Here is a 56490-nt window from a genome sequence, read left to right as displayed (position 1 = left end):
TGGGGGTCGTGGGATGCCGCTTTCAACCAGCTGACGGCCAGCGTCTGCGCGGATCTCGTCGCCATCGCGCATGGCGGAGACGAGTACGTATGCGTGCCGATGCAGGGTAGCGGCACGTTCTCGGTCGAAGCCGCGCTCGGCACGCTGGTGCCGCGCGACGGCGTCGTGCTGGTGCCCGAGAACGGCGCGTATTGCGCGCGCATCCTGAAAATTCTCGGCCGGCTCGGTATCGACGCGATCGCGCTGCCGTTCGGCGAAGACGCGGCCGTCGACGCGGCGGCCATTGAGGCTGCGTTCGCGCGCGAGCCGCGCATCACGCACGTCGCGCTCGTGCACCTGGAAACGAGCGCCGGGATCCTGAATCCGCTCGACGCGATCGCGGCCGCGTGCCGGCGGCACGGCAAGCGGCTGATCGTCGATGCGATGAGTTCGTTCGGCGCGCTGCCGATCGCGCTGGCGGACAGCGGCATCGACGCGCTGATCTCGGCCAGCGGCAAATGTCTCGAAGGCGTGCCGGGAATGGGATTCGCGATCGTGCGGCGCGACGCGCTCGACGCGAGCGAAGGCAACTCGCCCTCGCTCGCGCTCGATCTCCACGACCAGTACGCGTACCTGCGCAGGACGGGGCAATGGCGCTTCACGCCGCCGACGCACGTGATTGCCGCGCTGCGCGCCGCGCTCGACCAGTATCTCGCCGAAGGCGGCCAGCCGGCGCGCGGCGCGCGCTATGCGGACAACTGCCGGACGCTGGTCGAATCGATGCGCGCGCTCGGTTTCGTGCCGTTCCTCGACGCGAGCGTGCAGGCGCCGGTGATCGTCACGTTTCACGCGCCCGACCATCCAGCCTACGATTTCCGCCGTTTCTACGACGCGGTGCGCGACGCGGGCTTCATCCTGTATCCGGGCAAACTGACGCGGCTCGAGACGTTCCGCGTCGGCTGCATCGGCGCGATCGATGCGGGCGATATCCGGCGGGCGGTCGCCGCGATCGCGCAGGCAATCGAATCGCTCGGCATCGCGATGCAGCCCGCATGAAGCGAGGTATGTGCCGACCGGTCGGCACGCGCAAACAAAAAACCCGGCGGCCAACCGGCCGCCGGGCGAACGCACCGAGTGTACGTGGAGCCGGTGCTTACAGCTCGATCCGCTTGATGTCGCCGACGACGAAGATGTACGACAGCGCACCGACCAGCGCGATCACGCCGATGAACACGAGCGCGCCGACGAACGAGCCGGTCGACGCGACGATGAAGCCGACCACGAGCGGCGTGACGATGCCCGCCAGGTTCGCCGCGAAGTTGAAGATGCCGCCCGTCACGCCGAGCAGGCCGTCCGGCGCGATGTCCGACACGAGCGTCCAGCCGAGCGCGGCCATCCCCTGCGCGAAGAACGCGACCGACATGATCGCGATCACCGCCTCGTTGCTCTGCACGTAGTTCGCGAGAATGATCGTCGACGCGAGCAGCAGGCCCGCGATGATCGGCAGCTTGCGCGCGAGGTTCGCGGACTTGCCGCGGCGCAGCAGCCAGTCGGAGAAGATCCCGCCGAACATCACGCCGACCGACGCGGCGATGAACGGCATCACCGCGAAGAAGCCGATCTTCAGCCAGCCCATGTGGCGCTCGGTTGCCAGATAGGTCGGGAACCAGGTCAGGAAGAATACGAGCGTCGAGTTGCCGGCGAACTGGCCGAGGCAGATGCCCGCGAGCTGGCGCTTCTTCACCAGTTGGCCGACCATCGACCAGCTGAACTTGGCCTGCGCCGGCTTGCCGCTCTTGTCGCCGTCCTTGCGCGCACCGTGCACGAGACCGCCGCCCGCTTCGATATAGGCCAGTTCCGCCGAATTCGCGCCCGGGTGGTTGCGCGGCTCGTGGTAGAACTTCCACCAGACCAGGCCGAACACGATGCCGACCGCACCGACCACCCAGAACAGCGAGCGCCAGCCGAACGCGCCCATCAACGCGAACAGCACCGGGCTGAAGAACGCGAGGCCGATGTACTCGCCGACGGTGTAGGTGCCGGTCGCCATTGCGCGTTCGTTCTGCGGGAACCACGTCGCGACGACGCGGCTGTTGGTCGGGAAGCACGGCGCTTCCGTCACGCCGAGACCGAGCCGGCACGCGAGCAACGTCGCGACGCCCGGCACGAAGCCTTGCAGGAACGTGCACAGCGACCACAGCGTCATCGACCAGTAGTAGGTGATCTTGCTGCCGAAGCGGTCGAGGAACAGGCCGCCGGGCACCTGCATCGCCACGTACGTCCACGAAAACGCGGAGAACATGACGCCCATCACGGCCGCGTTGATGCCGAGCTCCTTGGTGAGCTGCGGCGCCGCCACGCCCAGCACGGTGCGGTCGAGATAGTTGATCATCGTGCCGATCGCGAGCAGCGCGAGGATCTTGTAGCGCGCCGACGTGCGCCGGACCGTGCCGGCCGCCTGCGCCGGCGCGGCGCTCGTGTGGGTGGTGTGTTGCATGGTCGTCTCCTGTCTCTCTTTCTGTGTCTGCAAGGGGGTCAGCGCGCGACGAGCGACTGAAAGTGATCGAACATCCGCTCGGCGTCGGGCGTGCGCCCGGTGAAGAGCTCGAACGCGTCGACGGCCTGGTACACGGCCATCCCGCCGCCCGGCAGCGTCGCGCAGCCGGCCGCGCGCGCGGCGTGGATCAGTTCGGTTTCGAGCGGGAAATACACGATGTCGGCCACCCACATGCCTGCGTGGAGCAGTTCGGCCGGCAGCGGCAGGCCCGGATGCTTGGCCATGCCGGTCGGCGTGCAGTGGATCAGGCCGGTCGTTGCGCGCATCGCGGCCGCGAGATCGCTGCCCGGCGTGACCCGGGCGGCAGGGAAGCGCTGCTGCAATTCGCCCGCCAGCGCGGTGGCGCGCGTGCCGTCGACGTCGAAAATCGTCAGTTCGGCCGCGCCCATCTGCAGCGCGGCGTGCGCGACGGCCGCGCCCGCGCCACCCGCGCCGAGCTGGACGACGCGGTCGAGCTTCGCGTCCGGCAGCCCGCGGCGGAACGATTTCGCAAAGCCCGACCAGTCGGTGTTGTGGCCGATCCGCTTGCCGTCCTTGAACAGCACGGTGTTCACCGCGCCAAGCGCACGCGCGTCGTCCGACAGCGCGTCGAGGTGCTCGATCACGCGCTGCTTGCACGGATGCGTGATGTTCAGCCCGTTGTAGCCCATCCGCTGCGCGGCCTCGAGCAGTTGCGGCAGTGCGTCGACGGTCACGCCGAGCGCATCGAGATCGATGCGCCGGTACACGTAGCCGAAGCCCTGGCGGAAGCCCTCTTCCTCGTGCATCGCGGGCGACAGCGAACCGCCGATGCCCTGGCCGATCAGGCCGATCAGAAACGACGGGCGGCTCATCGGGCGGCCCCCTGCGCGAACAGCGTCGCCAGGCGCTGCAACGCGAACACATAGCCTTCGGTACCGCAGCCGCAGATCACGGCTTCGGCGATCGCCGAGATATACGAATGGTGGCGAAACGCTTCGCGGCGATGGACGTTCGAGATATGCACCTCGATCACCGGCTTCGCGATCGCGGAAAGCGCGTCGGCCAGCGCGACCGACGTGTGCGTATAGGCGGCCGGGTTGATCACGATGCCGTGCGTGTCGTGACGCGCGGCATGCAGCCAGTCGATCAGCTGGTGCTCGGCGTTCGACTGGCGAAACTCGATTTCCAGCCCGAGCCCTTCCGCCGCCGTGCGGCAGCGCTGCTCGAGATCGGCGAGCGTTTCCGCGCCGTAGATATGGGGCTCGCGGGTGCCCAGCAGATTGAGGTTCGGGCCGTTCAGCACCAGCACCTTGTGCTTGCTCATCGTGTTTCTGCTCCTGAAACAGGGGCAGACCAGGATCGGCGCCGCCCCGAAGACATCGGAATTTGGCGCTAGTGTGCGCCCGTGCACGCGGGCTGTCTTTTCGGGTTTTCGCTAATTTGTACCACCTAGTTAGTTTGTACAATACGCATCACTCACCCAGTAAATTCGGGATATGGCGCGCGCACGGAACTCAACGACTGGTTCATTCAGGGCCGGTTCGACCGGCGCCATGCCCTGTTCATCCGCAGGAAACGCCCATGCAGCGCTCGATCGCCACCGTGTCACTGTCCGGCACGCTCGCCGAGAAGCTCGCCGCCGTCCAGGCCGCGGGCTTCGACGGCGTCGAAATCTTCGAAAACGATCTCGTCTACTTCGACGGATCGCCGGCCGACGTCCGGCGCATGGCCGCCGACCTCGGCCTCGACATCGTGCTGTTCCAGCCGTTTCGCGACTTCGAGGGCGTGAGCGCGGCCCAGCTTGCGCGCAATCTCGACCGGATCAAGCGCAAGTTCGACGTGATGCATGCGCTCGGCACCGACCGCATCCTCGTCTGCAGCAGTGTGGCGGCCGACACGATCGCGGACGACGGGCTGCTCGTCGACCAGCTCGGCGTGCTCGCCGAAGCCGCGCGGCAGGCCGGCGTGGTGGCCGCGTACGAAGCGCTCGCGTGGGGCCGTGTCGTGAAACGGTACGGCCACGCGTGGAAACTCGTGAACGCGGTGAACAGCCCGCACCTCGGCCTGGCGCTCGACAGTTTCCACACGCTGTCGCTCGACGATTCGCCGGACGCGATCGCCGACATCCCCGGCGACCGGATCGCCTTCGTGCAGATCGCCGACGCGCCGAAGCTCGTGATGGACGTGCTCGAATGGAGCCGCCACTACCGCTCGTTCCCGGGCCAGGGCGACTTCGACCTGGCGCGCTTCACCGCGCGCGTGATCGAGTCGGGCTATACGGGGCCGCTGTCGCTCGAGATCTTCAACGACGGCTTCCGCGCGGCGCCGACCGCGCTCACGGCGGCCGACGGCCATCGCTCGCTGCTCTATCTGGAAGACCTGACGCGCGCGCGGCTCGCGCAGGACGGTCGCACGCCGGCCGCCAGCCAGCCGCTGTTCGCGCCGCCGGCCCCGCCCGCGCACGTCGGGTTCCAGTTCATCGAATTCGCGGTCGACGCGCAGGCGGCGGCGACCGTCGGCGAATGGCTCGGCCGGATGCGCTTCCGGCTCGCCGGCCGGCATCGCTCGAAGGACGTGACGCTGTTCCAGCACGGCGCCGCGTCGATCGTGCTGAACGCCGAGCGCGACTCGTTCGCCGATGCGTTCTTCCAGCAGCACGGGCTGTCGCTGTGCGCGTCGGCATTCCGCGTCGACGATGCCAAAGTGGCGTTCGAACGCGCGGCCGGCTTCGGGTACGCGCCGTTCTCCGGCCGGGTCGGGCCGAACGAGCGTGTGCTGCCGAGCGTGAAGGCGCCGGACGGCAGCCTCGAATATTTCGTCGACGAGGCGCCGGATACGCCCACGCTATATGAATCGGACTTCGTGCTGACCGACATCGACGGCCCGAGCGAAGTCGGCCCGCTGACGGGCATCGATCACGTGTGCCTCGCGCTGCCGGCCGACGCGCTCGACACCTGGATCCTGTTCTTCAAGACGGCGTTCGGCTTCGAGGCCGAGCGCAGCTGGCTCGTGCCCGACCCGTACGGGCTGATGCGCAGCCGCGCGGTGCGCAGCGCCGACGGCTCGGTGCGGATCGCGCTGAACGCGTCGGTCGACCGCCATACGGCCGTCGCCGAATCGCTCGACCGCTACCACGGCACCGGGCTGAACCACGTCGCGTTCCGCACCGACGACATCGTGAAGACGGTCGCCGCGTTCGCGGCCGACGGCGTGCCGTTCCTGCGGATTCCGGCCAACTACTACGACGATCTCGCCGCGCGCTACGCGCTGCCGGACGAACTGATCGACACGCTGAGCGCGCATCACCTGCTGTACGACCGCGACGAGCACGGCGGCGAATTCCTGCATGCGTATACGGAGCTGGTCGACAACCGCTTCTCGCTGGAGATCGTCGAGCGGCGCGGCGGATACGACGGCTATGGCGCGGCGAATGCGGCCGTGCGGCTCGCCGCGCAGGCGCAGCGCAGGAAATAAGGAAAGGACGCGAAGCGGAGTTGGGGCCGGACCACGCAAGCGATTCGGCGACCATTCGGGCGGCCCACCTTTCACCCGCACCATCGTGGTGAATCGCACCGCCGAAGGCCCGCCCGCACGGCCGGCCTCGATCAGCGGGGAAGCTACGCGGCGTCTGGCGTTACATCCCGTAACCCGTACCGCAGCGCAGCATTGCGCCGTCCGCCACGGTTTTAAGAATCGCTTAAGTCTTCGACGGCACCATCCGCAACCAGTACCCGATGGTCATCTCGAAAAGGAGGAAAGCGATGAGCGCCGTAGAAGCACCCGCGGGCCGCCCGGCCGCGCCCCCTGCAAAGAAGACGATGCTGCGCCGCCTGCTCAGTCATCATGAAATCGCGACGCTGCTCGTGCTGCTGCATGCGCCGATCGGTGCGAACGCCAAACCCGAATTGCCCGCGCTGCAGGAAGCCGGCCTCGTCGAAATGGTCAAGCTCGACCCCGATACGGCCCCGAGCTTCCGGCTGACCGAAGACGGCACGGCCGTCCTGAAAGGGCTCGGCTACCGCTAAGCCGCCGCTTTCACCGCTTCACCCTTCCCGCTTCCCCGCCTTACCCCGATCCCCGCAACGCGCCGGCCACGCCGGCGAGTTGCGTCACCCCGCCCGCTCCTGCAGCATCAACCGGTATTCCGTCGGCGTCACGCCGACCGTCGCCTTGAACTGACGCGTGAACGCGCTGTGATCCGTGTAGCCGCACAGTGCGGCGACGTCGGTCACCTTGTCGTGCGTGACGAGCAGCGCGGTGGCCGCGTCGAGCCGCGTCTTCAGCAGCACCTGGCGCGGCGTCAGGTGGAACACCTTGTGGAAGTAGCGTTCGAGCTGCGCGACCGACATCCCGGCCATCTGCGCGAGCTGCTTCAGGTTCAGCGGCTGCACGTAATGATCCTGGATGTGCTGGACCACGTCGGCGAGCCGGCTGTAGGCCGGGTGCGATCCCTCGTGCGCCTTCAGGTCGCGCGAGATGCCCGCGAGGCCGACCACCCGGCCCGCGGCGTCGCGCAGCGGCTCCTTGCAGGTCAGGCACCAGCCTGGCTGGCGGCCCGGATACAGGTGCAGCTCGAGCTGGTCCATCAGTTGCTGGCCGGCGTTGATCGTCGCCATGTCCTGCTCGAAATAGCTGCGGCCGAAGCGACGCGGAAACACCTCGTCGGCCGTCTTGCCGAGCAGGTCGCGCTTGTCCTTGTAACCGCAGCGCATCGCCAGCGTGCGATTGACGATCGCGTAGCGGCCGCTCGCATCCTTCACGAAGAACGCGACGTCCGGCAGCGCATCGAACACCGGTTCGAGCAGGCGGAAATGCACGAGCATCGCGCCGAGATCGGCGTTGTCGGGCTGGTAGCGCAACGTGTCGGACAGGCTCATGGGCGGTACGGCAAGCAAGGTCGTCATCCCGGCAACCGCGAAGCGAGTGGCGGATGGCGTCGATTATAGGAGCGCCCCTTCGTTCGCGTCGCGCCGAACGCGGGGCGGGCAAGGCGGCGGCCGGTTGCATCGTGCGTCGCGATCGGCCGCATCGGTCAGCCGCACAGGTTGCGCACACAACTACTGCGAAGCGCGTGCGGCGCCGGCGAAGGTTCCGCTTTCGCCGCGGCCGGCGCAGCACATCGACACACTGCCAGCACGCCCCCGAATCCGCCATCCTAAAAATGCCGGCGACCCGCGTCTTGGCGGGTTTGCGCATTCGCCATGACGATTTCAGCATATATCAGGGTAATCGACGATATGCCGATATCGTCGCCGGTCACGCATCGAACGCGCAAGACGCACGCATTTTCGCTATCTAGACTTCGCTTCACGGTCACGAGACGACATCCCGCCGCTGCCGCAATCGGCACGCACGACCCGTCGCATCCGCCGTCGCGCACGCCGATTCCGGCATAGCGCACGCAGTACGCGGCGAGCACGCATCGCCGCTGCGCACCGGCCTGCGGATCGATACGTCTCGCCCGGTTTACCGGCGCCGGCCCGCATGCCGGCGGCGGCCCAACCACGCCATCAAGGGGAAGTGAAAGTGAAGCTGAAGGTATCGCACGTCGCGCTGGCCGCCGCCTGCGCACTGTCGGGCGCGCACGCCATCGCCGCCGACGTCGTCAAGATCGGTTTCGCCGCACCGCTGACCGGCCCGCAGTCGAATTACGGCACGGACATGCAGAAGGGCGTGCAGCTCGCGATCGCCGATTTCAACGCGACGCATCCGACGATCGGCGGCAAGCCCGTCACGTTCCAGCTCGACTCGCAGGACGACCAGGCCGACCCGCGCACCGGCACCACCGTCGCGCAGCGGCTGATCGACGACAACGTCCGCGGGATCATCGGACACTTCAACTCGGGCACCAGCATTCCGGCGTCCGACCTGTACGATCGCGCGGGGCTGCCGCAGATCTCGATGGCGACGTCGCCGCAATACACGGCGCGCGGCTACAAGACGACCTACCGGCTGCTGACGAGCGACGCGCAGGCGGGCCGCATCGTCGGCACGTACGCGGTGAAGACGCTGCGCTTCAAGCGCATCGCGATCATCGACGACCGCACGGCCTACGGCCAGGGCATCGCGGACGAATTCGCGAAGGCCGTGGAAGCGGCCGGCGGCACGATCGTCAAGCGCGACTTCACGAACGACAAGGCGCTCGATTTCTCCGCGATCCTGACCAACCTGAAGGGCATGAATCCGGACGCGATCTTCTACGGCGGCGGCGATGCGCAATCGTCACCGATGATCCGCAAGATGCGCCAGCTCGGGATGAAGTCGGCCTTCGTGACGGGCGAAATGTCGCGCTCGCCGACGTTCCTGAAGGTCGGCGGCGACGCGGCCGAAGGCGCGATCGTCTACATGGGCGGCCTGCCGAAGGAAAAGATGCCGGGCTTCTCTGGCTACGCGGCCCGCTACAAGGCGCGCTTCAACGAAGACGTGATCACCTACTCGCCGTATTCGTACGACGGCACGATCGCGCTGCTCACCGCGATGAAGGACGCGAACTCGACCGACCCGAAGGTGTACACGCCGTATCTCGGCAAGGTGTCGATCAAGGGTGTGTCGGCCCCGAGCATCGCGTACGACGCGAAGGGCGACCTGAAGGATGCGCCAGTGACGATCTACAAGGTCGAGCGCGGCGCGTTCAAGCCGGTCGATACGATCGCCGGCAACTGATACGCACCCCTTCCCGCGCGGCGCGCCAGCGGCTCACCGGCCGCCCGCGCCGCGCGCTTCGGCCGCCTGGTCCGAAGCCGTCCTCGGCGCGCGCCCGCGCGCAGGCATTTCGCGCTCCTGTAGAATCCCCCCACCCGCTTTGACGCTTCGTCTCCGCCGTGCCCCATCCCGGTGCGGCGACGCGTGTTGCGCGCCCCACCCGGCACGCCGCACGCTTCGACGACGCAAGCCGCGCCTTGTCAGTCCATGCCGAAAAGCGGGCCCTGGAGACGCAGCACCGACAACAACATTCGAATACCGATCGTCCTGACCATGCAAGCTTCCGAATTGAGCGGCGTGCCTCGCGCCGCCGAACGCGCGCTCACGCGCAGCGACTACAAGACCCTTGGCCTTGCCGCACTCGGCGGCGCCCTCGAGTTCTACGACTTCATCATCTTCGTGTTCTTCGCCCCGGCGATAGGACAACTGTTCTTCCCGCACGACATTCCCGACTGGCTGCGCCAGTTGCAGACGTTCGGCATCTTCGCGGCCGGCTATCTCGCGCGCCCGCTCGGCGGCGTGATCATGGCGCACTTCGGCGACCTGTTCGGCCGCAAGCGGATGTTCACGCTGAGCGTGCTGATGATGTCGGTGCCGACGCTGCTGATGGGCCTGCTGCCGACCTACGACACGATCGGCATCCTCGCGCCGGTGTTGCTGCTGCTGTTCCGCGTGCTGCAGGGCGCAGCGGTCGGCGGCGAAGTGCCGGGCGCGTGGGTGTTCGTGTCCGAGCACGTGCCGTCGCGCCATATCGGCTACGCATGCGGCACGCTGACCGCGGGTCTCACGGCCGGCATCCTGCTCGGCTCGCTCGTCGCGGCCGGCATCAACAGCCGCTACTCGACGGCCGAAGTCGGCGCGTTCGCATGGCGCATCCCGTTCCTGCTCGGCGGCGTGTTCGGGCTGTTCTCCGTGTACCTGCGCCGCTGGCTGCATGAAACGCCGGTGTTCGCCGAGATGAAGGCGAAGAAGGCGCTCGCGGCCGAGATTCCGCTGAAGGCGGTGCTGCGCGACCACGGCCGCGCGGTGATCGTGTCGATGCTGCTCACGTGGATGCTGTCGGCCGCGATCGTCGTCGTGATACTGATGACGCCCGCGCTGCTGCAAAAGCAGTTCCACCTGACGCCGGCGACGACGCTGTTCGCGAACAGCGTCGCGACGCTGTGCCTGACGGCCGGCTGCATCACCGCGGGTTCGCTCGCGGGCTGGATCGGCGCGAAGCGCGTGCTCGGCATCGGCGGGCTCGGGCTGGCCGCGTGCTACTACCTGCTGTTCGCGCAGGTCGCGGCCGATGCGTCGACGCTGCCGCTCTACTACGGGATCGCGGGCTTCATGGTCGGCACGATCGGCGCGGTGCCGTTCGTGATGGTCAAGAGCTTCCCGGCCGTCGTGCGCTTCTCGGGCATCTCGTTCTCGTACAACGTCGCGTATGCGATCTTCGGCGGCCTCACGCCGGTGATCGTGTCGCTGATGATGAAGTCGAATCCGCTCGCGCCGGTCGTGTACGTCGCGGCAATCTGCGTGCTGGGCGCGATCGCCGTGCAGTTCTCGAAGGATGCGAAGGATGTGAAGGACGCACGCTGAACGTCGGCGCGCACGCGCGGGCCGGATGAACGAAGGGCCGAATCCCGCGGCGTGCGGGATTCGGCCCTTTTGTCTTGCGTCGGCCTGGCGGCGGCTGCGTGAATCTGCCCGGTTCAGCGCAGCACGCCGTACGACGAACTCGGCCGGCGCAGCGCGTCGATGCTCGCGCCGCCTGCGCCCGTGACGAACAGCAGCAGGAACCCGCCGGCGATCGCGACGTTCTTCCAGAAGTGGATCACCATGTCGTGCTGGACGGCCGCGTTCGTCGCGTCCCAGAAATTGTGCCCGACCATCGCGGTCGCGATCGTGTAGACCGCCATCAGCAACGCGAGCGGCCGTACCTTGTAGCCGACGATCAGCAGCAGGCCGCCGAGCCCCTCGATCGCGACGACGATCGGCGCGACGACCTGCTGATAGGGCACGTTCATCCCGTGCAGATACGCGACGAAGTCGCTGTAGCCGAGCAGCTTCATGATGCCGCCCCACAAGAACAACGCCGCCAGCGCCAGGCGTGCGAAAAAAATGACGCCGGAATCGACGGTACGCGTCATGCCTCTCTCCTCGTATGCAATTCGGCCGGCCGCGCGGCCCGGCAGGGGGCGCGCGGCAAATGGGCCAGCATAGAGGGTCTTTCCGCGGTGTCCAAGAAAAAGGTTGTAGCAAATCTTTACACTGCGGCGGCGACGCCCGCGGCCCGACGCGTGGAAAAAACGCGTTTAGCCCGCGTCGCTCAACAGCACGCCCTTCTTGAAGATGAAGCAGCCGTAGCCGCGCGTTTCGCCGGTGACGATCACCGCATACGCCTGCTGCGCGCGCTCGTAGAACGCGAAACGGTCGATGCCGGCGAGCGGCACCGCGCGCCCTTCCGCGCGGTCGATCTCGGCCTGCACTTCGCGCTGCACGGGCGGCACCGCGGCCGCGTCGCCGACGACTTCCATCCGCCATGCGGGCGTGTCGACGAACGTATCGAGCGGCAGCACGGACAGCACCGCGCGCACGACGCGCGCCGAATCGGCGCCGTCGATCCGCAGCGCGCGGCCGACCACCGTGTGCTCCGCGACGGATTCCGCCGGGAAATTCGCATCGCAGATCGCGATTTCGTCACCGTGGCCCATCGCGCGCAGCGTGTGCAGGATGTCGGCGTGCAGCAGCGGGTCGAGATTCTTCAGCATGTCGGCTAGTCTCCGGGATCAGGAACGAATCGCATAACGTTACCCGATCCCGGCGGCCGCTGCGCATGTGCCGTTCGCGTCACGACGCCGCGGCCGGCATTTCGTCGATGAAACCCGTGACCGATGCGAGGCGGCCCGATGCGTCGACGGTGCCGAAGTCCGAGCCCTTCACGATCGCCGCGCCGTCGGGCGACACGAGCGCCCACGAGAACCGCAGATGCTGGCCGAACGCGTCGACGTCAGTCGTGCGGCGGAAGCGGTACGCGGGGAAACGTTGCTGCACGGCGGCGATCATCGTATCGATGCCCGCGTGGCCGTCGCCGGCCATCAGCGGATCGCGATAGGCCGCGTCGCTCGCGTAGGTCGCGTCGATCAGCGCGCGGCGGCGCGCGACGTCGGGTTCGTTCCACGCGTCGAAGTAGCGGTCGACCAGGTCGGCGTGGACGGACGAAGCGGATTGAGCGGTGTTCATGGCGAGGCTCCTTGTGTCGGTGGACGATGTCGCGGACGTTTCGGGTCCGCGTGCCGCTATCGTCGCCGGGCGCGCGCGGACGGTCGATTACGTGCGAGGTAAGGAAATCGCGCGTGCGCCGCCCCAAAAGAAAACGGGCGCCCGAAGGCGCCCGCATCGTCTTGCCGCTACCACCCGCACGTATCAGGTCACCGGCGCCGGATTGAACAGCGTCAGCGCATTCGCGAGCTTCCATTGCTCGGCCCACGTGCGGCGCTTGCCGCTGGCGACGTCGAGCATCAGCCGGAACAATTCCCAGCCCGTGTCCTCGATCGTCGCCGCGCCGGTCGCGATCTGCCCGGCGTCGAGATCCATCAGGTCGTGCCAGCGGCGCGCGAGATCGCTGCGCGTCGCGACCTTGATCACCGGCACCTGCGCGAGGCCGTACGGCGTGCCGCGGCCGGTCGTGAAAATGTGCAGGTTCATCCCCGCCGCGAGCTGCAGCGTGCCGCAGATGAAATCGCTCGCGGGCGTCGCCGCGTACAGCAGCCCCTTCTGCCGCGCCCGATCGCCGGGACGCACGACGCCGGCGATCGGCGCGCTGCCCGACTTCACGATCGACCCCATCGCTTTCTCGACGATGTTCGACAGCCCGCCCTTCTTGTTGCCCGGCGTCGTGTTTGCGCTGCGGTCGACGCGGCCGCGCTGCAGGTAGCGGTCGTACCAGTCCATCTCGCGAATGATCTCGCGGGCGACGTCCTCGTTCGCCGCGCGCGACGTGAGCTGCGCGACGCCGTCGCGCACTTCGGTCACTTCCGAGAACATGATCGTTGCACCCGCACGCACCAGCAGGTCGGCCGCGAAGCCGACCGCCGGGTTCGCGGTGAGCCCCGAGAACGCGTCGCTGCCGCCGCACTGCACGCCGACGACGAGATCCGACGCGGGACACGTCTCGCGACGGCGGCGGTTGAGCCGCTCGAGATGCGATTCGGCCATCTTCATGATCGAGTCGATCATCGAATTGAAGCCGACGTGCGCGGCATCCTGCAGGCACACGACGCCGCCGTTGCCGGTCGCGCCGTCGGCGCTCACCGGGATCACGCCCGGCGGCAGCAGACGCTCGGGCTGCAGCTTCTCGCAGCCGAGGCTCACGGTCATCAGTTCGCCGCCGAAATTCGGATTCAGGCTGATGTTGCGCAGCGTGCGGATCGGGATGTCGGCGTCCGGCGCATCGATCGCGACGCCGCAGCCATACGTATGTTCGAGCCCGACCACGTCGTCGACGTTCGGGTAGCGCGGCAGCAGTTCGTCCTTGATCCGCTTCACCGCATGTTCGACGACGCCCGACACGCATTGCACGGTCGTCGTGATCGCGAGGATGTTGCGCGTGCCGACCGAACCGTCGGCGTTGCGGAAACCCTCGAACGTATAGCCTTCGAGCGGCTCGAGCGGCGGCGCGGCACGCGTCGCGAGCGGCAGGTCGTCGAGGCCCGGCGGCTCAGGCATGCGCATCGTGCGCTCGTTGACCCAGCTGCCGCGGCGCAGGTCGGTCAGCGCATAGCCGATCACCACGTTGTAGCGCACGACCGGGGCGCCGGCCGCGAGGTCGACGAGCGCGACCTTGTGTCCTTGCGGCACGCCTTCGCACAGCGTCAGCCCGTCGGCGAACGTCGCGCCTTCGGGCAAACCGCCGTCGTTGACGACGATCGCGACGTTGTCGTCCGGATGCACGCGGATGTAGAGCGGGGAAGCAGTCATCGGAATTCCTGGAAGCATTCTGCGATATCGTTAGTCATCATACGACATTCAACCTCACTCGACGATGCTGCGTAAACCCTTATCCGGAAAGACCCTACCCTTGACCCGCCAGCAAACCGCTTGCGTCGCTCTTTCTTGCGTTGTACGATGACATACAACGACATCGCCAATTCGGCTCGTATGCCGTTCCCGACGAACCAGCACTCGCGCTAGACGGACGACCCCAACCATGACTTCACCGCAAGAACTCAAACAGATCATCTCCCACGGCCTGCTGTCGTTTCCGCTGACGGATTTCGACGTCGACGGCAGCTTCCGTCCGAGCACCTATGCCGAGCGCCTGGAATGGCTGGCGCCGTACGGCGCGAGCGCGCTGTTCGCGGCCGGCGGCACCGGCGAATTCTTCTCGCTCACGCAGCGCGAGTATTCGGACGTGATCCGCGTCGCGACGGAAACCTGCAAGGGCAAGGTGCCGATCCTCGCCGGCGCGGGCGGCGCGACGCGCGTCGCAATCGAATATGCGCAGGAGGCCGAGCGCCTCGGCGCGAGCGGCGTGCTGCTGATGCCGCACTACCTGACCGAAGCGAGCCAGGAAGGGATCGCCGACCACGTCGAGCAGGTGTGCCGCGCGCTGAAGATCGGCGTCGTGGTGTACAACCGCGCGAATTCGAAGCTGAATGCGGACATGCTCGAGCGCCTCGCCGACCGTTGCCCGAACCTGATCGGCTTCAAGGACGGCGTCGGTGAAATCGAGAGCATGGTCACGATCCGCCGCCGCCTCGGCGATCGCTTTGCGTACCTCGGCGGCCTGCCGACGGCCGAAGTCTATGCCGCCGCGTACAAGGCGCTCGGCGTGCCGGTGTATTCGTCGGCCGTGTTCAACTTCATCCCGAAGACGGCGATGGCGTTCTACGAAGCGATCGCGAAGGACGACCACGCGACGGTCGGCCGCCTGATCGACGAGTTCTTCCTGCCGTACCTGAAGATCCGCAATCGCCGCGCGGGCTACGCGGTCAGCATCGTGAAGGCGGGCGCGAAGCTCGTCGGCCACGATGCGGGCCCGGTGCGCGCACCGCTCGTCGATCTCACCGAAGCCGAAGCGGCCGAGCTCGACGTGCTGATCAGGAAGATGGGCCCGCAGTAAGCGGGTTCGCCGGCGGCGCGGGCGTCCCGCTCCGCCTCCGTCTCACGCGATGGCCGCGCGGCTCGACGAGCCGGCGCGGCCATTGCATTACATCTGCGCGATCGCGCCGATGATCCGCTGACGCACACCGGTGAGCGTGTGCTGCGTCTCGTCGATCCCCTTGCGCGCCGCAAGCGGCCGGCCGCGCGCCGGCGACTCGGCGCCCACGATCTGTTCCAGCACGTCGCGATCGACGACTGCATCGAAGAAGCGCCCGACGGTAAACATCGCGTACTGCTTCGCCGTCGCGAGATGCGTGTTGGCCTGCGTGAGCGCGTCGGCGCGCTGCGCGCCGTTCGGCCCGTCGATGCTGCGGCGGTGCTTCAGCGCGAACACCACCGCCTCCATGTCTTGCTTGAAGCGCTCGACGGCCCTGCCGAAGATCACCGAATGCGGATCGGGGCCCACGACGGGCCGCCCCTGGTTGATCGTCACGTCGAATTCGCTGCCGCCCAGCTCGCGCTGCAGCGCGAACAGCGCGTCGGCCAGCACGCGCCCTTCGCTGGTTTCGCCGATCTGGGTACGGACCGATTTCGCGACGTCGCCGATCGCTTTCCACAATCCGGCCGCGAACAGGTGGTCGCCACGCTTGCTGATATTCATTGGATGGTTCCTTGTTGGTCTTGTGCGTCTCTCAGGCTCGCCCGCGGACCTGACGGTCCGAGGCTTCGCTACTGTAGGAGAAACGGTGCCAACAGGAAAGCCGCGCTGAAAAAAACGGAGACGGCCACCGGCCGCCTCCGTTTTTACCCATCCGGCGAGCGGCCCGGCGTTCGCCGCCGGGCCGCCGCCCGTCACTCCGCCTTGCCGTCCCGCAGCCGCGGAATCGCGAGCGGGTTGCCTTCCTGCAACCCTTCGGGCAGCAGGTCGTCCGGGAAGTCCTGATAGCACACCGGCCGCAGAAAACGCTCGATCGCCGTCGCACCGACCGACGTGACGGCCGGGTTCGACGTCGCGGGGAACGGCCCGCCGTGCACCATCGCGTCACACACCTCGACGCCGGTCGGGTAGCCGTTGACCAGCAGGCGCCCGGCCTTGCGCTCGAGGATCGGCAGTAGCCGGCGCGCGAGCGGCTTGTCGTCGGCATCCATCTGCAGCGTGGCCGTCAACTGGCCTTCGAGCGCGTCGAGCACGCGTGCGACTTCGTCGAGATCGCGACAGCGCACGATCAGCGACGCCGGCCCGAACACTTCGTGGCTGAACGCCGGCTCGCCCAGGAACGCCTGCGCGCCCACTTCGTACAGCGCGCCGCCCGCCTGGCAGTCGGTCTGCGCCGCCTCGCCCGAGCCGATTTCGCGCACGCCCGACAGTTCGGCCAGCTTGCCGCGACCGTGACGGTACGCATCGGCGATGCCGCGCGTGAGCATCACGCCGGCCGGCTTCTTCGCGAGCGCCTGCGCGGCGACCGTCTCGAAGCGGTCGAGATCGGGGCCGTCGATCGCGAGCACGAGGCCCGGATTGGTACAGAACTGGCCGACGCCGAGCGTCAGCGAATCGACGAAGCCCGCGGCGATCGCGTCGCCGCGCGCGGCCAGCGCGGCCGGGAACAGCACGACCGGGTTGATGCTGCTCATTTCCGCATAGACGGGAATCGGCTGCGGACGCGCGTTCGCGAGCTGCACGAGCGCCATCCCGCCCTGCCGCGAGCCCGTGAAGCCGACGGCCTGGATCGCCGGATGACTGACCAGCGCCGCGCCGATCACGCGGCCGGGGCCGACCAGCAGCGAGAACACGCCGGCCGGCATGCCGGTTTTCGCGACGGCGGCGCGGATCGCGCGGCCGACCAGCTCGGACGTGCCGAGGTGCGCTTCATGCGCCTTCACGATCACCGGGCAGCCGGCCGCGAGCGCCGACGCGGTATCGCCGCCCGCCACCGAGAACGCGAGCGGGAAATTGCTCGCGCCGAACACGACGACGGGCCCGAGCGCGACTTTCTGCAGCCGCAGGTCCGAACGCGGCAGCGGCGTGCGCGCCGGCTGCGCGGGATCGATCGACGCGGCGAGGAAACGTCCGTCGCGCACGACACGCGCGAACAGCCGGAGCTGGCCGACGGTACGGCCGCGCTCGCCCTGCAGCCGCGCGACGGGCAGGCCCGTTTCGGCGTGCGCGCGCTCGATCAGCGCGTCGCCGAGCGCGACGATTTCATCGGCGATCGCTTCGAGAAACGCCGCCCGGGCCGCGAGCGGCTGCGTGCGGTACGCATCGAACGCGTCGCGTGCGAGTTCGCACGCGCGGTCGACGTCGGCCTGCGTCGCGACGCCGAACGCCGGGACGTCGATCGGCGCGCCCTTCGTCGGGTCGAACGCGCGCAAGGTTCCGGCCGAGCCGGCCACCGCTTCGGCGCCGATCAGCATCTCTCCTGTCAGTTGCATGGGTGTGCTCCGTGGTTCGGGAATGGATTGCCTATTGTAGCTCAACAGATACGATGTCTGCCGACATCCGCGCAGTATCCTGTCCGCGGGCAAAGGCGCCGACGATACACGCGGAAGCCTTTCCCGGCTAGCTTCTCACGACTTTCCCACACTGTGATGACGATCCTCAAAGGGAAAACCCGAGGTTTCTGGATTCGAGCATTCTCAATAAACTTTCGCCTATGTCATACGACGACGTACATTCAAAGTGAGCAATCAACCCTCCCCGCGCGATCTTCCGCTCGACCTCGCGCGCACTGCGCGCCGGACCGCCGTGCGCTACTGGATCCTGGCGATGCTGTTCGTCGTCACGACGCTCAACTATGCGGACCGCGCGACGCTGTCGATTACCGGCACGCCGATCCGCAAGGCGTTCGGCATCGATCCGGTGACGATGGGCTACATCTTCTCGGCGTTCAGCTGGGCGTACGTGCTCGCGCAACTGCCGAGCGGCTGGCTGCTCGACCGCTTCGGCGCGCGGCGCGTGTATGCGGCGAGCATCTTCCTGTGGTCGGCGTTCACGCTGCTGCAGAGCACGATCGGCCTCGGCGGCAGCGCCGCGTTCGCGGTCGCCGCGCTGTTCGCGATGCGCTTCGCGGTCGGCATCGCGGAGGCGCCGGCGTTTCCGGCGAACGCGAAGGTCGTCGCGAGCTGGTTCCCGACGGCCGAGCGCGGCACCGCATCGGCGATCTTCAACGCCGCGCAGTACTTCGCGGCCGTGGTGTTCTCGCCGCTGATGGCCTGGCTCACGCATGCGTACGGCTGGCATCAGGTGTACCTGTGGCTCGGCCTGGCCGGCATCGCGCTCGCATTCCTGTGGCTGCGCGTCGTGAAGGACCCGGCCGACCATCCGGCCGTGAACCGGGCGGAGCTCGACCATATCGAGCAGGGCGGCGGCCTCGTGCGGTCCACCACGCGCGGTAGCGGCGGCGCGTCCGAAGGCAGCCGCGTGGCGGGCTGGTACTACGTGCGCCAGCTGCTGTCGAACCGGATGCTGATCGGCGTGTACGTCGGCCAGTACTGCGTGAACGTGCTCACGTACTTCTTCCTCACGTGGTTTCCGATCTACCTCGTGCAGGCGCGCGGGATGTCGCTGCTGAAGGCCGGCTTCATGACGTCGCTGCCGGCGATCTGCGGGTTCCTCGGCGGCGTGCTCGGCGGGATGCTGTCGGACGCGCTGATCCGCCGCGGCGTTTCGCTGACGCTCGCGCGCAAGATCCCGATCGTCGGCGGGATGCTGCTGTCGATGGTCATCATCGGCTGCAACTACGTCGACAGCGAAGCGCTGGTCATCATGCTGATGGCCGTGTCGTTCTTCGGCAAGGGGATCGGCTCGCTCGGCTGGGCCGTCGTCGCGGATACCGCGCCGAAGGAAGCGATCGGCCTGTCGGGCAGCCTGTTCAACATGTTCGGCAACACGGCGGGCATCGTCGCGCCGATCGCGATCGGCTACCTCGTCGGCGCGAGCGGCTCGTTCAACGGCGCGCTCGTGTTCGTCGGACTGAACGCGCTCGTCACCGTGTTCAGCTATCTCGTGATCGTGAAGGAGATCAAGCGCGTCGAACTGCGTCATCGCGACGCGTGAGGTTCGACCTTTGAAAAACGGCGGCCGCTTCATGCGCGGCCGCCGTTTTTTTACATCGGAGCGACGTCAGGTCGACGCGTGCACGGCGCGCAGCATGTCGTGCACGCCGGACGTCATCAACGCGAGGAACGCGAGCAGACCGACGTAGCAAAGCGCGTAGGTCGTCTTCGTCTCGATCGACGTCGCGTAGTACATGCGGTTCTCCGGCGCGTCGGGATCGTAGCGCCACGCGCGCTTCAGTTGCGGCAGCGCGAGGATCGCCATCACGATCAGCAGCGGGCTCGGCCGATACACGAACAGCGCGATCAGCACCGGCACGCCGGCGAACCAGATGCGCGGCGACAGCACCGCGGTGATCCGCCCGCCGTCGAACGGCGACAGCGGAATCATGTTGAACAGATTGAGGAAGAAACCCGTGTACGACAGCGCGAGCAGCAGGTTGCTGTCGGTGTGGCGCGCGGCCGCGTAGCAGGCCAGCGCGCCGAGGGTGCCGACGAACGGCCCGGCGAGGCCGACGTAGGCCTCCGTTTCCGCGTCGTGCGGCATGTCCTTCAACTGGATCCACGCGCCGACGAACGGGATGAAGGTCGGCAGCCCGACGTCGAGCCCGCGCCGCTGCGCGGCGACGTAGTGGCCGGCTTCGTGCACCAGCAGCAACGCGACGAAACCGGCCGCGAAGCGCCAGCCGTAGAACAGCGCGTAGACCGCGATCGACGCGAGCATCGTGCCCGCCGATACGAGCACCTTGCCGAGCTTCAGGCCGCCGAAGATCAGCAGCAACAGCTTCGTCATTCGTTGCGCTCCGTGGCGGCGGCGTCGGATGCATCCGCGATGGCCGGGGCCGCGGCCGCCTTCGGCTTGCGCCCGAAGAAACGCTTGAGCGCCGCGCCGCCGGCCAGCAGCGCGACCGCGCCGATCTTGAAGAACTTCACCGCGAATGCGCCGATCAGCGCGAGCAGGCCGAGCTTCTTCGCGCCGACGCCGACGATCAGCGCCGCGAGCCCGTACTCGGCGACGTGGTCGGTCGACTGGTTGAAGTCGGCATAGCGCTTGCCGTCGTTGAAACGGATGTTCGACAGCAGTTCGTCGGCCGACGCCTTGTACTTCGGCAGGTCGGCGAGCGTCGACGCCATCGTCAGCGACAGGTAGCCGTCGCGGCCGAGCACGAGCGTCCGGTAGTTCACGCCGTCGTTCGCGGCATTCGGCGCCGCGCCCTTGTCGCGGATGATCGCCGACCACACGAGCCGGTGCGTGGCCGCGTCGTACGCGGGCGCCTTCGCCCAGCCGACCACCTCGGTTTCGGGCAGGCCGCGCGCCTTGCGCGCCGGGTTGTTTTCCTCGGTGCCGGCCTGCAGGCTTTTCAGCAGTTCGTCGGGCTTCCAGTCCTTCGCGTCGTCGTCGCGGATGTAGCCGCTCGGCTCGAACGACACGACCGAGATCCAGTCGGCGTCCGGATCGTCGGGCAGCACGAGGCCGACCAGTTTCGCTTCGTCGATCGCGTTGCCCATCGAGCGCAGGTAGCGGCCGGCTTCGGCGGCCGGCACGAACGATTCGCCGGCCTTCAGCTTCAGCACGGCTTCGTGTTTCACGTCGATGTCGGTCGGGCCTTTCACGACCGCTTCGTTGGCGGCCGCGGCGGCGGCCCTCATTTCCACCTGCGCGGCTTCGGTCTGCGCGTGGCCGCTGGTCGCGGCGAGTGCGAGCGTCGCCACGCAGGCGAGCCGGACGGCAAGTTTTTTCATTGTTGGATTCCCCTGGAATGCCTTGTTGTCGATATGCGCGGCGTCCGGCCCATGCGTTGTGGTCGCGGGTCCGGCGCCGCCTCTCAGGTGGCACGGGGGCTATGGTAACGCAGCGACTGCGCGCGACCGCGGCGGCACGCGGCGCTTACCTCGCAGGTAATGCCGAAGCGGCGCGAGATTGCCTATCATTCGCTCCATGAACTCGACCGCCACGCTCCATTCGCCCTCCCCGTCCGCCGGCCGCGCGTCCGGCATCGGCCCGCTGCTGCGCACGTGGCGGCAACGCCGGCGCCTGAGCCAGATGGCGCTCGCGCTCGATGCGGAAGTCTCCGCGCGCCACCTGAGCTTCGTCGAATCGGGCCGCGCGCAGCCGAGCCGCGAGATGGTGCTGCATCTCGCCGAACGCCTCGACGTGCCGCTGCGCGAACGCAACGCGCTGCTCGTCGCGGCCGGCTTCGCGCCGCTGTTTCGCGAACGGCCGTTTTCGGACCCGCAACTGGATGCCGCGCGTCATGCGGTCGAAGCCGTGTTGCGCGGGCACGAGCCTTATCCGGCGCTCGCGGTGGACCGCCACTGGACGCTGCTCGCCGCGAACCGGATGCTCGGCGCGCTGGTCGCGCAGGCCGATCCGGCGCTGCTGCAGCCGCCCGTCAACGTGCTGCGACTGAGCCTGCATCCGGACGGCCTCGCGTCGCAGATCGCCAACTGGCACGAATGGCGCGCGCACATCCTGCATCGGTTGCAGCGGCAGATCGATGCGAGCGGCGACCGTACGCTGCATGCGCTGCGCGACGAGCTCGCCGCGTATCCGGCACCGGCCGGCCAGCCCGACGATGCGCACACACGCACCGATTTCGCGGAGATCGCCGTGCCGCTGCGGCTGCGCACGGCGAGCGGCGAGCTGACGTTCTTCAGTACGACGACGGTATTCGGCACGCCGGTCGACGTGACGCTGTCGGAACTCGCGATCGAGGCGTTCTTTCCGGCGAATCCGGAAACGGCGGAGGCGATGCGAGCGCTGGCGGATGCGTTGCCGGCGGAGTAGCCGGCAGGCGCGCCGGTGCCGCGGCCGCGCTCAGCGGCGTTCGAGCGCCAGCTTCACGCCCAGCGCGAGCAAGACTACCCCGCTGACGCGATGCATGCGCGTCAGGATGCGCGGGTTGCGGCGGATCGATGCCGACAGCAGGCCGGCGAACAACGCGACCGGCCCCTTGACGAGAAACGTCAGCCCGGCAAACGTCGCACCCAGCACGAACAGCGACAGCATCGGATGGGGGACGCCGGCCGGCACGAATTGCGGCAGGAACGCCAGATAGAAAAGCGCGACCTTCGGATTGGATACATTGGACAGCGCGCCTTGCGCGAACGTCCGCAGCCGCGATGCCGGCGCATTGCCGTGGCCCGCGAGCGTCAATTCGCCCGTCGAGCGCAACAGCGTGATGCCGAGGTACAGCAGGTATAGCGCGCCCACCATCTTCAGCGCCGTGAACAGCCATTCGGAGGCCTGAAGAAGGGCGCCCAGCCCGAGCGTCGCGAGCATCGTATGCACGAGCAGCCCGACGCTGACACCCGCGGCGGTCACGAGGCCCGCGCGCGTGCCGCCGGACAGCGTGCGCGACATCACGAGGACCATGTCCTGGCCGGGCGTCAGAATGATCAGAAGGGAGGTGGCCATGAACGGCAACCAGGCGACGTGCGGCATCTGGAAACTCCTGAAAGCGGCGCCGCGGCGCGCGGGGATCGCGCGCTCCGGAGGCCGGGCAGTCGTCAGATTATCGGCAATTTCCCGTGGAGATTGGTTGCAAAACCGGCTACTTCCGGCTGTTGATTTGGAGTTATTCTCCAATCTTGAGGTTTTCGGTAGCCAAACATGCCAATCAAACTGGATGCAATCGACCGACGCATTCTGCGTGCGTTGCAGCAGAATTCGAACCAGACGAACGCCGACATCGCGCAACAGGCGGGACTGTCGCCCACGCCGTGCCTGCGCCGCGTTCACCTGCTCGAGGAACAGGGCGTGATCGACGCCTACGTCGCGTTGCTGAACCCGGCAGCCGTCGAGCTGCGCTTCACGGCATTCGTGCGCGTCACGCTGGAGCGCCAGGACAAGACGACGGTCGAACGCTTCGCGCGCGAGATGGAACAGGCGCCCGAAGTGCTCGAGTGCCACCTGATGGCCGGCAGCTACGACTATCTGCTGCGCGTGATCGCGAAGAATCTCGACGACTATCAGCGCTTTCAGATGGAAACGCTCACGCAGATCGAAGGCGTGCGCAACGTCGAAACCGAGATCCCGCTGAAGCGCATCAAGCAGACGGTGCGGTTGCCGATCTAGGTGTCGAGAAACGTCACGGCCTCCCCCGCCGGCTGCCCGTTCAGCGCCTCGTCCCGCACGACGACCTGCCCGCGCACGACCGTATGCACGGGCCACCCCGTGACCGCACAGCCGTCGTACGGCGTCCACCCGCTCACGCTCGCGATCCATGCGTCGCGAATGACCCGTCGCGCGCGCAGGTCGACGATGCTGAAATCGGCGTCGTAGCCCACCGCAATGCGTCCCTTCCCCTCGATGCCGAAAACGCGCGCCGGCCCGGCGCTCGTCAGGTCGACCAGCCGTTCGAGGCTCAGGCGGCCGGCCTGCACGTGATCGAGCATCAACGGCAGCAGCGTCTGCACGCCGGTCATCCCGCTCGGCGACTGCGGATACGGGCGGCGCTTTTCGTCGCGCGTATGCGGCGCGTGATCGCTGCCGATCACGTCGACCACGCCGTCGCGAACCGCCTGCCACAGCGCATCCCGATGATGCCGTTCGCGCACGGGCGGATTCATCTGCGCGAACGTGCCGAGTCGCTCGTAGCAATCCGGTGCATGCAGGCTCAGGTGATGCGGCGTGACTTCGACCGTCACGCGCCGCCGGTGCCGTGCGAGCAGCGCCATTTCGTCCGCCGTGGACACGTGCAGCACATGCAGCCGGCGGCCCGTCTCGGCAGCCAGCCCGACGATGCGCCGCGTCGCGGCCAGCGCGCTTTCCGCGTCGCGCCAGCGCGGATGGTCACGCACGTCGCCGCTCGCTTCCGCGATCGCCTTGCGCTCGCGCAGCCGCGCCCCGTCCTCCGCATGCACGGCCATGCGCCGCCGGCCGTTGCGCAGGATCCGGCGCAGCACGGTTTCGTCGTCGGCCAGCAGATCGCCGAACGAACTGCCCATGAAGACCTTCACCCCCGCGCAGCCGGGCAACCGTTCGAGCACCGGCAGCCGTTCGGCATTCACGGCCGAGCCGCCGATGTAGAACGCGTAGTCGCACCACGCACGGCCGCGCGCGAGATCGAGCTTGGCGCCCAGATCCTGCTCGTCCAGCGTCAGCGGATGCGTATTGGGCATCTCGAAGATCGTCGTGACGCCGCCGAGCACCGCGCCGCGCATGCCGGCCTCGAGGGTCTCCTTGTGCGTGAGCCCCGGTTCGCGGAAATGCACCTGGCTGTCGACCACGCCCGGCAACACGTGCAAGCCGCGCGCATCGAGCAGTACGTCGGCGCTCCACGCGCCGTGCAACGCGCCCAGCGCGACGACGCGGCCATCCGCGCATGCGACGTCGATCCGCTCGGCGCCGCCGGGCGTCATCACCGTGCCGCCGTGCACCAGCAGATCGGCGTGCCGCAGCTTCGATCGGTCGCCCGCTTCCTGTCGCAGCCGCGCGTCCATGCGTCAGAACTCGTTCTGGATGTGCTTGTAACCGAGCACCAGCGCATTGTTCGTGCGCGCGACGTCCTCGGAGAAATCGCTCGCGTCGGCCGTCACCTGCGGCAGCGCGGCGAGGTCCGTTTCCGGCCCGATGCGTTCGGTCGAGCGCACGTAGAAGCCCGGCGGCAGGTGGCAGCCGTCGACGACCGCGTTGTAGCGCACCACGCAGCCGTCGTCGATCGTGCAGTTGAACAGCACGCTGTTGAAGCCGACGAACACGCCGTCGCCGACCTTGCACGGCCCGTGGACGATCGCGCGATGCGCGATCGACGTGTGCCGGCCGATCGTCACGCTCGCACCCGATTTCGAGTGGATCACGACGCCGTCCTGGATGTTCGAATGCGCGCCGATCACGATCGGCGCGATCTGGCCGTCGGCATCCGTTTCGTCGGCACGGATCACCGCGTACGGGCCGATGAACACGTTCTCCTCGACGATCACGTGCCCGCACAGGATGGCGGTCGGGTCGACGAACGCGTTCGGATGAATCGTCGGCAGATCGCCGCGCGGGTTCTTTCGGATCATCAGGATTCCTGCCTGGAAAGGACATGACTGCGCTTGAGCCGCTCGAACAGGCCCGGATCGCGCCACTGCGCGACGATGGCCGGCGCGAACACGATCGCGTCGAGATCGATGCGGCCCATGCGCGGGTTGAATGCGTCGTCGCGGAAGCACTGCGCGTAGCCGGTCTCGGTCTCGTGAACGATCACCGAATGCAGTCGCACGTCGGCTTCGCCGTTCGACATCGGCGTGCCCGACAGCGCGGCATCGACGAGCCGGAACAGCACGCGCGAGAACTGCTCGGCGCTCGGCGACACCGGCAGCAGCACCCAGCGCTCCGAATGCCGGCGCATGCTTTCGACATAGCGCGGATCGTCGTCCGACCACAGCGTCACCGCATGGTCGAACGCGTCGATCAGGTCGCGCACGTCGCCCTTGAGCAGCCCGAAGTCGTAGATCATCTGCCCGTGGTCCAGCGCATGCGCTTCGAGCAGCAACTCGACACGGTACGAATGACCATGGATCGAATGCGAGCAGCGCCGCGTGCTGCAGCCGCGCACGACGTGCGCATTCTCGAAGCGGAACAGCTTGCGGATCAGCATGCGTCGCCCCCCTCGCGCAGCGGAGCGGCCCACGCCACCGCATCGTGCGGATGCAGGCTTTCGAGATGGCGCACGCGCACGCGCGGGCCCGCATGATGGCCTTCCAGCGCCGCCTGCACGCGGCGCGCGGCATCCTCGACGAACATCAGGTTGCCGCCGTTCAGCACCGCGAACGCCTGCTCGTCCGCACGCTTGACGGCCGTCTGCACCGGCGTGCCGAGCGCCTGCTCGACGCGATCGATCAGGCCGATCAGCCCCAGCGTCGCGCCATCGGCGGGCAGCGCCACGCTGACGACGGCTTCGCTGCGCTGGCTGTGCGGCGTGGCGGCCGTCGCATGCTGTTTCAGCCATGCGGCGACCGCTGCCGGGTCCACGCGATCCTCGCGGCCGAACGCCGTCAGGAACGCCTGTTCGATCCAGTGCCGCGACAGCGCGGCCGAACACGGGCACGTCGACGAATAGACGACCGTCACCTGCGCGCGCAACGCGAATGCGTCGCCGGCCAGCGTCGCGTCGACCCGCACCGGATAGGCCTTCCAGCCGCTCAGCCCGTCGGTCACGAGCGCCGTGCGGCGGGCCAGCAGGTCGAAGTGCAGCCGCACGCGTGCGCTGCGCGTATCGCAGTCGCGGTGGCTGTCGACCATCGCGCGCAGCACACGCTGCAGGCCGGCCGGCGACAGCGCTTCGCCGTCGGCCAGCCAGTCGAGCAGCCAGTACAGCCGCGACATGTGAATGCCTTTCACCTGCGGCGCAGGCAGATCGACCTGCACGTCGGCACGCGCATGCACGTCGCGCCGGCAGCCGGGCTCCGCCACGACGACGGGCAGGTCGATGCCCTGCATGCCGACCCATTCCAGCGGGCGGTGCCCCGGCGCGACATCGGTCAGGGAAATATCGGGAAGCGCTGCGTTCATGCTTGACATCCGGTGGAGCGCCTTCTCCATCCGGATCGATGCAGGAAGCGCGCGTTCAGGTCAGGGCCAGTCGCGAAACGGGTTGTTCCACGTGGTCCAGTGTTCGGGGCCGGTCGCCATCTCGGCGTCGGTCAGCAGACACGCGTCGAAGCGCGCGCGCAACGCCGGCTCGTCCATGTCCATGCCGATCAGCACGAGTTCCTGCCGGGCGTCGCCGACATGCTCGTCCCAGCGCGCGCGGATCTGCGCGACGGCTTCCGGGTCCTGCGGCCAACGCTCGGGCGGCACGGCCGCCCACCAGTGGCCGGCCGGCCCGTGCCGCGCGACCGCGCCCGCCTGCGACCACGAACCGGCGACGGCCGGATGCGTGGCCAGCCAGAAGAACCCCTTCGAGCGGACGACGCCCGGCCATTCGCTTTCGACGAGATCGAAGAAGCGCTGCGGATGGAACGGCCGCCGCGCGCGATAGACGAAACTGCGGATCCCGTACTCGTCGGTCTCCGGCGTGTGCGTGCCGCGCAGTTCCTGCAGCCAGCCCGGCGCGCGCGACGCCGCGTCGAAGTCGAACAGGCCGGTGTCGAGCACACGTTCGAGCGGCACCTTGCCGAATTCGGCGATCTCGATCCGCGCACGCGGGTTCAGCCCGCGCAGCAGCGCGACCAACCGTTCGCGCGCGCTGCCGTCGATCAGGTCGATCTTGTTGATCACGAGCACGTCGCAGAACTCGATCTGGTCGATCAGCAGATCGACGACCGTGCGCGCGTCCTCGTCGCCCATCGATTCGCCACGCGCTTGCAGGCTGTCGCGCGACGCGTAATCGCGCAGGAAATTGAACGCGTCGACCACCGTCACCATCGTGTCGAGCCGCGCGACTTCGCCGAGGCTGCGGCCGTCCTCGCCTTCGAACGTGAACGTCTCGGCCACCGGCAGCGGCTCCGAGATGCCGGTCGATTCGATCACGAGCTGATCGAAGCGCCCTTCGCGCGCGAGCCGGTCGACCTCGATCAGCAGATCCTCGCGCAGCGTGCAGCAAATGCAGCCGTTGCTCATCTCGACCAGCTTCTCGTCGGTGCGCGACAGCCCCGCGCCGCCGTCGCGCACGAGCGCGGCGTCGATGTTGACCTCCGACATGTCGTTGACGATGACCGCGACGCGCCGGCCCTCGCGATTGTTGAGGATGTGGTTGAGCAGCGTCGTCTTGCCGGCGCCGAGAAAGCCGGACAGGACGGTCACGGGAAGCCGCGTGGACGGGTGAAGGGCGGGGCTCATCGGGCGATTCCGGAACAGGACGTTGAGAAGGAAATGATATATTGTATCGATACGATATAACATATCATTCCCGGCGTCCAGCAGCCCGGCTCATCGATGCGGCGACAGCGAGGGCGGCACGAAGGCCGCGGTACGCGGGGCCGTGCCGGCAGCGCCCCGCTGCGTATTACGTATAGAGCGACGCCGGCGGCAATGCGTCGGTCAGCGCGAACCGGCCCACGTCGCGCAGCCGGTAGTCGAGCGGATCGTGCAGCGTATGCGTGCGGGCGTTCCGCCAGAAGCGGTCGAGGCCGAGCGACGCGGCCGTCGCGCGCGCGCCGCATGCGTCGAACAGCGCCTCGCCGTTGTCGAGCGCCGCGCGCTGCGCGACGATCTTCGCTTCCGACACCGCGAGTGCGACTTCGGCGCGTTCGTCGGCCGTCAGCGCATCCTGCCGCGCCCACGCGTGCTGCAACGCGTGGGCCGCGCGATCGGCCAGCGCCGCCGCGGCGACCGCACGCACGCGCATGTCGCCGAAGCGCTGCAGCGTGTACGGATCGTCCTCGGCCCGCTCGACGTCCGAGTGAATCCACGGGCGGCCATGCTGCCGCACGTAGTCGCGCGCCTCGGCCAGCGCACCTTCCGCGAGACCGACGAACAGGTTCGTCAGCACGAGCTGCGACACGAGCGTGCGCAGCGTCGCGCGTGGCGTCGGTGGCGCTTCCGACCGATGCAGCACCTCGTCGGCCGCGAGCGTCACGCCGTCGAAGCGCACGCTGCCGCTGTCGGTCTGGCGCTGGCCGACCGGATCCCAGTCTTCGTTGACGGTGATCCCGGCCCGATCGGTCGGCACCACGCCGAACACGGTGCGGCCGATGGCCGGATCGTGCGCGGATACCGTCATCCGCTGCGAGCCGCGCGTGCCGGAACAGAAGCCCTTCACGCCGTCGAGCCGGTAGCCGCCGTCGGGCGTCGCCGTGGCCACGAGCCGCGTGTCGAGCGGATTGACCGCGTTGCCCCACCACCAGCGCCCGTCGACCGTGCCGCGCAGGTAGCGCTCGCGCTGCGCGGCGTTGCCCCACACGTCGACGCTCACCACCTGCAGGCACTGGAACCCGACGAGATGCGCGAGCGCGCTGTCGACCCGCGCGACCTGCCGGATCACGTCGTAGATCGCGGGCCACGCCGCCTCCTGGCCGCCGAACGCCCGCGGGACCGCGAGCGTCAGCAAACCCGCGTCGGCGAGCCACTGCTTTTCCTGGGCGGCGTGACCGCCCGCGCGGTCGCGCTCGGCGGCGCTCACGCGCAACGCGTCGATCGCGCGCGCCAGCCCAGCGCGGTCGACGGCCGGTGCATCGGTATCCGGCGCCAGCGTCGCCGGGCCGCGGGGATCGTTCATGCGACAGCTTCCTGTTCAACGGTTTCGCCCGACAGCGGGACGAGCGCGCCGAGCTGGCGGCCGGTCAGCCGCGACAGGATCTCGCGCCGCCAGTCGTCGTAGATCGCACGATATTCGGCGATATCCGCGCCGAACACCAGTGCGGTATGCGCGTACTCGTCGTGCAAATAGCCGTCGAGCCGCGCCTGGGTTTCCTCGTCGGCCGCGATCACGCGATCGATCAGTGCGTCGCGCTCGGCGACCGGCAGCGCCTGCAGCGTGTCGAACCACCACTGGACGATCTGCACGCGATGCCACTCCTCGTCCGGCCGGATCCGGTTCTCGCCGTGCTCGCGCATCGCACTGTCGCCGATGCGGCCGGTCTTGCGCTGGATCCACAGCTTCGCGAGGATGTGCAGCTCGTAATGCCATTCGAACGCGAGAAAGCCCGCGACGTCGCGCACCGCGATGTCGCCGATGCGTGCCCAATGCGCGGCGACCAGCCGGTCGACTTCCGGCAGCGGATCGCGCCCGGTGAGCGCGGTCACGCGTTCGCGGCCGATCACCGCGTGCGCGCCGTCGTCGCCCAACTGGCGCGACAGGATCAACTGGAAATGCGGATCGTCGCGGAACAGCGTGTCGATCGCCTTCGCGACGACCTGCACGATGAACAGGTCGTGCGATGCCATCTTCGTGTAGTAGTCGCCGACGGCGGCCAGTTCGTCGCCGTCGCGCGGCTCGCGCGGCGGGGTCGCCAGCTTGTCGGGGAAGTCCGGACGATGGCGTCGCGCCACCTCCAGAAACAGCGCTTCCTCGAATTGTCCGTTCCATTCGCGCGGTGCGCCGATGGGCAAGGTCATGATTTTTCTCTCAGGATCAGGAATGAAGCGAGCGGACGCTCGTGGCGTCGCTCAGGTGCGCCGGGTCACGCGTCGGACCAGGCGGTCGCCCGTGATTTGCACGGCCGAGACGAGCGCGATCAGGATCACGATCACGGTCGCCATGACGGTGGTGTCGAAACGTTGATAGCCGTAGCGGATCGCGAGATCGCCGAGCCCGCCCGCGCCGACGGCGCCCGCCATCGCGGTCGAGCCGATCAGCGCGACGACGGTGATCGTGAAGCCGCCGAGCATGCCGGGCAACGCTTCGGGCAGCAGCACGTGCCACACGATGTGGCGGCGCTTCGCGCCCATCGCGAGCGCGGCCTCGATCAGCCCGCGATCGACTTCGCGCAGGCTCACCTCGGCGATCCGCGCGAAGAACGGGATCGCGGCGATCGACAGCGGCACGACGGCCGCCCACACGCCGATCGTCGTGCCGATCAGCACGCGCGTGAACGGCAGCAGCGCGACCAGCAGGATGATGAACGGCGTCGAGCGGAACACGTTGACGAGCGCGCCGAGCACCGCGTTCACGCCGCGCCGCGCGTAGATGCCGCCGGGCGCGGTGGTCACGAGGATCACCGCGAGCGGAATGCCGATCAGCGCCGCGATCGCCGCCGATGCGGCGACCATCGACAGCGTGTCGCGGATCGCGTCGAGCAGTTCGGGCCACCAGAGGTCAAACATAGCCGAGTACCTCCGCGTGATTCGCATGGCGGCGCGCGCGTTCGAGCAGCGCGGCGACCGCACCGCCGCGCGCCGCCGGGCCGGCGTCGTCCGCCCGCGGCGTCGCGGCGATCACGAGCCGCCCCTGCGCGTGCCCCTGGATGCGTTCGATGCCGCCGTGCAGGAACCGCACGGAGCCGCCGAGCGCCGCCGCGAGCGCACCGACATCCGGCTCGCCGCCGCTCTCGCCCGTATAGCGGACGTCGAGCACGATCTGTGCGCCGTCGGGCAGCGCGGCCTGTTCGGGCAGCGGCCGCACCCGCGCGGCCAGCTCGGCCGGCAAGTCGTGCTGCAGCGTGCTCAGCAGCGCACGCGTTGCGCCGTGGCGCGGATCGCCGAACACGCGCCACACCGGGCCGGTTTCGACGACTTCGCCTTGCTCGATCACCGCGACCGTGTCGCACACCGCGCGGATCACCTCCATCTCGTGCGTGATCAGCACGATCGTCAGCCCGAGACGACGGTTGATGTCGGCGAGCAGCGCGAGGATCGATTGCGTGGTTTCCGGATCGAGCGCCGACGTCGCTTCGTCGCACAGCAGCACTTCGGGATCGTGCACCAGCGCCCGCGCGATGCCGACGCGCTGCTTCTGCCCGCCCGACAGGCTCGCCGGATACGCGTCGCGCTTCGCGGCGAGCCCGACGAGCTCGAGCAGCGCCTCGACCTTGCGCACGCGCTCGGCCTTCGGCACGCCGGCGATCTTCAGCGGCAGTGCGACGTTCTCGAACACCGTCTTCGCGGACAGCAGGTTGAAATGCTGGAACACCATGCCGGTGCGACGACGCAACGCGACGAGGCCATCCTCGTCGAGCGCGCCGACGTCGACGCCCTGCACGCGCACGCGGCCCGAACTCGGCCGCTCGAGGCCGTTCAGGAGGCGCAGCAACGTCGACTTGCCCGCGCCGCTGCGGCCGATGATCCCGAACACCTCGCCGCGCCGCACGTCGAGCGTCACGTCGCGCAGCGCGGCGGCGTGGCCGCGCGGTGTCGCGAATACCTTGCCGACCTGTTCCAGCGACACGGCCGCGCCGCCGGCCGGCGTCACGGCTTCCTCATGTGCCGCTGCATCGGCACCGGTACCGGCGCGCACGGCCGATGCCTCGATGAAACCCAGCGTATCGAACAATTGCGTCATCGCTTCGCTCCGTCACGTTCAGGCATGCGCGGGGTGCGCGGGTTCGGCTGCGGCCGCCGGCCGGTGCTGCGCACCGGTATGCCACGCGGGCAGGCGCGGCCCCGCGCCGAACAGCTTCTCGCGCAACGTCGGCGCGGGATCGTAGTCTTCCTTGTAGACGCCGCGGTTCTGCAGCTCGGGCACGACCCAGTCGACGAAATCCTCGAACGACTCGGGCATCACGGTGCGCGTCAGGTTGAAGCCGTCGATGCCGGTCTCGTCGATCCACGACTGCAGCTCGTCCGCGACCTGCGACGGCGAGCCGACGATCGGCGCATAGCGGCCGCCGAGCGACATCTGCTCGAGCATGCGGCGCACGGTCCACGTGCCGGTCGTGCTCTTCTTCGAGATCGCGTCGACGGCCGACTGGATCGAATCGGTCTTCACGTACGAGATCGGCTCGTCGAGGCCGTACTTCGAGAAGTCGATGCCGGTCGAGCTCGCGAAATGCGCGAGGCCGGCTTCCGGGCTCGCGTAGCGCCGGTACTCGTCGAATTTCTCGCGGGCGAGCAATTCGGTCTCGGCCGTCACGACGCTCACGCCGGCAAAGATCCTGATCGACGCCGGGTCGCGCCCCTGCCGCGCGGCGGCCGCGCGGATGTCGAGCGCCGCCGCGCGTGCGGCCGCCTTGCTCTGCCCGTTCACGAACACGCATTCCGCGTGGCGCCCCGCGAACTCGACGCCGCGCGCGGACGAGCCGGCCTGGTACAGCACCGGCGTGCGCTGCAGCGACGGTTCGCTCAGGTGAATCGCATCGACCGAATAGAACGGCCCGTCGTGCTTCACGCGCCGCACCTTGCCCGGCTGCGCGAACACGCGCGCCTGCGCGTCGCGGATCACCGCATCGTCGTCCCAGCTCTGTTCCCATAGCTTGTAGACGACGTCCATGTAGTCGTCGGCGCGCTCGTAGCGGTCGTCGTGGCCGATCTGCTGCGCGAGGCCCATCCCGCGCGCGGCGCTGTCGAGGTAGCCGGTGACGATGTTCCAGCCCACGCGCCCTTTCGTCAGATGATCGAGCGTCGACATGCGGCGCGCGAACAGGTACGGCGGCTCGTAGGTCAGGTTCGCGGTCACGCCGAAGCCGAGATGCCGCGTGACCTGCGCCATCGCCGGCACGAGCAAGAGCGGATCGTTGACGGGCACCTGCACCGATTCGCGCAGCGCGGCGTCGGGCCCGCCGCCGAACACGTCGTACACGCCGACGATGTCCGCGAGAAAGATCCCGTCGAACTTGCCGCGCTCCAGCGTCCTCGCGAGATCGGCCCAGTAGTCGAGATCGGTGTAATGCGCGGAGCGGTCGCGCGGATGCGTCCACAGCCCGTGATTGATGTGCCCGACGCAGTTCATGTTGAACGCGTTGAGCAGGATCTTCTTGCGGTTCGCCGTCGTCATGCCGCCTCCGTCACCACGCGATCGCGTACAGCGAGCCGAACGCGTTGTCGAGCGCACGGCGCACCGCCGGCGAGTGCTGGTAGATCGCGATGAACTTGCGGATGCGCGGATCGTTCGCGCTCTCGGGCCGCACGACCCACTGGATCGCGAAGTTCTTGTTCTCGGTGCCGTCGAACAGCAGCGCGCTGTTCGGGTCGGTCGTGCCGGCGAGCTTGATGAAGCTCGGGTAACCCTGCGCGAGATCGACGTCGTCGAGCGAACGCGCGAGCTGCGACGCTTCGAGCGGGATGATCTTCAGGTGCTTCGGGTTGGCGACGATGTCGTGCGTGGTCGCGCGGTAGTCGGCGCCCGGCTTCAGCGTGATGAGCCCCGCGCGCTGCAGCAGCAACAGCCCGCGGCCGCCGTTGACCGGATCGTTCGCGATCGCGACGCGCGCGCCGTCCTTCAGCTCGGCGAAGCTCTTCACCTTCTTCGAATAGAGGCCGATCTTCATGATCGTGCCGGGCGCGATCGAGATGAAGTTGTAGCCGCCCTGCTTCTTCGCGTTCTCGAGAAACGGGATGTGCTGGAAGTAGTTGACGTCGATGTCCTTGTTCGCGAGCGCCGCGTTCGGCGTATTCCAGTCGGTGAATTCGACGATCTTCACGTCGAGCCCCTGCTCCTTCGCCTCCTTCGCGGCGATCTTCAGCGCCTCGATCTGCGGGCTGGTCGAGATGCCGACCTTCAGCGGCGCGGTGTCGGCGCGCGCGCCGTTCAGCAGCACGACGCCGAGCAGCGCGGCCGTCAGCAGGCGGGCCAGGCGGCCGGCGGAAAAGCGGGCGGAAAAAACGGGATGCAGCATGGAAACCACTCTCCTGTCCAAAGACGGTATCGACGGATGAGCGACACCGCGGCGAACGCGCGGGCGTTCTCCGGACAGTCGTCATCGCATCGGAAAAGGATCAGCCGATGATAGAGAGCGGCGGGAAGGCGGTCTACGAAGCGATTGTGCGAAGAAAATCGCGCGCGGCGATATGGCCGGCGGTACGGCGGGCGGCGGCCTGGCCGCGCACCCCGACCGCCGCCAGGCCGAAATCTCGGCCTGAGCGCCGCGCCGATTCCGAAATCTCGGCCAGCTTGCCCGGAAAACCCTTTCCGCAGACGAAACAAATCCCTTATGAATCAATGCATTAAAAATATTCCGGCAGACCGTCATGCTGGCACGGGGGTTGCGTAATAGACGGCACACGATGCCGCGAAGCGATGCAGGCATTCCAAACATCAGGAGACACGTCTTGCAGACCTCTATCCAAACCCCGTCCCATCCGGAGCCGCTTGCCGCGGCCGGTCCCGCCACGCGCGAACGCTTCTGGCCGGAAGGCTGGTGGAAGCTGATGGAAATCCGCATCGGCATCATCCCGCTGCCGGTCTACGTGATCCTGTTCGGGCTGATCGTCGGCTTCGCGGTCACGGGCAAGGTGCCCGGCGAGATTTCGATGGCGATCGCCGTGCTCGCGTTCTTCGGCTTCACCTGCGCCGAACTCGGCAAGCGCCTGCCGCTCTTGCGCAACATCGGCGCGGCCGCGATCTTCGCGACCTTCGTGCCGTCGGCGCTCACGTACTACCACGTGCTGCCGAAGCCGGTGCTGAACCTCACCGTCGAGTTCACGAAGTCGACCAACTTCCTGTACCTGTTCATCGCGTCGATCATCGTCGGCAGCATCCTGAGCATGGACCGCCGCGTGCTGATCCAGGGCTTCGTGAAGATCTTCATTCCGCTCGCGGCCGGGTCGGTCGCCGCGGCGATCGTCGGCACGGCGGTCGGCACCGCGCTCGGCCTCGGCGCGCGCCACACGCTGCTGTACATCGTCGTGCCGATCATGGCGGGCGGCGTCGGCGAAGGCGCGATTCCGCTGTCGATCGGCTATTCGGAACTGATGCACCTGCCGCAGGGCGAGATGTTCGCGATGGTGCTGCCGCCGGTGATGCTCGGCAGCCTGACCGCGATCATCCTGTCGGGCGCGCTCGACATGCTCGGCAAGCGCCTGCCGCACCTGACCGGCAACGGTCGCCTGCAGGTCGGCGAAAGCGGCGACATGACGCCGGAAAGCGAAGAGATCCGCGGCCACGTCGACGTCACGCACATCGCGGGCGCCGGCATCACCGCGATCACGCTGTACCTCGTCGGCCTGATGGCGCACAAGCTGTTCGGCCTGCCCGCGCCGGTCGCGATGCTGTTCCTCGCGGTGCTGGTGAAGCTCGCGCGTGCGGTGTCGCCGCCGCTGCAGGAAGGCGCGTTCGTCGTCTACAAGTTCTTCTCGACCGCCGTCACGTATCCGCTGCTGTTCGCGATCGGCGTCGCGATGACGCCGTGGGACAAGCTGACCGCCGCGTTCACGCTCGTCAACGTGGTCACGATCGTGTCGACCGTCGCGACGTTGATGGGCACCGGTTTCGTGGTCGGCCGCCTGCTGAAGATGTACCCTATCGACACCGCAATCGTGAACGCCTGCCACAGCGGGCAAGGCGGCACCGGCGACGTCGCGATCCTGACCGCCGCGAACCGGATGCAGCTGATGCCGTTCGCGCAGATCGCCACCCGCATCGGCGGCGCGATCGTCGTCACGGTGACGCTGATCCTGGTCGCGCACTTCGGATAACGCGCGGCCGCGCGCCCCGTCGCGCCGGCTGCCTCGCACGCGCCGCCGCAGGCCTTGGCCGGTGCGCGGCGCGCGTCGTTCAACGCGGCCAGGGCCGGTTCACGCCGATAGCGGGCTTCGATGAGGGCGAACGTGCAGAAGAGCTTCAAGGGAATCCCGTGGTGGGGCTGGGCATCGGCCGCGGTGCTGTATGTCGGCGTGGCCGGCGCGGCCGTCGACTTCGCGTGGGAACGCGCGATCGACGCGCTCGAGGAAGCCGGCGCGCACCGGCTCGACCTGTATGCGTCGAGCCTGAAAAGCGAGCTCGGCCGCTTCGAGATCCTGCCCGGCCTGGTCGCGCGGCAGGACGGCGTGCGCGCGATGCTGAAAGCCGCGCCGGACGATGCGCCCGAGCGCGTGCATGCGGTGAACACCTACCTCGAAGCCGTGAACCGCGACGCGGGCAGCGGCGCGGTCGACGTGATCGACCTGCAAGGCGACGTGATCGCCGCGAGCAACTGGAACGAGACGATCAGCTTCGTCGGCACCAACGTGTCGTACCGGCCGTACTTCAAGGACGCGCTCGCGCGCGGCAGCGGCCGCTTCTTCGGCATCGGCACCAACACCGGCGTGCCGGGCGTCTACTTCGCGAGCGCGGTGCGCAGCGACGGCGTACCGATCGGCGTCGCCGCCGTGAAGATCAGCGTCGATCCGCTCGAATCGGCATGGCGCGCGCCGGGCGTCGCCGCGATGGTCGTCGACAGCAACGGCGTGGTCGTGATCTCGACCGAGCCCGCGTGGAAATTCACCGCGCTGCGCCCGATCACCGCGCAGCAGCAGCGCGACATCCAAGCGTCGCGCCAGTACGCGGGCCGCACCGTCGACGCGCTGCCCTATCGCCGCATCGGCGATCGCAGCTCGGCCGCGTGGTTCGGCACCTTCCCCGATCCGCGCCACGCCGGCCGCACCACGCGCTATCTCGTGATGTCGCGCCCCGCGCCGCAGGCCGGCGATTCGCTGATGGTGCTGCTCGACATCGCGGGCGCGCGACGCCAGCAGCAGACGGCGTTCGTGTTCGTCACCGGCGCGTTCCTGATCGTCGCGCTGCTGGTCGGCTATGCGATCCAGCGCCGCCGGGCGATCCTCGCGCGGCTGAACGCGCAGGATGCGCTGCGCCGCGCGAACGACCGGCTCGAACTGACCGTCGCGCAACGCACCGCCGCGCTGACGGCCGCGAACGAGCGGATGCAGCGCGAGATCGACGAGCGCGAACGCACCGAGCAGCGGCTGCGCGCGTCGCAGCAGGAAGTCGTGCACGCGGGCAAGCTCGCGGTGCTCGGGCAGATGGCCGCCGGCCTCACGCACGAGCTGAACCAGCCGCTCGTCGCGATCCGCACGCTGTGCGACAACGCGCGCACGTTCTTCGAGCGCGGCCAGCCGGCGCCGGCGCTCGCGAATCTCGAGCGGGTCGGCAAGCTGGTCGACGGCATGGCCGTGCTCACCGGCGAGCTGAAGACCTTCGCGCGCAAGCCCGACGTCGAGCGCGTCGCGGTATCGCTGAACGAGGCCGTCGCGCATGCGCGGCTCATCTACGATGCGCGCATTCGCGACGAAGGCGTACGGCTCGACGTGAACATCGCGCCCGGCACGACGGTCTCGGCCGAATCGAGCCAGTTGCAGCAGGTGATCGTGAACCTGCTCGGCAACGCGCTCGACGCGGTGCACGACGCGCCGGTGCGCCGCATCGTCATCGAGGCGGTCGAAGCGGTCGAAGCGGACGACGCGGACGAGGCGGACGACGCCGGTCGCGTGCGCCTGACGGTGACCGACAGCGGCGCGGGCATCGCGCCCGACGTGCTGCCGCACCTGTTCGAGCCGTTCGTCACGACCAAGCCGCGCGGCCAGGGCCTCGGGCTCGGCCTCGCGATCACGTCGCGCATCGTCGAGGCGTTCGGCGCGAGGATCACCGCGACGAACCGCGACGAAGGCGGCGCGCAGTTCACCATCGAATTCGCGGCGGCGACGCCGCAACAGAGGACAGAGCATGGAAGATGAGATTCGGGTGCTGGTCGTCGAGGACGATGAAAACGTCCGGATCGGCGTCGAGCAGGCCGTCGCGCTCGCCGGGTTCCCGGTCGACGCGTTCGCGTCCGCCGCCGACGCGCTCGCGCACGTCGCGCCCGGCGCGCCGGTGGTGATCGTGTCGGACGTGCGGATGCCCGGCATCGACGGGCTGCAGCTGCTCGACCGCGTGATGGCCATCGACGCGCAGATCCCGGTCGTGCTGATCAGCGGCCACGCGGACATCTCGACGGCCGTCGGCGCGATGCAGGTCGGCGCGTACGACTTCATCGAGAAGCCGTTTTCGTCGGACGTGATCGCCGGCCGCGTCGCGCGCGCGGTCGAGAAGCGCCGCCTGACGCTCGAGGTGCAGGGGCTGCGCGCGGCGCTGAACAACTGGCAGGGCATCGAGGCGTTCGTGCTCGGCAAGTCGCCCGCGATGGCCGACGTGCGCAAGAAGATCCTGCGCCTCGCCGATACGTCGGTGTCGGTGCTGATCACCGGCGAGACGGGCACCGGCAAGGAGTTGATCGCGCGCAGCCTGCACGACTTCGGCGGCCGCCGCGACGCGCATTTCGTCGCGCTGAACTGCGGCGGCCTGCCCGAGCAGGTGTTCGAGAGCGAGCTGTTCGGCCACGAGGCCGGCGCGTTCACCGGCGCGATCAAGAAGCGCATCGGCAAGATCGAGTGGGCGGACGGCGGCACGCTGTTCCTCGACGAGATCGAGACGATGCCGATCGCGCTGCAGATCAAGATGCTGCGCGTGCTGCAGGAACGCGTGGTCGAGCGGCTCGGCGCGAACGACCTGATTCCGGTCGACTGCCGCGTGGTGGCCGCGTCGAAGGCGGATCTCGCCGAACTCGCGGCCGACGGACGTTTTCGCGCGGATCTGCTGTATCGCCTCAACGTCGCGCAGATCGAGCTGCCGCCGCTGCGCGAACGGCGCGAGGACGTGCCGCTGCTGTTCGAGCATTTCGTGCTCGCGGCCGCGCGGCGCTTCGGGCAGCCGGCGCCGGTCGTCACCGCCGCGCAGGTATCCGAACTGATGACGCACGCGTGGCCCGGCAACGTGCGCGAGCTGCAGAACGTGGCCGACCGCTTCGTGCTCGGGCTGACCGGCGACAGCCTGCTGTCGTCCGGCGGCACGCCGACGGCCGGCAGCACGCTCGCGGAGCAGCTCGCGTATTTCGAGCGGATGCTGATCGAGGACATGCTGCGGCGTCACCACGGCAACGTCGCGGACGCGAGCGAGGCGCTCGGCATGCCGAAGAAAACGCTCTATCACAAGCTGCGCAACCTCCGGATTCCCGCGCGCGGCGACGCCGCGGCCGACGGCGGCGAATGACGCGCACGAGGACACGCACCCCAGCATGGATCGCATCGACATCACCGACCACGGCCGCATCGCCGGCCATTTGATCCGCGGCGTCACGCGCGCGCAGAAAACCTTCCGCCCGAGCGACTGGCCCGAGCGCCTCGCGGGCGTCATCACGCTGTTCGTCGGCGAACGGCGGCCCGGCTATCCGTGCGCGCTGTCGCGGCTCGCGATGCCGGTCGTCGACGGCGGCGTCAAATGCCTGTTCGTGTCCGACGAATTGCGCGCCGTCTGCGCGGACGCATTCGATTTCGCGATGCAGTTCGCCACCGACAACGACCTCCCCGTCGAGCTTCAGACCGCGCCCGCGTTGAGCGTGCGCTGACGCGCCCCCTTCCCCGTTCCGATGCCAGGGCGCGTGCGCGCAGCCCGCGGCACGCCCTTTCATCGGCGAAACGAATCGTCAGACGATTGAAGGCTTCGGTACATGACCACGCTCCGACAGGGGTTTTCGGCTGTGCCATCAAAAAAATTGATCGTCACGATGAAAATTATGCGTTTTCCTTGCAGGTCGCCGTGATGCATAGTTGCGTCGTGTTGACGCACCTTTGAGCCTTTCAGCCATGAACATGCGAATCGAGCCGTCCGTGCTCGCGAACCCCGACCTGCAATTTGCGACGCTTTCGTCAGGCATCAGCCTGCCGTATGTCGAGCGGGGCAGCGGTGCGCCGATGGTGTTCGTGCACGGCTCGCTGTGCGACTACCGCTACTGGGATCCGCAGCTCGCGGCGCTGTCGGCCCACTACCGCTGCATCGCGCCGAGCCTCAGCCATTACTGGCCGGCCGTCGAAGCAGGCATTCAGGACGAGTTCAGCTGGCAGAACCACGTCGACGAGCTCGCCGAATTCATCGATGCGCTCGATCTCGGCCCCGTGCACCTGGTCGGCCATTCGCGCGGCGGCAGCGTCGCGTTCAACGTCGCGCGCCAGCATCCGCACCTCGTCGAGTCGCTGACGCTCGCCGATCCGGGCGGCCCGCTCCAGCAGCCCGGCGTGCGCGAAGCCGCGCTGCCGGCCGCCGCCCTCGCGCTGCGCACGAAGGCCGTGAACCTGATCGGGCAAGGCGACGTCGAAGCCGGTCTCGAGATGTTCGTCGATTCCGTGAGCCTGCCCGGCGCATGGAAGAAGAGCACGGCGCGCTTTCGCACGATGGCGATCGACAATGCGAGCACGCTGCCGAAGCAGCTGCGCGACCCGCTGCCCGCGTATTCGCAGCACACGGCCGGCGACATCGCATGCCGCACGCTGCTGATCGACGGCCAGCGCAGCCCGAAGATGTTCCGTCACAACGTCGACACGCTGTCGCAGTGGATCGGCGATGCGCAACGGCAGACCGTCGCGGGCGCATCGCACGGAATGAACGCGGCGAGCCCCGCGGTGTTCAACCGTTACGTGCACGAGTTCGTCGGCGCGTAACGTCGCGGGCGGCAGGCGCGCCGCCCGTCTTCGCTGCCGTCGTCGCACGGCCTGCTACCGAAACGACACGACGCGTACTGCCCGCATCGAATCGTTTCGCATCCCTCTGCGTCATGCCACCGGCGCCGCCTTGCGCGTCACCGCGTCCGGCAACCCGAACACGCTGTCGAACGCCCAGTTGTACGTGAACGTGAAGATCGGGAAGAACACGATCAGCACCGCGTCGTACAGGAACGCCTGCAGCAGCGACACGTCGAGCCACCACGCGATCAGCGGAATCAGGAACGTCACGAGCGCGATCTGGAACCCGATCGCATGCACGACGCGCCGCCCGACGGTGCGCGTCGTTTCCGCGCGCCGCCGCTCCCACGCCTCGAAGCCGAGGTTGTACAGAAAATTGACGATGACGCCCGTCGTCGAGATCATCACGCCGAGCAGCCCGCTCGTCGCCGCGCTCGCGCCGCTCAACATGCCGAGCACCGACGACGCGACGAGGATGCCGAGCACCTCGAACATCACGACGTAGACTATGCGTCTCTTCCATCCTTGCATGACCGACCACCTTCATATCGAACCAGGTGGCGAGACTACCGCGGGCACGTCGTCCGCCAAAGTCAGGTCCTTTCAATTTTTCTGACAGGAGACGGCCGACCATGCTGACCAGCGATCACATCGACATGCTGCTGACCGTCATCGACAAAGGCTCGTTCTCGGCGGCCGCGCGTGCGCTCGGCCGTACGCCGTCGGCAGTCAGCATGGCGATCGCGAACCTCGAGGCCGAACTCGACCTCGTGCTGTTCGATCGCGGCACGCGCGAGCCGACGCCGACCGCCGCGATGGCCGCGCTGCTGCCCGACGCGCGCGCGATCGCCGAACGGCTGCATGCGCTGCGCGCGCATGCGCAGCACTTGTCCGAAGGCGTCGAGGACACGCTGCGGCTCGGGCTCGCGGCCGAAATCGACGGTGCGCCGGTTGCACGCGCGCTGACGGCCGTCGCGGCGCAATATCCGGCGCTCGCGGTCAGCGTCGTCACGGCGCCGCAGGATGCGATCGTCGATGCGCTGCATCGCGGCGCCGTCGATCTTTGCGTCGCGTACGGCGGGCTCGATCTGCATCCGCAGGAACAGATTCACGCGCTGTGGACCGAGACGCTGATCGCGGTCGCCGCGCCCGACCATCCTGCGATTGCCGAAGCCACGCATCCGGAAGCGATCGAGCGATTGTCGGGATTTCGGCAGATCGTGATCGCCGATCCGGAGCGGCCACTCACCGACGTGCGGCCGCTGATCGGCAACCGCACGTGGAAGGTGACCGACATGGCCACCGCGATCGCGCTCGTGAAGGCCGGTCATGGCTGGGCGAATTTGCCGGAATCGATCATCGGCCGGTACGTGGCCGATGGCGGACTCGCGCCGCTCGTGTTCGCGAACATCCGCAACGGGTTGCCGCTGCCCGTGTATTTGCGGCGGCTGAAACATACGGGGCTCGGCAAGGCGGCGAGCGAGCTGGTGCGGGCGCTGCGGGCTGCCGCCGGCAATTCCTGACGGTTGCGGCCCTGGCTCACACACGCCGCCAGGTAAGCATCGAGTAAGTATCGCGGCCTACAGTGGGTTCGCTTGCGCGATGCCATCGAGGCATCGAATCGCATCTCGGGAACCGCTCGCCAGATCAGACGAAAGGAGAACGCGTGATCAGCCGGCCAGCCATGAGGGACGTCTGCGCGATTGCGCCGAACGGAAGCCGCGTCAGTTGGCATCCGCCGCACAAGTGGAAAAGGCAGCCCGTCGCACCATCGTTCGCCGCGGTCTCGATCGAGCACTACATCGCTGGCGCCACGGAAATCGTCGATCTGGAGACGACCGGCCCGATCCTGGGCATGTATCTGCAGGCGCCCACGACACTCGAGCTGCGAACGAACACCGGCCGGTGGGCACCGACCCGCATCCGCGGACCGCTGGCTTATGTTCCGCCCGGCTTCTCGTTTTCCGGCCGATGGTCCGATGAAATCGAGTGGATCAGCGTCCACTTCGAACCGTCATGGCTGTCGCGGACAGGGCTGCAAAGCGACGTCTGGTTCGCGTCGGCCGCGCTCCGGATGGACGTGATCGACGACCTGCTCACACAGATCGTCCGCAGCCTCCATGAAGACGCCGTCGCGGGGATGCCGCAGGGCCCGACCTATGCGGAAGCGCTCGGCTCAGCCGCGCTGCACCGCATGCTGCACCTGGAAGCTCGGCCGCAGGCGAAGCAATATGCGCATGCCGGCATGATGCGCAAGGCCGGTGAGTACATCAGGGACCATTTCCGCGGCCCGCTGACGCTGATGATGGTGGCCGATGCGGTCGGCTACCCGGGCGATCTCTATTCGTTCATCCGGAGCTTCAGAAAGGCCAACGGACTGACGCCGCACCAGTACATCATCGAGAACCGCCTTCAAGCCGCCCGCCGCCTGATCGAGCGCGGGGCATACGGCGTGACGGAAGCCGCGATCGACTGCGGCTTCTCGTCGGCGAGCCACTTTTCGGCGACATTCCGCAAGCGGTGGGGCGTGTCGCCCTCCGCACTCAAGCCGCGCGCCGCGACCGCTACGCCAGCGGAAGCGACAGAATCCACAGGCCGCTGATCGTCAATGCGATCGTCAGCACCAGCAGCGGCAACTGGCCGACGGTCGCCGTTGCGGCCGGACGGCCGCTCCGGACGGCAATCGCATGCGTGAGCATCACGCTCACGACGTGCCCGGCGAGAATCAGGAGCACCTGCGCATGCCAGATGTATCCGACGTCGATGAGCGTCTGGGCCGCCGACATCTGATCGGCCGCGGCCGCCACCGGCAGCAGATTCCACCCGAGGCCGAGCGGATCGGACGCGAGCCGGAAGATCTGCCGCCCCTGATCCCAGAACAGCGTGAAGTAATGGCAGACGTTGTAGAAGAACGCGATCGGCAGCAGTATCAGACAGAACTGCCGCGAGAACGACGCTCCGCCCGACGACGAACGCGAACTGATCGCGCCGAGCGTGCAGCAGCCCCGGAACACCAGGTAATACGCGATGCCGATGATCGCGAACGCCAGCCATTGCCAGATCAGCAGGATGTCCGCTGAAAAAGCGTAGTGCCGGCCGAGCGACGGAAACAGATCGACGACGTGCGGATAGATGCTGCGCCAGAAGAATGCGTGCCACGTAGCCGTATCGCGCAAGCCGTCGTAGGCCGTCGACGACAGCATGAACGACAGAACGGCGATGACGCTGGTATCCGCCGGCCCGTCGCGCGACATGTCCGCGACCGGCTTTCTCGATTCCACGATCACGTGACGACGCGCTGCCCCACGCCATTTCAGCGGCGACAGCTTCGCGCATAGCCTGCACAGCACGCCGAACGTATCGCCGTGGGCGAGCCAGCGCTCGCGCCCGAAGCAGAACGCACCAATCAGCGCATACGCGGCATACGCGACGAGGAACAGGCCGACGTCTCGGGGGCGCCCCGCGCCGAACAGTTCCAGCGCGATGAGCGCGATATAGCCGCCCAACGCGGGCCACGAGGCGAGATGTTCGGGATAACGATAGCGCCCGCGCTCCAGGACGGGGAAACAGCGCACGGCGATTCGCAACAGAAGCGCAAACGGATTGGTGAATGCATAGACGTCACCCAATATCGCGCTGACATACAAAGCGCCCAGATAGAACCAGATCCAGAAGCCCGGCATCGCCAAGTTCAGGAACGGATTCGTGGTTCCCGCGAGGCCGGCCACGACCAGGAGCGCGACGAATACCGCACTCGCGATTTGCGCGGCGTTCACGAGCGGAACCGGGATTCGCAGCGCTTTCGTCCAGGTTTCGGATCGCCTTCCCGGCTCGGGTGCGCGCATGCCCGACGCAAACGCAAGGATCATGAAGGACACCATCAGCGTGCCCGTTGCGGCATACGCATACAGCCACAACGGCACCGGAAGGTAGTACGGGATATTCCATGCGTGGGCGCTCGCGCCGGTTGGCGTGCACAAGACAATCCATGCGAGCCCGAAGGTCAGCCATCCCTTTCCGTGCAATGCGACACCTTCGAACTGGCCGCTCGCCCGCGCCGATTGATGCACGATATCGTCACGCATTTCGACGTCTTCCCGATCAGTAGTCGGCCGACGAGACCCATCCCGTCACCTTCCAGCCGATTCCATTGCGCTTCTCCGACACGATCCCCACGGTGTCGTACGGTGCGTCGAGCAGTTTGACGAGTGCAACGGCGCGCGGGTGGCCGGCGCTCGACCACGGTAGCGCAAACACCACGAAAGGCAGGACGGGGGACGGCTTCTCGCCTTCGACGATCAGCGGCAGCACGGCGTCGTTCAATGACCTGAACACCTCGAACGACGTGCGATTGCGCGCAGGTGCGAGCGAATGCGTCGCCGAATGCGGTAACCCCTCGACGGCCAGATAAGCGCCGTGATCCCTCAGTCTCCATCCAACCAGCGCGTTGACCAACGCATCGTCAGGCTTCTGCCCGCGCTCGACCGAAATCGCGGGCAGCCAGCGCTTGTCGACCGGCGACGTCGTGACCCAGTCGCTGAGAAAGCGTGTGTAGAAATCGACGATGTCCTTGTCGACGCCAGCTTGCATCGCCGACGGCAGCGGCGCGGGCAGGTCGCGCCGCCCATGCCATCGGACGGTTTTCCACGCAGGCCCGTCGGGCAGGCTGATACCGTCGAGAAACGACGTATCCGCGATGCCGTTCGCGACGAACCAGTCCGACTTCGCGCGCTTCGTTCGCGCAGCGACGAAGTCGGGAAGCCGTTGCCGGACTTGATCCCAGGGTGCCGCCTGCCGCGCCGCTCCATCGATAGCCGGATACCGGATCATCTGAAGGTAGGTCGCCTGCGCCATCGCTTCCACATCGGCGACCCGACGCCAGGTCAGCTCGGCCGCGTGGCTAGACGATGTGTGTCGATCGAGCGGCGCCGCCATCGCCAGACCGGCATCGCACGCGATGCCGTCGCGGCTCCAGTCCGGAACGGACGGCACACCGCGATGCGCCCACGAATCCTGCCAGCCATGGAGCGCGCGGCCGAATTCGCCGAGCATGAATGCGGCCTTGCCGCCGCCGGCCTTGCCGAGCGCCGCGTCGACGGGCGCGAGCGCAGCCGGCCCACCGGGCACTACGGCTCTTGCCTGCGCATCGACCGGTACGCTGGGCGCGCCCGGATAGTGTCGGGCCTGCGCATCGAGCGCATCGGGGACAAAGCGCGACAGGCACGCGTACTGCAACGGCGATGTCATGTACTCGATCGATCCTGCATCGATGCGTTGATCCGCGAGCGCAATGGCCTCGGCGTCGCGCGGCGCGAAGCCGGCCTGCCGTGCCAGCCAAAGCGTGAGGCCGAAGTGCACGTCGGCCTCGAAACCGGCACACGTCAGCGGCATCGCGAGCGCAATCGCGCAAACCAGCAGGTCACGGCGAAAGCGCATCAATTGCCGATCTCCGTCGCCTTCGTGCTTTCGGGGAACGGCCAACTGTCGTTCTCGAACGACAACACGAGCATGCCGTTGTCCTGGCATGCGGTGGTCAGCAGGTGGCGATCGAAATCGAAATCGAGACGCGACGCACACCAGTCCGGCCCGCCCGCACGGTACTGACCGAACATCAGATGCGCCGAGCCCGCGCCGGGCGACTTCACCGAAGCCGGGTTGTAGTACGCGATCTCCTTCGGCTTCGACGGATCGCGAATGTCGAAGACGCGAATGCCGGAGTTGAAGTAACTGCACGCGAGCGCGGTCGCGTTCTGCCGGTTGTCGACGCTGCAGTAGTGCGCGCCGTACGTGAATGTGGTCAGGCCGGTGATATCGGGAATGACCTGGCTGCAGTTCGCGATCGCGTGCGTTTCGAGCCGGAGCTCCGACACCAGCCGCGGCGCAGCTTCGTTGGACATGTCGTAGATGTGCCCCATCGGGAACGGCGCCACACCGGCATTGCATGCGGCTTTGACCGCCGTTGCGCCCGGATCCTGGAGCCCGCCGCCCCCGCCCTCGTCGACTTCGATCAGATACGGTTTGCCCGCCACGGCGAACGAGATCGTATGTTGCGCGACGCTCCCGTTCCGCACCGGCACGGTCGCGATCCGGTGCATCCGCGCGTTGGGACGCCGGCTCTGCACTTCGCTGGTATCGACGACGAAAAAGCCGTTGTCGCCGGTCGCGTTCGCGTCGTTCAGCGGCGGCGCACTCATGCCGACGGCCGCACCGCCGTTCCCCGACGCGACGAAGTACGCCCGCGTTCCGTCCTGGCTCACCGACAGGCCGTGCGAAAAGCTGCCCATGCCCAGATCCGGCAGGCCGATCGCGGAAATCATCTTCGGTCGGGTCGGCACGGTAAGGTCGATCGCGTAGTAGCTTTTCGTGAAGGCGCCGCCGACGTAATAGGTCAGCCCGTCGGGTGAAAATCCGCCTTCGTGGCCGAGCGACCGGGTGGTCGGTACGATACCGCCGTCCGCGCCCGTGCCGACCGGCACGCTCGCCAGCAACTGCGGCCGTGTGCAATCCGAAGCAATGTCGTACAGGTCGATCTCCGGGCCGCCACCGCCGCCCAGGCCGTTGTCGGCGGCGAGGATCCCGCGCGCGACGTTCACGCGCAGCGACTCCCACGGATCGATCATCGACGTGGACGTCAGCGAGCTCACCCGCACCGGCCGCGCCGGGTTGGTGATGTCGATCACCGGCACGCCCGGGTTCACGCGCGGCGGCGCATCGGGATTGTTGAACAGCGCGTTCGCGCCCATCGTCGCGTGATAGAAGCAGGTCTGGCCTTTCCTGTCGGTATACGTGGCGGCCGACCACGACGCGCCTTCGCCCTGAACCTGGCTCACGCGCTTGAGGTTGCAGTTGAAGCCACCGAAGCCGGCCTGTCGAAGTGCGGCCGGCACCTGCCCCTGCAGCGCGGTCTCGGGCGTATCGCCCGGGCTGCAGCTCGGCGCCCGCGGCACGACATAGTCGGCCACGGACACGCCGGGCGTGGCCGCCGGCGTGTCATCGGCTTCTCCGCCGCAGCCGGTCAGCACGAACATGCAGAGCGACAGCGCGAACGCTGCGCGAATCGGTGATTGCATCGTTGTCTCCTTCCGTCTTGTTTGTCGTGGTGAAAATGCGCTGCGGTCACGGCCCCGGATAGATTTCGATCACGGCGACCTCGATCGTGTCACCGGTCCGGCTGTGGAAATGCAGCGAGAAACGCCCGGTGATGCCGACCGGGACAATATCCAGCGACTGCGTGCTGCCGGACGCGCATGCCGCCAACGCCCCCGGTATTTCGTGCGCCATCAGGACGCCGGTTTCCCGCGCATGCACGTCGATATGCACCGGCATGCCTTCGTGAATCGCGATCACGGGTCGCGCCCACGGCGCCCGGTCGCGGTCCACGTCGACGGAAAAATGCCGTTGCTGCGGCAGCGCCGGCGATGCCCGCGACACATGCCTCGCGACGCCGTACGCCAGCAGCAGCGTCAACGCGATCGCGATCCATGCCGACGCCCGCCGGCGTCCTGCCTCGATGCTCGTGCTTCGTTCCATCGACACTCACGCCACGCGAGGTGGCTCCGTCAAACCGCCCGCCCATCGGGTGGATTCGATATCGATGGATGGTAGTGAGCGGTGCCGCGACGAGATATCAACTTATTGCGGACTGTCGAGAAATTGCGTACCGAGTAACCCGAGTAGGCGCGACGAATGAAGCGCCGCGCCGATGTCGTTTCGGCGGGTGGCGGGAAAGGGAACGGGAGCCCGGCGCGACGGCTTGCCGGGAAATCGCATCGCGGAAGGCAGCGGACGGCCTGTCAACGACACACGACGCGCCGACGCCTGAGCGTCGCCTCCGGCGACAGCGCCGTCAACGCGCGCGCTTCGCCGCGCGCGGCCGTTTCCCGGTCGGGCCCCGACGCGTCGCCGCTCCCGCGAACATCGTCATGTCGTGCAGCAGGCAGTTCAGCAACGTATCGGCCGCGACGCCGAGCGGCCGCCCCGCCTTCACGAGCAGGCGCGCTTTCGCGGAATCGAACAACGGATGCGCGATCGGCAGCGCGACGAGTTCGCCGCTCTCGAGTTCGCGATACGCGGCGAATGCGCCGATCAACGTAATCCCCTCGTGGCGCTTCACGAAATGGCGCAACACCGCGAGCGAGTTGGTCGTCAGCGTCGGACGGATCGGCAGGTTCTCGGTATACGCCAGCATCTGCGCGACCTGACCGAGGCCGAACGCCGGCGGCATCAGTGCGAGCGGATATTCGCCGAGTTCGTGCGCGCGCACCGCGCCGCCCCGCACCGCGAGCGGATGGCCGGCATGAACGAGCGCCACCACCGGCTGCGACGACGTGGCGAGATACGCGATCTCCGGATGAGCCGGCGGGTTGTACGCGAGCCCGATGTGCGCGCGGCTCTCCGCCACTTCCTGCAGCACGTTGTTGACGGGCAGCACATCGACGATCACGTCGAGCTTCGGGTAACGCATGCAGAAATCGGTCAGCACCTCGTCCATCAGCACGTCGACGTAGCCTTCGCTGGTGACGATGCGCACCTGGCCGGATTGCAGCCGCCGCAACGCCTGCAGGCGTTCCTCGAACAATTCCTGCTGCGAGCGGCAACCGCGCCAGTATTCGAGCAGATGCGCGGCCGCCTCGGTCGGCCGCACGCCGCGCGCCTGCCGTTCGAACAGCTCGACGCCGATTTCCTCCTCGAGCAGGCGAATCTGCCGCGTGATCACGGACGGCGCGGTATTGATGCTGTCGGCCGCGCCGCGGATGGAGCCGTGGGTCAGCACCTCGTGGAAGTAGCGCAAGCGGCGCTGGTTGAGTTCGCGCATGGCGTGTCCGGTCTGTCTGATGTTTGCTGGCGGTTTGCCCGAGTGTTGCCTGTCGAGCAACATTAGATCACTTAAGTTGCTCTTGCTCTGCTTTTTCGGCTCTTCGACGATGCGGCAATCGGAACCCGTCCCGCAACCCGCTTACGCCACTGGAGAGCGACATGTCCGCCGTCCCAACCTCCCGCCGTCCGGTCGCGCACGACAGCGCGCCAGTACAGGCGCTGTACCGCAAACTGAACTGGCGCCTGCTGCCGCTGCTGTTGCTCTGCTACACGTTCGCGTATCTCGATCGCGTCAACATCGGCTTCGCGAAACTTCACATGCAAAGCGCGCTCGGCTTCTCCGACGCGGCCTACGGCCTCGGCGCGGGCATTTTCTTCCTCGGCTACGTGCTGTTCGAGATTCCGAGCAACCTGATGCTGCCCCGGATCGGCGCGCGCAAGACCATCAGCCGGATCATGGTGCTGTGGGGGCTCACGTCCGCCGCGATGATGTTCGTGCACGACACCACGTCGTTCTACGTGCTGCGCTTTCTGCTCGGCGTGTTCGAGGCCGGCTTCGCGCCGGGCATGATCTTCTACCTGACCTACTGGTACGGCCCGCGCCGCATGGCCGGCGTGATGGCCGTCGTGATGCTGGCCGGGCCGATCGGCGGCATCGTCGGCTCGCCGCTGTCGACCTGGCTGATGACGGCCCTCGACGGCGCGCACGGGCTGGCCGGCTGGCAGTGGATGTTCGTCGCGGAAGGCTTGCCGTGCGCGGTGCTCGGCCTGCTGGTGCTGAAGGTACTGGCCGATCGCCCGGACGATGCGACGTGGCTGAGCGACCGCGAGAAAAGCCTGCTCGCCACCGAGCTGCAGACGCCCGCGGCCGGCCACCACGCGTTCGGGCAGGCAGCGCGCGACCCGCGCGTCTACCTGCTGGCGTTCGCGTACTTCACGATGATCTGCGGAATCTACGCGGTCAGCTTCTGGCTGCCGTCGATCCTCAAGGCCAACGGCGTGACCGACACGATGCAGATCGGCTTCTATTCGATGATTCCGTACATCGGCGCCGCCTGCGCGATGCTCGTGATCGGCCGGCGCTCGGACCGGCGCGGCGAACGCCGCTGGCACAGCGCGGTGTCGGCGCTCGTCGGCGCGGCCGCGCTGGCCGCCGCGACCTGGGCCGGCGGCAATCTCGCGATCTCGCTCGTCTGCATGACGATCGCCACGGCGCTGTTGTGGGCGGCCTACACCGTGTTCTGGGCCATCCCGTCGCAATACCTGACCGGCAACGCGGCGGCCGGCGGCATCGCGCTCATCAACACGATCGGCCTGTTCGGCGGCTTCCTCAGCCCGACGCTGATCGGCGAGATCCGCACCGCCACCGGCAGCATGCAGGCGGGATTGCTCGTGATCGTCGCGCTGATGGTCGCGGGCGCCGTCGCGCTGATCATGAACCGCCTGCCCGCCGCAGCGCGCTGACCGGCGTGCCGCGACGGCACCGTAGCGCCCCATCGACCCCGCACACCCACCTGCTTTACTGGACTCAGACACATGACCCGACGCATTCTCGTTGCCGGTTTCCAGCATGAAACCAATACCTTCGCGCCCACCAAGGCCGCCTATGCCAACTTCGAACGCGGCGAAGGATTTCCCGCGCTGGTGCGCGGCGCCGACGTGCTCGCGCTACGCGACGTCAACATTCCGGCCGGCGGCTTCATCAACGCGGCCGAGCGGCGCGGCTGGCGCTTGCTGCCGGTGATCTGGGCCGGCGCGAGCCCGTCGGCGCACGTCACCGAGGACGCCTTCGAACGCATCGCCGGCGAGATCGTCGAGGCGGCGCGACGCGGCGACTGCGACGCGGTGTATCTGGACCTGCACGGCGCGATGGTCGCCGAGCACACGGACGACGGCGAAGGCACCCTGCTCGAGCGCGTGCGCGCCGCGGTCGGCCCGGACGTGCCGGTGGTCGCGTCGCTCGATCTGCACGCGAACGTGACCGACCTGATGCTGCGCCACGCCGACGCACTGGTCGCCTTTCGCACGTATCCGCACGTGGACATGGCGGAAACCGGCGCACGCGCGGCCGCGCTGCTCGAACGCCTGCTCGCGAGCCGCGGCCCGCTGCATCGCGCGGCGCGGCGGCTGCCGTTCCTGATTCCGATCAACGGGATGTGCACGCTGCTCGATCCCGCTTGCACGATGTACGCGCGCCTTGCGGCGCTCGAAGCCGGCGGCGTGGTGTCGCTGTCGTTCGCACCGGGCTTCCCGGCCGCGGATTTCCCGGAATGCGGGCCGGTCATCTGGGGCTATGGCGACGCCGACGCGGTAGAGGCCGCCGTACAGACGCTGTACGACACGATGCTGGCCGACGAGGCGCAGTGGCAGGTGCCGTTCCTGTCGCCGGACGACGCCGTGCGCGAGGCGATGCGGCTCGCGGCGGACGCAAGCAAACCGGTCGTGATCGCCGACACGCAGGACAACCCGGGCGCGGGCGGCGATTCGAATACGACGGGCCTGCTTCGCGCGCTGCTGCGTCATGGCGCGCAGGACGCGGCGCTCGGCCTGCTGTGGGATCCGGCGGCGGTGGCCGCGGCGTGGCGCGCGGGAGCCGGCGCGCGCATCGACCTGTCGCTCGGCGGCTCGGGCGTGCCCGGCGACGAGCCGCTTCGCGCGCGCTTCGAGGTCGTCGCGCTGTCCGACGGCATTTGCCGCTACGACGGCCCGATGATGAACGGCATGCAGGCCGACGTCGGGCCGGTCGCGTGCCTGCGGATCGACGGCGTGCGGATCGTCGTGAGCGCCGGCAAGGCGCAGATGCTCGATCGCAATCTGTATCGGGTGGGCGGAATCGAGCCGGAGGCGATGAAGATTCTCGTCAACAAGAGCTCGGTGCACTTCCGCGCCGATTTCCAGGACATCGCGCACGCGGTGCTGGTCGCCAAGGCGCCGGGGCCGATGCAGGCCGACCCGGCGGACCTGCCGTGGACCCGGCTCGCGCGCGGGATGCGGATGAAGCCGATGGGACGCGCGTTCGGCGGCGCGTGATGCGGTGATGTGGTGGCGCGTGACCGGTTCCGCGCGGATGCGGTCACGGCGTCACGCGTTGCCGCTCTGCCCGCACGCTGATCGTCGTCATCCATCGACGGCGCGCGGGGCGGGACGCCGCCGCGCCGTCGGAAGGCGGCGCGCGGAACTGACCGTTAGTTGCGACATGCGGTGCAATGAAAAAGGTTCTTCGTGGATTTCCGTGGACGTCGCCTTCCGGCCCGCAACGGTCACTTGTCGGCACGTTGCCCGGAAAATCAGCGGATAAGCTGTCCGGAAACGCGAGCCCACACTGCACGAAGGCGCCGCGCGCGATCTTCGAAGAGATAGGAGGCCGCAAGCGCCAATAGACCTGAAATGGCACCCGTCACGATGTGCTCGACATAGGGGATACGGTAATGACTCGTGTGCGAGTACGCATCGCCCAACGTCGTCAGGACGCCAACGACCAGCGCATTGCCATATCGATGCGCATAGAGTTTCCCCACCGGCGTGAAAGTCAGAAGTACAGCCAGGAGCCCGGTCAGCAGCCCCGTATGAAATGCGATGGTCCAGTGGGGCAGGCTCGTGATATTTCCCCAGCTCCCCGGCATGCAGGTCATGCACGCACTGGTCGGCTGCCAGAAGCGCTGGACAAACAGTCTGACGCGGTGCTTCCACTCGGTTGACATGATGCATTCCCATCAATGCCGCCGTCACGGATGAGTCGGCTGTACGAAGCCGCAGAGGCCGGACAATGACCTGGGCATGGGGGCATACTACTCCACGATTGCACGGCCACCGTTTTGACCGAGACCGGCATTCGGCTCTTGCGTCCATCGGTGCGGCTCCGTCCGTGACGCGCATCGAAAGCGGACGTTCGCGGCGACGGTGCAGCGCACCACTGCCGAACGAGCCAGCTTAGAATCGAACTTTCCCTTTCGCTCGAGTACCCGATGCTCACAGCGCGCCCACTTGTCAGCGAATCCGCCAGCGACTGCGCAAACGTCTTGCGCGTCTTCAATGAAGCACCGTCGTACACGGAACTCGTTGAAGGCCGCGCGCCCTCCCCGGAAGACGTCGACGATTTCTTCTTCGGCAAGCCAGCGGGCACGAACGCAGCACAAAAATCAGTCTTCGGGTTCTTTGCCGAACGCGAGATGATCGGCTGCGCAGATGTGATTCGTTCGTATCCGACGGACGACTGCATATGGATTGGCCTGATGCTTCTCACCGAAGCGAGGCAGGGCCGAGGCCATGGAAAGGCCGCTTTGAAGCTGTTGATCGAGATGGCGGGCGAGTGGGGCTATCGCGCCGCGCAACTTGCAGTCGTCTCGACCAACCCTCGTGCACACGCATTCTGGCAGCGCGAGGGCTTTGAGGAGATTCGACGCGCGAACAGTCCGAGACTTACCGGCGATCTGATCGTCATGCAGCGCCCAATTGGATAGCGAGCTCGATCGGCTCGAAATGGTCGGCCCACGACTGCCGTTGTCGACTGCATCGGCGATGCGGCCTCATGACGGATTCGCTTCCGCGCGACGCTTGACCGCAGTATTCATCAACTGAAATTCACGCCGCGTTTCCTGGATCACGTCTTTGGTCAATCGCCCGGCGAGCAACCCGGAGAACGTCTCCGTCTGCTCAAGACGGGTACCGTTGGCCACGGCAGTGAGGCGCATGCAATGCGTCCCGTCGAAGACGCCGCGAACCCATACGCTGCCGCGCCAGCAAAGATCTTGCTCCGGGCGAACGAGCAGAACCGTGGGCTTGAGGTCCTTCAACGGCGTCGGTGGCTGGCGCCCGCGTCCGTCGAGCGCGATGAAGAAATCCACGGTCACTTAGGAAGCTCGCTATCGACGACGAAGTTTCCATTCGCATAGCGATATCGTCGAGTAACGGGTTCTGGTTTTGCGTAATTCGCCCAGTGAATCCAGAAGCCGTCTCCGCCGTCCGTCCACGCGATCGCAAGATAGGGAGACTTGTTCCCTGAATCGGTAAACAAGTCGATATTCTTGAGGCAACTCTGCACCAGCGTAGAGTAGGCGAGTTCTGCACGTTTGCCATCCAAGCGTAGTACGTAAAGCGTTCCTTCCTCGCCGGCCCCGCAGTAGCCCGTTGGGTTGTCGCTAGACGATTGATTGACCACCACCATGATGAATTCATGGCCGTCGATTACGCTGGACCGCGCCGCAGGAAATGCAACGCTGGATGACGACACCAACGCACGCCGTATCGCGCCGGGAACCTCGAGCGTTCGCAACTTGCCGTGCCGCGCGTCGGTCACCACCAACCGGTGCGAATGTTCCTGGACAATGGGTCCTGCGCTCAGCTGTACAAACTGCGGTGCCGGGGTCTGTGCAAGCGCGGCGACGCTGAGAGCACAGACAAACACTCCACACAATACCCTCTTAATTGTTCGCCATGTGGTCTGCATAACAGATACCCGAATAGATCCAAGCGTGTTCATCGGAACGACCTGCCTTCCCACTCTTGTAAGTGTCCTTGTCGCGCTTGTGCAATTCTTCCACAGTCTTACCCTTATTTGCATCTTTCGACATATCCCAGCCAATGTTGCTGGTGTCCGGATCGCACATAATCGTGCCATTGGGAACCCATGCCTTCGATGATTCGTCCCACCGGTAGTAGACACTGCCGTTCCATCGAGAGAACGTCGCCCGGATCAGTTGGTCTTCGGTATATGGATGGCCAGCCAAGTCGTTCTTGGCATACCCCTGCTTCTCTTGATAAAGCTTGATGCCGACCTTGATGTTCTCTTTCCAGTTCCACACTTGTTCGTAGGTGGGCGCTGGATTGGTCATTTGCGTCATGCCGTACCCGTTGTCGAATGCGACGACGGGTTCGTTATCCGCGTTGATGAAATTCTTGAAGTGACTTTCCTGATTGATCACACGATCAAAGCCGACGGCATCCTTCTGGGTCTTCAGGAACTCCAGGACAGCGTCCTTGCTCGGGTTGGTGCCCACGATAAATACGGTGCGTCGGAATTGCTCCGTACCCGCTGTGACCTCGACGACCAATTTCCCGCCCAAGATCTTCCCCCCCGGATCCGCCACCCACGTTTTGTCATTGATCGAGAACGAACCGGTGTCAGAGAAGGTTTTGAGCTTCTTTCCGCGAGGCTTTTCCCGTAGTCCGCTCACCTGTGCGTCCCATGTAATCGTCCACTTCCATTGATACGGTGGAGGCTGTTCGGTCTTAATCTCGAACGTGATCTCCGGAAATTTTGGCGTCTCGTCGATCACGAACTTGTCGCCCGTTGACGGCCGGACCCACTCGCCCGAGTCGTTCTGTACCACTGCCTTCACCAGCGACTTCTGATCGGTCCCGGTCGTCGACGCGTGCTTCACGTGACGCTTCTCGGTTTTACGCTTCTTCGTCGCTGTCATCATCTACCTCCTTGTACACTGTCAGAGAAAGAGACTCTGGTTCATCGGTATAAATGTGCTGAGTAAAGCCGTTTGCATCGCTGAAGCCGCTCCACCTTTTACCCGACTCGCTTTCGATCTCG

Annotated in this window: 53 protein-coding genes (1 of these 53 only partly in view); 19 read left to right on the top strand and 34 right to left on the bottom strand. The window is 67.4% G+C overall.

All coding sequences use genetic code 11. From position 1 onward, the window contains the following. Positions 1–1035, top strand: partial view of a 2-aminoethylphosphonate--pyruvate transaminase gene (locus tag H0X90_RS32075; protein ID WP_048985297.1) — the 3' portion only. The gene continues 75 nt to the left of window position 1, outside the view; 1035 of the gene's 1110 nt are visible here — the last part of the coding sequence; the start codon falls outside the window, past its left edge; its stop codon occupies positions 1033–1035. A gap of 97 nt (positions 1036–1132) precedes the next feature. Here H0X90_RS32075 and H0X90_RS32070 read toward each other — a convergent pair whose 3' ends face one another. Genes H0X90_RS32070 through aroQ form a run of 3 tightly spaced genes read right to left on the bottom strand, consistent with a single transcriptional unit; the run spans position 1133 to position 3821 of the window. Then, entirely contained in the window at positions 1133–2476 is a 1344-nt protein-coding gene (locus H0X90_RS32070; RefSeq protein WP_006489486.1) for an MFS transporter, read from the bottom strand. Between the two features lie 38 nt (positions 2477–2514). After that, positions 2515–3369 carry a shikimate dehydrogenase gene (locus tag H0X90_RS32065; protein WP_006489465.1) on the bottom strand — a complete coding sequence of 285 codons (855 nt, stop codon included), beginning with the start codon at positions 3367–3369 and terminating at the stop codon, positions 2515–2517. After that, positions 3366–3821: a type II 3-dehydroquinate dehydratase gene (gene aroQ / locus H0X90_RS32060; protein WP_006489476.1), complete on the bottom strand. Its 456-nt coding sequence runs from the start codon at positions 3819–3821 to the stop codon at positions 3366–3368. The genes H0X90_RS32065 and aroQ overlap by 4 nt, the downstream gene beginning before the upstream one ends. Before the next feature lie 257 nt (positions 3822–4078). On the opposite strand from aroQ, the gene H0X90_RS32055 reads away from it, so the two are divergent. Further along, positions 4079–5971 (top strand): bifunctional sugar phosphate isomerase/epimerase/4-hydroxyphenylpyruvate dioxygenase family protein, encoded by a 1893-nt coding sequence (locus H0X90_RS32055; protein ID WP_006489478.1) that lies wholly within the window; start codon positions 4079–4081, stop codon positions 5969–5971. Between the two features lie 287 nt (positions 5972–6258). Beyond that, positions 6259–6522, top strand: a complete 264-nt coding sequence (locus tag H0X90_RS32050) for a hypothetical protein (protein WP_006489463.1) — start codon at positions 6259–6261, stop codon at positions 6520–6522. An 84-nt stretch (positions 6523–6606) separates the two neighbouring features. On the opposite strand, the gene H0X90_RS32045 is transcribed toward H0X90_RS32050, so the two are convergent. Continuing rightward, positions 6607–7401, bottom strand: a complete 795-nt coding sequence (locus H0X90_RS32045) for an AraC family transcriptional regulator (protein WP_006489480.1) — start codon at positions 7399–7401, stop codon at positions 6607–6609. 622 nt (positions 7402–8023) lie between these two features. Here H0X90_RS32045 and H0X90_RS32040 point away from each other — a divergent pair. Continuing rightward, entirely contained in the window at positions 8024–9160 is a 1137-nt protein-coding gene (locus H0X90_RS32040; RefSeq protein ID WP_077175778.1) for a branched-chain amino acid ABC transporter substrate-binding protein, read from the top strand. A gap of 312 nt (positions 9161–9472) precedes the next feature. After that, the gene (locus tag H0X90_RS32035) at positions 9473–10783 is read left to right on the top strand and encodes an MFS transporter (protein ID WP_006494264.1); all 1311 of its coding nucleotides are present in this window, start codon (positions 9473–9475) and stop codon (positions 10781–10783) included. A gap of 113 nt (positions 10784–10896) precedes the next feature. Here H0X90_RS32035 and H0X90_RS32030 read toward each other — a convergent pair whose 3' ends face one another. The 4 genes from H0X90_RS32030 to garD form a co-directional block, all read right to left on the bottom strand. Further along, entirely contained in the window at positions 10897–11334 is a 438-nt protein-coding gene (locus H0X90_RS32030; protein WP_006491342.1) for a DoxX family protein, read from the bottom strand. A gap of 165 nt (positions 11335–11499) precedes the next feature. Beyond that, positions 11500–11955, bottom strand: coding sequence for an RbsD/FucU family protein (locus H0X90_RS32025; RefSeq protein WP_006491332.1), 456 nt, complete (start codon positions 11953–11955; stop codon positions 11500–11502). Between the two features lie 79 nt (positions 11956–12034). Then, positions 12035–12427, bottom strand: a complete 393-nt coding sequence (locus H0X90_RS32020) for a nuclear transport factor 2 family protein (protein WP_006491341.1) — start codon at positions 12425–12427, stop codon at positions 12035–12037. Between the two features lie 183 nt (positions 12428–12610). Next, on the bottom strand, positions 12611–14164 hold the full coding sequence (gene garD, locus H0X90_RS32015; protein WP_077190639.1) for a galactarate dehydratase: 1554 nt from the start codon (positions 14162–14164) through the stop codon (positions 12611–12613). Positions 14165–14393: 229 nt separating this feature from the next. Between garD and kdgD the strand changes: the two genes are divergently transcribed. Beyond that, complete coding sequence (gene kdgD / locus H0X90_RS32010) at positions 14394–15308, top strand: 5-dehydro-4-deoxyglucarate dehydratase (RefSeq protein WP_006494262.1); 915 nt, start codon at positions 14394–14396, stop codon at positions 15306–15308. An 87-nt stretch (positions 15309–15395) separates the two neighbouring features. Here the strand turns inward: kdgD and H0X90_RS32005 are convergent, their stop codons facing one another. Together H0X90_RS32005 and H0X90_RS32000 are read right to left on the bottom strand one after the other, a co-directional pair. Beyond that, positions 15396–15950: a hypothetical protein gene (locus H0X90_RS32005; RefSeq protein WP_069352611.1), complete on the bottom strand. Its 555-nt coding sequence runs from the start codon at positions 15948–15950 to the stop codon at positions 15396–15398. A 191-nt stretch (positions 15951–16141) separates the two neighbouring features. Next, on the bottom strand, positions 16142–17719 hold the full coding sequence (locus H0X90_RS32000; protein ID WP_048985312.1) for an aldehyde dehydrogenase (NADP(+)): 1578 nt from the start codon (positions 17717–17719) through the stop codon (positions 16142–16144). Between the two features lie 247 nt (positions 17720–17966). On the opposite strand from H0X90_RS32000, the gene H0X90_RS31995 reads away from it, so the two are divergent. Beyond that, positions 17967–19343: an MFS transporter gene (locus H0X90_RS31995; protein WP_006494259.1), complete on the top strand. Its 1377-nt coding sequence runs from the start codon at positions 17967–17969 to the stop codon at positions 19341–19343. Positions 19344–19409: 66 nt separating this feature from the next. Here H0X90_RS31995 and H0X90_RS31990 read toward each other — a convergent pair whose 3' ends face one another. Then, the gene (locus tag H0X90_RS31990) at positions 19410–20135 is read right to left on the bottom strand and encodes a site-2 protease family protein (RefSeq protein ID WP_006494258.1); all 726 of its coding nucleotides are present in this window, start codon (positions 20133–20135) and stop codon (positions 19410–19412) included. Continuing rightward, the gene (locus H0X90_RS31985) at positions 20132–21085 is read right to left on the bottom strand and encodes a DUF2167 domain-containing protein (protein ID WP_006491337.1); all 954 of its coding nucleotides are present in this window, start codon (positions 21083–21085) and stop codon (positions 20132–20134) included. The genes H0X90_RS31990 and H0X90_RS31985 overlap by 4 nt, the downstream gene beginning before the upstream one ends. A 196-nt stretch (positions 21086–21281) precedes the next feature. On the opposite strand from H0X90_RS31985, the gene H0X90_RS31980 reads away from it, so the two are divergent. After that, positions 21282–22130, top strand: a complete 849-nt coding sequence (locus H0X90_RS31980) for a helix-turn-helix domain-containing protein (protein ID WP_077190638.1) — start codon at positions 21282–21284, stop codon at positions 22128–22130. A gap of 30 nt (positions 22131–22160) precedes the next feature. Here the strand turns inward: H0X90_RS31980 and H0X90_RS31975 are convergent, their stop codons facing one another. Beyond that, positions 22161–22787 carry a LysE family translocator gene (locus H0X90_RS31975; RefSeq protein ID WP_034203259.1) on the bottom strand — a complete coding sequence of 209 codons (627 nt, stop codon included), beginning with the start codon at positions 22785–22787 and terminating at the stop codon, positions 22161–22163. Between the two features lie 168 nt (positions 22788–22955). Here H0X90_RS31975 and H0X90_RS31970 point away from each other — a divergent pair, with 168 nt between their 5' ends. Beyond that, a complete protein-coding gene (locus tag H0X90_RS31970) occupies positions 22956–23420 on the top strand; it encodes an Lrp/AsnC family transcriptional regulator (protein WP_077190637.1) in 465 nt (154 codons plus the stop codon). Here H0X90_RS31970 and H0X90_RS31965 read toward each other — a convergent pair. The 11 genes from H0X90_RS31965 to H0X90_RS31915 all read right to left on the bottom strand — a co-directional run bounded on the left by H0X90_RS31965 (position 23417) and on the right by H0X90_RS31915 (position 34483). Beyond that, positions 23417–24787, bottom strand: coding sequence for a dihydroorotase (locus H0X90_RS31965; protein ID WP_077190636.1), 1371 nt, complete (start codon positions 24785–24787; stop codon positions 23417–23419). The two genes, H0X90_RS31970 and H0X90_RS31965, sit on opposite strands and share 4 nt — an antisense overlap. Positions 24788–24790: 3 nt before the next feature. Continuing rightward, positions 24791–25351, bottom strand: coding sequence for a carbonate dehydratase (locus H0X90_RS31960; RefSeq protein ID WP_006491343.1), 561 nt, complete (start codon positions 25349–25351; stop codon positions 24791–24793). Then, a complete protein-coding gene (locus tag H0X90_RS31955) occupies positions 25351–25929 on the bottom strand; it encodes a 6-carboxytetrahydropterin synthase (RefSeq protein WP_006491331.1) in 579 nt (192 codons plus the stop codon). Before H0X90_RS31955 ends, H0X90_RS31960 begins: the two co-directional genes overlap by 1 nt. After that, complete coding sequence (gene folE2 / locus H0X90_RS31950; protein ID WP_077190644.1) at positions 25923–26843, bottom strand: GTP cyclohydrolase FolE2; 921 nt, start codon at positions 26841–26843, stop codon at positions 25923–25925. Before folE2 ends, H0X90_RS31955 begins: the two co-directional genes overlap by 7 nt. Positions 26844–26903: 60 nt before the next feature. Continuing rightward, complete coding sequence (gene zigA / locus H0X90_RS31945; RefSeq protein ID WP_171984089.1) at positions 26904–28112, bottom strand: zinc metallochaperone GTPase ZigA; 1209 nt, start codon at positions 28110–28112, stop codon at positions 26904–26906. A 166-nt stretch (positions 28113–28278) separates the two neighbouring features. Continuing rightward, positions 28279–29490 (bottom strand): acyl-CoA dehydrogenase family protein, encoded by a 1212-nt coding sequence (locus H0X90_RS31940; protein WP_077190634.1) that lies wholly within the window; start codon positions 29488–29490, stop codon positions 28279–28281. Beyond that, entirely contained in the window at positions 29487–30329 is an 843-nt protein-coding gene (locus H0X90_RS31935; RefSeq protein WP_077190633.1) for a hypothetical protein, read from the bottom strand. Before H0X90_RS31935 ends, H0X90_RS31940 begins: the two co-directional genes overlap by 4 nt. A gap of 51 nt (positions 30330–30380) precedes the next feature. Further along, a complete protein-coding gene (locus H0X90_RS31930; RefSeq protein ID WP_006491339.1) occupies positions 30381–31037 on the bottom strand; it encodes a methionine ABC transporter permease in 657 nt (218 codons plus the stop codon). Further along, entirely contained in the window at positions 31030–32211 is a 1182-nt protein-coding gene (locus tag H0X90_RS31925; RefSeq protein WP_077190632.1) for a methionine ABC transporter ATP-binding protein, read from the bottom strand. Before H0X90_RS31925 ends, H0X90_RS31930 begins: the two co-directional genes overlap by 8 nt. Positions 32212–32229: 18 nt before the next feature. Then, on the bottom strand, positions 32230–33642 hold the full coding sequence (locus H0X90_RS31920) for an LLM class flavin-dependent oxidoreductase (RefSeq protein WP_006493142.1): 1413 nt from the start codon (positions 33640–33642) through the stop codon (positions 32230–32232). A gap of 10 nt (positions 33643–33652) precedes the next feature. Next, complete coding sequence (locus H0X90_RS31915) at positions 33653–34483, bottom strand: MetQ/NlpA family ABC transporter substrate-binding protein (RefSeq protein WP_058902338.1); 831 nt, start codon at positions 34481–34483, stop codon at positions 33653–33655. A gap of 433 nt (positions 34484–34916) precedes the next feature. On the opposite strand from H0X90_RS31915, the gene H0X90_RS31910 reads away from it, so the two are divergent. The 5 genes from H0X90_RS31910 (at position 34917) to H0X90_RS31890 (ending at position 41111) form a co-directional block, all read left to right on the top strand. Further along, positions 34917–36281, top strand: a complete 1365-nt coding sequence (locus H0X90_RS31910) for a 2-hydroxycarboxylate transporter family protein (RefSeq protein ID WP_006481998.1) — start codon at positions 34917–34919, stop codon at positions 36279–36281. A 120-nt stretch (positions 36282–36401) separates the two neighbouring features. Next, complete coding sequence (locus H0X90_RS31905) at positions 36402–38315, top strand: ATP-binding protein (RefSeq protein WP_077190631.1); 1914 nt, start codon at positions 36402–36404, stop codon at positions 38313–38315. Beyond that, on the top strand, positions 38305–39666 hold the full coding sequence (locus H0X90_RS31900; RefSeq protein WP_006484474.1) for a sigma-54 dependent transcriptional regulator: 1362 nt from the start codon (positions 38305–38307) through the stop codon (positions 39664–39666). The genes H0X90_RS31905 and H0X90_RS31900 overlap by 11 nt, the downstream gene beginning before the upstream one ends. Before the next feature lie 25 nt (positions 39667–39691). Next, the gene (locus H0X90_RS31895) at positions 39692–40021 is read left to right on the top strand and encodes a DUF3579 domain-containing protein (RefSeq protein ID WP_006484473.1); all 330 of its coding nucleotides are present in this window, start codon (positions 39692–39694) and stop codon (positions 40019–40021) included. 238 nt (positions 40022–40259) lie between these two features. After that, entirely contained in the window at positions 40260–41111 is an 852-nt protein-coding gene (locus tag H0X90_RS31890; RefSeq protein ID WP_006484487.1) for an alpha/beta fold hydrolase, read from the top strand. Positions 41112–41222: 111 nt separating this feature from the next. Here H0X90_RS31890 and H0X90_RS31885 read toward each other — a convergent pair whose 3' ends face one another. Next, positions 41223–41663: a PACE efflux transporter gene (locus H0X90_RS31885; protein WP_006484477.1), complete on the bottom strand. Its 441-nt coding sequence runs from the start codon at positions 41661–41663 to the stop codon at positions 41223–41225. Between the two features lie 101 nt (positions 41664–41764). On the opposite strand from H0X90_RS31885, the gene H0X90_RS31880 reads away from it, so the two are divergent. Further along, entirely contained in the window at positions 41765–42655 is an 891-nt protein-coding gene (locus tag H0X90_RS31880; RefSeq protein WP_077190630.1) for a LysR family transcriptional regulator, read from the top strand. A gap of 143 nt (positions 42656–42798) precedes the next feature. Further along, positions 42799–43734: an AraC family transcriptional regulator gene (locus H0X90_RS31875; RefSeq protein WP_171984174.1), complete on the top strand. Its 936-nt coding sequence runs from the start codon at positions 42799–42801 to the stop codon at positions 43732–43734. Here H0X90_RS31875 and H0X90_RS31870 read toward each other — a convergent pair. From H0X90_RS31870 to H0X90_RS31850, 5 genes are all read right to left on the bottom strand, one after another. Continuing rightward, on the bottom strand, positions 43697–45217 hold the full coding sequence (locus H0X90_RS31870; RefSeq protein ID WP_102898542.1) for a hypothetical protein: 1521 nt from the start codon (positions 45215–45217) through the stop codon (positions 43697–43699). The genes H0X90_RS31875 and H0X90_RS31870 overlap by 38 nt on opposite strands. Positions 45218–45233: 16 nt before the next feature. Then, positions 45234–46523 carry a DUF6765 family protein gene (locus H0X90_RS31865; RefSeq protein ID WP_226245373.1) on the bottom strand — a complete coding sequence of 430 codons (1290 nt, stop codon included), beginning with the start codon at positions 46521–46523 and terminating at the stop codon, positions 45234–45236. A gap of 44 nt (positions 46524–46567) precedes the next feature. Next, positions 46568–48202, bottom strand: a complete 1635-nt coding sequence (locus H0X90_RS31860) for an LVIVD repeat-containing protein (protein WP_077190627.1) — start codon at positions 48200–48202, stop codon at positions 46568–46570. Between the two features lie 46 nt (positions 48203–48248). Next, complete coding sequence (locus H0X90_RS31855; protein ID WP_006494239.1) at positions 48249–48662, bottom strand: hypothetical protein; 414 nt, start codon at positions 48660–48662, stop codon at positions 48249–48251. Positions 48663–48978: 316 nt separating this feature from the next. Continuing rightward, complete coding sequence (locus tag H0X90_RS31850) at positions 48979–49947, bottom strand: LysR family transcriptional regulator (protein ID WP_006484475.1); 969 nt, start codon at positions 49945–49947, stop codon at positions 48979–48981. Positions 49948–50108: 161 nt separating this feature from the next. Here H0X90_RS31850 and H0X90_RS31845 point away from each other — a divergent pair, with 161 nt between their 5' ends. Together H0X90_RS31845 and H0X90_RS31840 are read left to right on the top strand one after the other, a co-directional pair. Continuing rightward, positions 50109–51413, top strand: coding sequence for an MFS transporter (locus H0X90_RS31845; RefSeq protein ID WP_006494237.1), 1305 nt, complete (start codon positions 50109–50111; stop codon positions 51411–51413). A 72-nt stretch (positions 51414–51485) separates the two neighbouring features. Further along, complete coding sequence (locus H0X90_RS31840; RefSeq protein ID WP_077190626.1) at positions 51486–52979, top strand: M81 family metallopeptidase; 1494 nt, start codon at positions 51486–51488, stop codon at positions 52977–52979. 257 nt (positions 52980–53236) lie between these two features. Here the strand turns inward: H0X90_RS31840 and H0X90_RS31835 are convergent, their stop codons facing one another. Continuing rightward, on the bottom strand, positions 53237–53650 hold the full coding sequence (locus H0X90_RS31835) for a hypothetical protein (protein WP_034203245.1): 414 nt from the start codon (positions 53648–53650) through the stop codon (positions 53237–53239). Positions 53651–53914: 264 nt separating this feature from the next. Between H0X90_RS31835 and H0X90_RS31830 the strand changes: the two genes are divergently transcribed. Beyond that, positions 53915–54409, top strand: coding sequence for a GNAT family N-acetyltransferase (locus H0X90_RS31830; RefSeq protein WP_077190625.1), 495 nt, complete (start codon positions 53915–53917; stop codon positions 54407–54409). Positions 54410–54475: 66 nt separating this feature from the next. On the opposite strand, the gene H0X90_RS31825 is transcribed toward H0X90_RS31830, so the two are convergent. Genes H0X90_RS31825 through H0X90_RS31815 form a run of 3 tightly spaced genes read right to left on the bottom strand, consistent with a single transcriptional unit; the run spans position 54476 to position 56368 of the window. Further along, positions 54476–54799 carry a hypothetical protein gene (locus H0X90_RS31825; protein ID WP_062885003.1) on the bottom strand — a complete coding sequence of 108 codons (324 nt, stop codon included), beginning with the start codon at positions 54797–54799 and terminating at the stop codon, positions 54476–54478. After that, on the bottom strand, positions 54796–55395 hold the full coding sequence (locus tag H0X90_RS31820; RefSeq protein WP_125331519.1) for a hypothetical protein: 600 nt from the start codon (positions 55393–55395) through the stop codon (positions 54796–54798). The genes H0X90_RS31825 and H0X90_RS31820 overlap by 4 nt, the downstream gene beginning before the upstream one ends. Further along, the gene (locus H0X90_RS31815; protein ID WP_226245371.1) at positions 55370–56368 is read right to left on the bottom strand and encodes a hypothetical protein; all 999 of its coding nucleotides are present in this window, start codon (positions 56366–56368) and stop codon (positions 55370–55372) included. Before H0X90_RS31815 ends, H0X90_RS31820 begins: the two co-directional genes overlap by 26 nt. Between the last annotated feature and the right edge of the window lie 122 nt (positions 56369–56490).

This window comes from Burkholderia sp. 9775_39 (genome assembly GCF_015712225.1).
Taxonomy (GTDB): domain Bacteria; phylum Pseudomonadota; class Gammaproteobacteria; order Burkholderiales; family Burkholderiaceae; genus Burkholderia; species Burkholderia cenocepacia.
This window is presented reverse-complemented; position numbering and strand designations above follow the sequence as displayed.

Coding starts and splice junctions, on each gene's coding strand:
- folE2 (WP_077190644.1), bottom strand. CDS start 26,843: ATGAACGCAGCGCTTCCCGATATTTCCCTGACCGATGTCGCGCCGGGG.
- H0X90_RS31895 (WP_006484473.1), top strand. CDS start 39,692: ATGGATCGCATCGACATCACCGACCACGGCCGCATCGCCGGCCATTTG.
- H0X90_RS31900 (WP_006484474.1), top strand. CDS start 38,305: ATGGAAGATGAGATTCGGGTGCTGGTCGTCGAGGACGATGAAAACGTC.
- H0X90_RS31980 (WP_077190638.1), top strand. CDS start 21,282: ATGAACTCGACCGCCACGCTCCATTCGCCCTCCCCGTCCGCCGGCCGC.
- H0X90_RS32070 (WP_006489486.1), bottom strand. CDS start 2,476: ATGCAACACACCACCCACACGAGCGCCGCGCCGGCGCAGGCGGCCGGC.
- H0X90_RS31860 (WP_077190627.1), bottom strand. CDS start 48,202: ATGCAATCACCGATTCGCGCAGCGTTCGCGCTGTCGCTCTGCATGTTC.
- H0X90_RS31930 (WP_006491339.1), bottom strand. CDS start 31,037: ATGTTTGACCTCTGGTGGCCCGAACTGCTCGACGCGATCCGCGACACG.
- H0X90_RS31830 (WP_077190625.1), top strand. CDS start 53,915: ATGCTCACAGCGCGCCCACTTGTCAGCGAATCCGCCAGCGACTGCGCA.
- H0X90_RS31850 (WP_006484475.1), bottom strand. CDS start 49,947: ATGCGCGAACTCAACCAGCGCCGCTTGCGCTACTTCCACGAGGTGCTG.
- H0X90_RS31925 (WP_077190632.1), bottom strand. CDS start 32,211: ATGACGCAATTGTTCGATACGCTGGGTTTCATCGAGGCATCGGCCGTG.
- H0X90_RS31940 (WP_077190634.1), bottom strand. CDS start 29,490: ATGAACGATCCCCGCGGCCCGGCGACGCTGGCGCCGGATACCGATGCA.
- H0X90_RS31870 (WP_102898542.1), bottom strand. CDS start 45,217: ATGCGTGACGATATCGTGCATCAATCGGCGCGGGCGAGCGGCCAGTTC.
- H0X90_RS32025 (WP_006491332.1), bottom strand. CDS start 11,955: ATGCTGAAGAATCTCGACCCGCTGCTGCACGCCGACATCCTGCACACG.
- H0X90_RS31935 (WP_077190633.1), bottom strand. CDS start 30,329: ATGACCTTGCCCATCGGCGCACCGCGCGAATGGAACGGACAATTCGAG.
- kdgD (WP_006494262.1), top strand. CDS start 14,394: ATGACTTCACCGCAAGAACTCAAACAGATCATCTCCCACGGCCTGCTG.
- H0X90_RS32005 (WP_069352611.1), bottom strand. CDS start 15,950: ATGAATATCAGCAAGCGTGGCGACCACCTGTTCGCGGCCGGATTGTGG.
- H0X90_RS31820 (WP_125331519.1), bottom strand. CDS start 55,395: ATGCAGACCACATGGCGAACAATTAAGAGGGTATTGTGTGGAGTGTTT.
- H0X90_RS31855 (WP_006494239.1), bottom strand. CDS start 48,662: ATGGAACGAAGCACGAGCATCGAGGCAGGACGCCGGCGGGCGTCGGCA.
- aroQ (WP_006489476.1), bottom strand. CDS start 3,821: ATGAGCAAGCACAAGGTGCTGGTGCTGAACGGCCCGAACCTCAATCTG.
- H0X90_RS32050 (WP_006489463.1), top strand. CDS start 6,259: ATGAGCGCCGTAGAAGCACCCGCGGGCCGCCCGGCCGCGCCCCCTGCA.
- H0X90_RS31990 (WP_006494258.1), bottom strand. CDS start 20,135: ATGACGAAGCTGTTGCTGCTGATCTTCGGCGGCCTGAAGCTCGGCAAG.
- H0X90_RS32020 (WP_006491341.1), bottom strand. CDS start 12,427: ATGAACACCGCTCAATCCGCTTCGTCCGTCCACGCCGACCTGGTCGAC.
- H0X90_RS31865 (WP_226245373.1), bottom strand. CDS start 46,523: ATGCCGCTGACGTGTGCCGGTTTCGAGGCCGACGTGCACTTCGGCCTC.
- H0X90_RS32000 (WP_048985312.1), bottom strand. CDS start 17,719: ATGCAACTGACAGGAGAGATGCTGATCGGCGCCGAAGCGGTGGCCGGC.
- H0X90_RS31955 (WP_006491331.1), bottom strand. CDS start 25,929: ATGCTGATCCGCAAGCTGTTCCGCTTCGAGAATGCGCACGTCGTGCGC.
- H0X90_RS31835 (WP_034203245.1), bottom strand. CDS start 53,650: ATGTCAACCGAGTGGAAGCACCGCGTCAGACTGTTTGTCCAGCGCTTC.
- H0X90_RS32055 (WP_006489478.1), top strand. CDS start 4,079: ATGCAGCGCTCGATCGCCACCGTGTCACTGTCCGGCACGCTCGCCGAG.
- H0X90_RS31840 (WP_077190626.1), top strand. CDS start 51,486: ATGACCCGACGCATTCTCGTTGCCGGTTTCCAGCATGAAACCAATACC.
- H0X90_RS31965 (WP_077190636.1), bottom strand. CDS start 24,787: ATGGACGCGCGGCTGCGACAGGAAGCGGGCGACCGATCGAAGCTGCGG.
- H0X90_RS31890 (WP_006484487.1), top strand. CDS start 40,260: ATGAACATGCGAATCGAGCCGTCCGTGCTCGCGAACCCCGACCTGCAA.
- H0X90_RS31915 (WP_058902338.1), bottom strand. CDS start 34,483: ATGCTGCATCCCGTTTTTTCCGCCCGCTTTTCCGCCGGCCGCCTGGCC.
- H0X90_RS32030 (WP_006491342.1), bottom strand. CDS start 11,334: ATGACGCGTACCGTCGATTCCGGCGTCATTTTTTTCGCACGCCTGGCG.
- H0X90_RS31885 (WP_006484477.1), bottom strand. CDS start 41,663: ATGCAAGGATGGAAGAGACGCATAGTCTACGTCGTGATGTTCGAGGTG.
- H0X90_RS31960 (WP_006491343.1), bottom strand. CDS start 25,351: ATGATCCGAAAGAACCCGCGCGGCGATCTGCCGACGATTCATCCGAAC.
- H0X90_RS32065 (WP_006489465.1), bottom strand. CDS start 3,369: ATGAGCCGCCCGTCGTTTCTGATCGGCCTGATCGGCCAGGGCATCGGC.
- H0X90_RS31975 (WP_034203259.1), bottom strand. CDS start 22,787: ATGCCGCACGTCGCCTGGTTGCCGTTCATGGCCACCTCCCTTCTGATC.
- H0X90_RS31815 (WP_226245371.1), bottom strand. CDS start 56,368: ATGACAGCGACGAAGAAGCGTAAAACCGAGAAGCGTCACGTGAAGCAC.
- H0X90_RS31845 (WP_006494237.1), top strand. CDS start 50,109: ATGTCCGCCGTCCCAACCTCCCGCCGTCCGGTCGCGCACGACAGCGCG.
- H0X90_RS32035 (WP_006494264.1), top strand. CDS start 9,473: ATGCAAGCTTCCGAATTGAGCGGCGTGCCTCGCGCCGCCGAACGCGCG.
- H0X90_RS31985 (WP_006491337.1), bottom strand. CDS start 21,085: ATGAAAAAACTTGCCGTCCGGCTCGCCTGCGTGGCGACGCTCGCACTC.
- H0X90_RS31905 (WP_077190631.1), top strand. CDS start 36,402: ATGAGGGCGAACGTGCAGAAGAGCTTCAAGGGAATCCCGTGGTGGGGC.
- zigA (WP_171984089.1), bottom strand. CDS start 28,112: ATGAGCCCCGCCCTTCACCCGTCCACGCGGCTTCCCGTGACCGTCCTG.
- H0X90_RS31880 (WP_077190630.1), top strand. CDS start 41,765: ATGCTGACCAGCGATCACATCGACATGCTGCTGACCGTCATCGACAAA.
- H0X90_RS31920 (WP_006493142.1), bottom strand. CDS start 33,642: ATGACGACGGCGAACCGCAAGAAGATCCTGCTCAACGCGTTCAACATG.
- H0X90_RS32045 (WP_006489480.1), bottom strand. CDS start 7,401: ATGACGACCTTGCTTGCCGTACCGCCCATGAGCCTGTCCGACACGTTG.
- garD (WP_077190639.1), bottom strand. CDS start 14,164: ATGACTGCTTCCCCGCTCTACATCCGCGTGCATCCGGACGACAACGTC.
- H0X90_RS31970 (WP_077190637.1), top strand. CDS start 22,956: ATGCCAATCAAACTGGATGCAATCGACCGACGCATTCTGCGTGCGTTG.